37 protein-coding genes and 8 pseudogenes (2 of these 45 running past the window's edge) are annotated in these 57,671 nt (G+C 34.1%); 33 read left to right on the forward strand and 12 right to left on the reverse strand.

The genetic code is table 11. From position 1 onward, the window contains the following. From ACQ4M0_RS01845 to ACQ4M0_RS01875, 7 genes and pseudogenes are all read left to right on the forward strand, one after another. On the forward strand, positions 1-787 hold the 3' portion of the coding sequence (locus tag ACQ4M0_RS01845) for an IS481 family transposase (protein WP_438456544.1). It extends 344 nt beyond the left edge of the window; the window shows 787 of its 1,131 coding nt (coding positions 345-1,131); its start codon lies off the left edge, out of view; its stop codon occupies positions 785-787. Further along, positions 771-905 (forward strand): annotated as a pseudogene (locus ACQ4M0_RS01850) (phage tail protein); the annotation flags it as partial. The gene ACQ4M0_RS01845 and the pseudogene ACQ4M0_RS01850, both read left to right, overlap by 17 nt. Positions 906-957: 52 nt before the next feature. Continuing rightward, complete coding sequence (locus ACQ4M0_RS01855) at positions 958-1,470, forward strand: ankyrin repeat domain-containing protein (RefSeq protein ID WP_438456545.1); 513 nt, start codon at positions 958-960, stop codon at positions 1,468-1,470. Between the two features lie 84 nt (positions 1,471-1,554). Further along, complete coding sequence (locus ACQ4M0_RS01860) at positions 1,555-1,776, forward strand: hypothetical protein (RefSeq protein WP_019236453.1); 222 nt, start codon at positions 1,555-1,557, stop codon at positions 1,774-1,776. Positions 1,777-1,784: 8 nt separating this feature from the next. Beyond that, on the forward strand, positions 1,785-2,600 hold the full coding sequence (locus ACQ4M0_RS01865) for a patatin-like phospholipase family protein (RefSeq protein WP_438456546.1): 816 nt from the start codon (positions 1,785-1,787) through the stop codon (positions 2,598-2,600). 29 nt (positions 2,601-2,629) lie between these two features. Next, on the forward strand, positions 2,630-3,379 hold the full coding sequence (locus ACQ4M0_RS01870; RefSeq protein WP_438456254.1) for an IS5 family transposase: 750 nt from the start codon (positions 2,630-2,632) through the stop codon (positions 3,377-3,379). Positions 3,380-3,440: 61 nt separating this feature from the next. Beyond that, a complete protein-coding gene (locus ACQ4M0_RS01875) occupies positions 3,441-3,773 on the forward strand; it encodes a group II intron maturase-specific domain-containing protein (RefSeq protein WP_438456547.1) in 333 nt (110 codons plus the stop codon). A 156-nt stretch (positions 3,774-3,929) separates the two neighbouring features. On the opposite strand, the gene ACQ4M0_RS01880 is transcribed toward ACQ4M0_RS01875, so the two are convergent. Further along, positions 3,930-4,952: a virulence RhuM family protein gene (locus ACQ4M0_RS01880; RefSeq protein WP_172758862.1), complete on the reverse strand. Its 1,023-nt coding sequence runs from the start codon at positions 4,950-4,952 to the stop codon at positions 3,930-3,932. A 516-nt stretch (positions 4,953-5,468) separates the two neighbouring features. Here ACQ4M0_RS01880 and ACQ4M0_RS01885 point away from each other — a divergent pair. The 11 genes and pseudogenes from ACQ4M0_RS01885 to ACQ4M0_RS01935 all read left to right on the forward strand — a co-directional run bounded on the left by ACQ4M0_RS01885 (position 5,469) and on the right by ACQ4M0_RS01935 (position 16,369). Next, a complete protein-coding gene (locus ACQ4M0_RS01885; RefSeq protein ID WP_438456548.1) occupies positions 5,469-5,933 on the forward strand; it encodes a crossover junction endodeoxyribonuclease RuvC in 465 nt (154 codons plus the stop codon). Positions 5,934-6,035: 102 nt separating this feature from the next. Beyond that, a complete protein-coding gene (locus tag ACQ4M0_RS01890; protein WP_438456549.1) occupies positions 6,036-7,247 on the forward strand; it encodes a DNA modification methylase in 1,212 nt (403 codons plus the stop codon). A gap of 35 nt (positions 7,248-7,282) precedes the next feature. Next, positions 7,283-7,774, forward strand: a complete 492-nt coding sequence (locus tag ACQ4M0_RS01895) for a hypothetical protein (RefSeq protein ID WP_438456550.1) — start codon at positions 7,283-7,285, stop codon at positions 7,772-7,774. 1 nt (position 7,775) lies between these two features. Then, positions 7,776-9,254, forward strand: coding sequence for an ankyrin repeat domain-containing protein (locus ACQ4M0_RS01900; RefSeq protein WP_438456551.1), 1,479 nt, complete (start codon positions 7,776-7,778; stop codon positions 9,252-9,254). Beyond that, entirely contained in the window at positions 9,251-11,089 is a 1,839-nt protein-coding gene (locus ACQ4M0_RS01905; protein WP_438456552.1) for a phage terminase large subunit family protein, read from the forward strand. The genes ACQ4M0_RS01900 and ACQ4M0_RS01905 overlap by 4 nt, the downstream gene beginning before the upstream one ends. After that, the gene (locus tag ACQ4M0_RS01910; protein WP_438456553.1) at positions 11,079-11,303 is read left to right on the forward strand and encodes a hypothetical protein; all 225 of its coding nucleotides are present in this window, start codon (positions 11,079-11,081) and stop codon (positions 11,301-11,303) included. The genes ACQ4M0_RS01905 and ACQ4M0_RS01910 overlap by 11 nt, the downstream gene beginning before the upstream one ends. A 26-nt stretch (positions 11,304-11,329) precedes the next feature. Beyond that, entirely contained in the window at positions 11,330-12,361 is a 1,032-nt protein-coding gene (locus ACQ4M0_RS01915) for a PDDEXK nuclease domain-containing protein (RefSeq protein ID WP_438456554.1), read from the forward strand. Beyond that, on the forward strand, positions 12,361-13,767 hold the full coding sequence (locus ACQ4M0_RS01920) for a phage portal protein (RefSeq protein ID WP_438456555.1): 1,407 nt from the start codon (positions 12,361-12,363) through the stop codon (positions 13,765-13,767). Before ACQ4M0_RS01915 ends, ACQ4M0_RS01920 begins: the two co-directional genes overlap by 1 nt. A gap of 23 nt (positions 13,768-13,790) precedes the next feature. Further along, entirely contained in the window at positions 13,791-14,816 is a 1,026-nt protein-coding gene (locus tag ACQ4M0_RS01925) for a S49 family peptidase (RefSeq protein WP_438456556.1), read from the forward strand. A 141-nt stretch (positions 14,817-14,957) separates the two neighbouring features. Beyond that, on the forward strand, positions 14,958-15,326 hold the full coding sequence (locus ACQ4M0_RS01930; RefSeq protein ID WP_438456557.1) for a head decoration protein: 369 nt from the start codon (positions 14,958-14,960) through the stop codon (positions 15,324-15,326). A gap of 37 nt (positions 15,327-15,363) precedes the next feature. Next, positions 15,364-16,369: pseudogene (locus ACQ4M0_RS01935) on the forward strand (major capsid protein). 157 nt (positions 16,370-16,526) lie between these two features. Here ACQ4M0_RS01935 and ACQ4M0_RS01940 read toward each other — a convergent pair. Beyond that, on the reverse strand, positions 16,527-16,655 hold the full coding sequence (locus ACQ4M0_RS01940; protein WP_438456558.1) for a hypothetical protein: 129 nt from the start codon (positions 16,653-16,655) through the stop codon (positions 16,527-16,529). A gap of 85 nt (positions 16,656-16,740) precedes the next feature. Between ACQ4M0_RS01940 and ACQ4M0_RS01945 the strand changes: the two genes are divergently transcribed. Further along, complete coding sequence (locus tag ACQ4M0_RS01945) at positions 16,741-18,078, forward strand: IS110 family transposase (RefSeq protein WP_395460864.1); 1,338 nt, start codon at positions 16,741-16,743, stop codon at positions 18,076-18,078. Between the two features lie 16 nt (positions 18,079-18,094). Here ACQ4M0_RS01945 and ACQ4M0_RS01950 read toward each other — a convergent pair. Next, positions 18,095-18,887, reverse strand: a pseudogene (locus tag ACQ4M0_RS01950) (IS5 family transposase). 10 nt (positions 18,888-18,897) lie between these two features. Between ACQ4M0_RS01950 and ACQ4M0_RS01955 the strand changes: the two are divergent. From ACQ4M0_RS01955 to ACQ4M0_RS01985, 7 genes are all read left to right on the forward strand, one after another. Further along, positions 18,898-19,682, forward strand: a protein-coding gene (locus ACQ4M0_RS01955) for an IS5 family transposase (RefSeq protein ID WP_438456662.1) whose coding sequence is annotated in 2 segments (ribosomal slippage) — positions 18,898-19,152 and positions 19,155-19,682 — 783 coding nt in all. Because the reading frame shifts where the segments join, the coding sequence is not laid out codon by codon here. Continuing rightward, positions 19,679-19,996: a head-tail joining protein gene (locus tag ACQ4M0_RS01960; protein WP_438456559.1), complete on the forward strand. Its 318-nt coding sequence runs from the start codon at positions 19,679-19,681 to the stop codon at positions 19,994-19,996. Before ACQ4M0_RS01955 ends, ACQ4M0_RS01960 begins: the two co-directional genes overlap by 4 nt. Next, positions 19,997-20,494, forward strand: coding sequence for a phage tail protein (locus tag ACQ4M0_RS01965; RefSeq protein ID WP_438456560.1), 498 nt, complete (start codon positions 19,997-19,999; stop codon positions 20,492-20,494). Then, positions 20,494-20,970, forward strand: a complete 477-nt coding sequence (locus ACQ4M0_RS01970; protein ID WP_353287799.1) for a hypothetical protein — start codon at positions 20,494-20,496, stop codon at positions 20,968-20,970. The genes ACQ4M0_RS01965 and ACQ4M0_RS01970 overlap by 1 nt, the downstream gene beginning before the upstream one ends. After that, a complete protein-coding gene (locus ACQ4M0_RS01975) occupies positions 20,957-21,421 on the forward strand; it encodes a phage baseplate assembly protein V (protein ID WP_438456561.1) in 465 nt (154 codons plus the stop codon). Before ACQ4M0_RS01970 ends, ACQ4M0_RS01975 begins: the two co-directional genes overlap by 14 nt. Before the next feature lie 3 nt (positions 21,422-21,424). Further along, positions 21,425-21,679: a PAAR domain-containing protein gene (locus ACQ4M0_RS01980; protein ID WP_015587734.1), complete on the forward strand. Its 255-nt coding sequence runs from the start codon at positions 21,425-21,427 to the stop codon at positions 21,677-21,679. After that, positions 21,676-21,984 (forward strand): GPW/gp25 family protein, encoded by a 309-nt coding sequence (locus ACQ4M0_RS01985; protein ID WP_438456562.1) that lies wholly within the window; start codon positions 21,676-21,678, stop codon positions 21,982-21,984. The genes ACQ4M0_RS01980 and ACQ4M0_RS01985 overlap by 4 nt, the downstream gene beginning before the upstream one ends. On the opposite strand, the gene ACQ4M0_RS01990 is transcribed toward ACQ4M0_RS01985, so the two are convergent. Beyond that, complete coding sequence (locus tag ACQ4M0_RS01990) at positions 21,970-23,091, reverse strand: IS481 family transposase (protein ID WP_438456563.1); 1,122 nt, start codon at positions 23,089-23,091, stop codon at positions 21,970-21,972. The two genes, ACQ4M0_RS01985 and ACQ4M0_RS01990, sit on opposite strands and share 15 nt — an antisense overlap. A 75-nt stretch (positions 23,092-23,166) precedes the next feature. Between ACQ4M0_RS01990 and ACQ4M0_RS01995 the strand changes: the two are divergent. Both ACQ4M0_RS01995 and ACQ4M0_RS02000 read left to right on the forward strand, forming a co-directional pair. Further along, positions 23,167-23,505, forward strand: a pseudogene (locus tag ACQ4M0_RS01995) (transposase); the annotation flags it as partial. Next, positions 23,484-23,627, forward strand: a pseudogene (locus tag ACQ4M0_RS02000) (IS256 family transposase); the annotation flags it as partial. The pseudogenes ACQ4M0_RS01995 and ACQ4M0_RS02000, both read left to right, overlap by 22 nt. A gap of 192 nt (positions 23,628-23,819) precedes the next feature. Here the strand turns inward: ACQ4M0_RS02000 and ACQ4M0_RS02005 are convergent. Further along, positions 23,820-26,054: a coiled-coil domain-containing protein gene (locus ACQ4M0_RS02005; protein WP_438456524.1), complete on the reverse strand. Its 2,235-nt coding sequence runs from the start codon at positions 26,052-26,054 to the stop codon at positions 23,820-23,822. Positions 26,055-27,027: 973 nt separating this feature from the next. On the opposite strand from ACQ4M0_RS02005, the gene ACQ4M0_RS02010 reads away from it, so the two are divergent. Both ACQ4M0_RS02010 and ACQ4M0_RS02015 read left to right on the forward strand, forming a co-directional pair. Next, positions 27,028-32,937 (forward strand): ankyrin repeat domain-containing protein, encoded by a 5,910-nt coding sequence (locus tag ACQ4M0_RS02010; protein WP_341815318.1) that lies wholly within the window; start codon positions 27,028-27,030, stop codon positions 32,935-32,937. Between the two features lie 263 nt (positions 32,938-33,200). Then, a complete protein-coding gene (locus ACQ4M0_RS02015; RefSeq protein ID WP_438456564.1) occupies positions 33,201-41,012 on the forward strand; it encodes a tetratricopeptide repeat protein in 7,812 nt (2,603 codons plus the stop codon). Between the two features lie 5 nt (positions 41,013-41,017). Here the strand turns inward: ACQ4M0_RS02015 and ACQ4M0_RS02020 are convergent, their stop codons facing one another. Both ACQ4M0_RS02020 and ACQ4M0_RS02025 read right to left on the reverse strand, forming a co-directional pair. Continuing rightward, a complete protein-coding gene (locus ACQ4M0_RS02020; protein WP_438456565.1) occupies positions 41,018-41,956 on the reverse strand; it encodes an Rpn family recombination-promoting nuclease/putative transposase in 939 nt (312 codons plus the stop codon). 229 nt (positions 41,957-42,185) lie between these two features. Further along, the gene (locus ACQ4M0_RS02025; RefSeq protein WP_438456566.1) at positions 42,186-43,889 is read right to left on the reverse strand and encodes an ankyrin repeat domain-containing protein; all 1,704 of its coding nucleotides are present in this window, start codon (positions 43,887-43,889) and stop codon (positions 42,186-42,188) included. A gap of 157 nt (positions 43,890-44,046) precedes the next feature. Here ACQ4M0_RS02025 and ACQ4M0_RS02030 point away from each other — a divergent pair. Both ACQ4M0_RS02030 and ACQ4M0_RS02035 read left to right on the forward strand, forming a co-directional pair. Continuing rightward, positions 44,047-44,310: pseudogene (locus ACQ4M0_RS02030) on the forward strand (recombinase family protein); the annotation flags it as partial. A 154-nt stretch (positions 44,311-44,464) separates the two neighbouring features. Further along, positions 44,465-45,329: pseudogene (locus ACQ4M0_RS02035) on the forward strand (IS982 family transposase). A gap of 538 nt (positions 45,330-45,867) precedes the next feature. Here the strand turns inward: ACQ4M0_RS02035 and ACQ4M0_RS02040 are convergent. The 5 genes and pseudogenes from ACQ4M0_RS02040 to ACQ4M0_RS02060 form a co-directional block, all read right to left on the reverse strand. Next, positions 45,868-46,236, reverse strand: coding sequence for an IS1096 element passenger TnpR family protein (locus ACQ4M0_RS02040; protein WP_438456567.1), 369 nt, complete (start codon positions 46,234-46,236; stop codon positions 45,868-45,870). A 251-nt stretch (positions 46,237-46,487) separates the two neighbouring features. Next, positions 46,488-46,724: pseudogene (locus ACQ4M0_RS02045) on the reverse strand (hypothetical protein); the annotation flags it as partial. Then, a complete protein-coding gene (locus ACQ4M0_RS02050) occupies positions 46,717-47,838 on the reverse strand; it encodes an IS481 family transposase (RefSeq protein ID WP_438456568.1) in 1,122 nt (373 codons plus the stop codon). The pseudogene ACQ4M0_RS02045 and the gene ACQ4M0_RS02050, both read right to left, overlap by 8 nt. Positions 47,839-47,887: 49 nt before the next feature. After that, positions 47,888-55,066: a tetratricopeptide repeat protein gene (locus ACQ4M0_RS02055; protein ID WP_438456569.1), complete on the reverse strand. Its 7,179-nt coding sequence runs from the start codon at positions 55,064-55,066 to the stop codon at positions 47,888-47,890. 39 nt (positions 55,067-55,105) lie between these two features. After that, positions 55,106-56,479 carry a hypothetical protein gene (locus ACQ4M0_RS02060; RefSeq protein WP_438456570.1) on the reverse strand — a complete coding sequence of 458 codons (1,374 nt, stop codon included), beginning with the start codon at positions 56,477-56,479 and terminating at the stop codon, positions 55,106-55,108. Between the two features lie 910 nt (positions 56,480-57,389). Here ACQ4M0_RS02060 and ACQ4M0_RS02065 point away from each other — a divergent pair. Continuing rightward, a protein-coding gene (locus ACQ4M0_RS02065) for an ankyrin repeat domain-containing protein (RefSeq protein ID WP_438456571.1) crosses the window boundary here: on the forward strand, positions 57,390-57,671 show its 5' portion. Its footprint extends 1,659 nt past the window's final position; the window shows 282 of its 1,941 coding nt (coding positions 1-282); the start codon lies at positions 57,390-57,392; the stop codon falls past the right edge of the window.

The following is a 57,671-nucleotide window of genomic DNA, read 5'->3' on the forward strand; positions in this document are numbered from 1 at the left end:
CATTGAAACGTTCAAAAAAAGACTTAAAGCCCTTGAAGCAAAGGTTGCACAAGACGGCATAATTTTAACTGAAGAGCAACTTGCAGCATTGGAAAAAGTTAAAGAGCAAAGAGAAGCTCACGGTGAAATTGAAACAGAACATTCAGGTTATTTAGGGTCTCAAGATACTTATTACGTAGGCAATATCAAGGGCGTTGGGCGCATTTACCAGCAGACTTTTATTGATACATATTCGAGAGTGGCTTTTGCTAAGCTTTATACAGATAAAACTGCTATTACCGCTGCCGACTTGCTGAATGATAGAGTAATACCATTTTTTGATGTACAAAACGTGCCATTATTGCGCATTTTGACTGATAGAGGTACAGAATATTGTGGTAAACCAGAAAATCACGCTTATCAGCTTTATTTGGGAATTGAAAATATTGATCATTCAAGAACTAAAGCCAATTCACCACAAACTAATGGCATATGCGAAAGGTTTCATAAAACTATGCAAGATGAGTGTTACAATATTATCTTTAGAAAGAAAATCTACAGTTCTTTAGAAGATTTGCAGATAGATGTTGATCATTGGTTACGCTCTTACAATGAGACCAGGCCTCACTCAGGTAAATATTGCTATGGTAAAACGCCTATGCAGACTTTTCTTGATAGCAAACACATTGCTTTTCAGAAAAATATTAGTAACGTTAAACAAGAGACTGATATTAGTTTTCAATTCTTCTGTCAGTTAATTCGTTGCTGTCAGATTAAGTTGTGTCTAGTATATATTTGCAGAAGCTAAACTTAATCTTATAGGTTTTAATCAAGCGGTAGATGGTAAATGGATAGTTAATAGAGCGGAGCATACTTTAAATAGCTCAGGTTACCTTACTGTGTTGTCAGCATCTTTGAGTAAGTAATGTTAAGGAAAAATAAGTACATAGTCTATTCAATGTAAAGAAACTACTGAATATGAGTCAATTAAAATATAATGAAAAGAATAAAATACATTTTGTATGGTTTATAATATTAATGGTATGTGTCATTATTACATATTGCTATCAAAAATCTAAAGCTACAGATAATTATAAAACAATCTTACGCATTGCTTCTGAAAATTGTAACCTAGACGTAGTAAAGTTTTCAGTAAAGAACCTATTGAGCATTAACACACAAATTCCTAGATTAACAGCGCTACATTGTGCAGCAGAAGGAAAATGTCTAGAATTAGTAAAATTTCTAGTGAATGAAGGAGTTGATATAAATGATACAGGTAGATATAAAGGATGGACAGTATTACATTCTGCCGCATACGGAGGCAATTTAGAGATAGTTAAGTTCTTATTAGAAAGAGGTGCTAATCCTAATATTAGAGATACAGATGGAAAAAACCCTCGGGATGTAGCTGTAATAGAATCAAGGCACAACAAAGATAAACCTTACAGAGAAATAATAAAGCTACTTGCAGAAGCAGAGAACCGATAACATAAAGAAATCACTAAAGCTGTAAGTTTTTTATGATCTCTATATAAACTCCCAAAACCATCCATAATAGATTAATACTTTCACATGAAAAAGCAAAAAATCCCAATAGCGGTAATAATAACAATAGTTCTACAGACTGTAGGATTCATATGGTGGTTGGCAAAACTTGACTTACGTGTACACATCCATGATAAATTTATAGAAAAAAACCAAGAACTAATCGAAATAGTCTATCGACTTGAAGAGAGAGTGAAAAACCTCACTGAAGAAGTCAACGAACTTGAAGCTATTCACAAACACAAATAAATTTTACAGTGACAAAGTACATTTTATCTGTAGATGGAGGTGGCATTAGAGGGATAATACCTGCCATTATTCTAGCAGAAATTGAATCTAGGACAAAAAAGCCAATTTCCCAGATTTTTGATTTAATGGCAGGAACCTCAACCGGTGGGATTATTGTTGCTGGACTTTGTAAAAGCAATAAACTTCAATACTCTGCCAATGATTTGGTTGAACTGTACCAAGAGTATGGAGCATATATCTTTCAATCATCATTTTGGAGAAAATCAATTGCTTCTTGGCTGAGTGGTTCTCAGTACTCATATAGAAATATGGAATTTATTTTCAACAAATACTTTGGTGAAAGTACTATGGCCGATGTTGCGAGTAATCTACTACTCACCAGTTATGACATTCACAATAGTTGTGAATTTTTCTTCAAAAGTTGGAAAGAAAAAAACATTAAGTTGAAAGATGCACTCAGAGCTACAACAGCTGCTCCAACGTACTTCACACCAAAACGTCTGAAAATTAGCCAAACAGAGAGAGTATTGATAGATGGTGGAGTGTTTGCAAATAATCCAGCGGCTTGTGCATATGCAAGTGGTAAGAGGTTATTTCCAAATGATGAGATTATACTGCTATCAATAGGCACTGGTGGAACAGATAGAAGTATAAAGTATGCTAACTCAAGGAAATTTGGCAAAATAGGGTGGATCAAGCCACTACTGAATGTGATGTTTGCCTCTGGATTGGATTGCGTTGATTATCAACTAGGCTCTGTGAACAAAATTTTTCTGCGAGAAAAAAGTAGAGAAGAAGTAGGAGAGAAGAGGAAAAAGAGGTAGTTTAACTGTGAATAACAGAGAAACTACCAATGGTATATTACATACAAGAAACAAAATGGAAACAAATTTTTGAATTCTTAAAAGGAATCAAAGGAATACACAGCAAAAATGAAAAAAGGTTGAGAATATTTGTGGAAGCAGTTTGGTACATAGTTCGCAGTGGTTGTCAGTGGAGACTTTTGGCAGAGATTTACGGCAATTACAGGAGCATACATAGAAGGTTTAAAAAGTGGTGTGAAAAGGGAATTTGGAAAAGGCTGTACAAATATACACAAGATCCAGATTTAGAAGTGCACATGATAGATGGAACGATTATTCGTGCTCACGCTTGTTCGGCTGGATATAAGAAAAACTCCGGAGGTCAAGAGGCTTTAGGACGCAGTAGAGGTGGCTTTTCTACAAAAATTCATGCACTTGTCGATGCGCTGGGAAATCCTTTGAAATTTATGCTTACTCCTGGACAAAGAAACGACATTACACAAGCTGAAGCTTTAACAGAAAATATCTCAAACTCGACTATAGTGGCAGATAAAGGCTATGACAGTAATACTTTTATTACCAATCTTAAAAGTAAAGGTTGCAAAGTTGTGATTCCACCAAAACGAAACCGAAAAATGCAGAGAGAGTATGACAAACATGTCTATAAAGAGCGCCATCTGATTGAGTGTTTCTTTGGTAAAATAAAGCATTTTAGGCGCATCTTCTCTCGCTTTGACAAGACTGCTGTAGTATTTATGGGATTTTTAAATTTTGTTGGAGCACTTATATGGCTGGTCTAAAATTTTGTTCACAGAGCCTAGGTTAGCAAAGAACAAAGTTAAGGGTTATAGAGTCTTATTTATGCCTGCAATTAGCAACAAAGCCAAGAAAAAGATCCACCAAGCTATAAAATCATGGAAAATACACAGGCAAATATCTACAACCATGGAGGAGATATCAAAGAAAGTAAATCCCATAGTCAGAGGCTGGTTTCAGTATTATGGCAGGTTTTATAAATCAGAGATGCATCCAACTCTCAGAAATATAGAGAGATACCTAATAAAGTGGGCTAGGAAAAAATATAAGAAACTTCGAGCTCATGGAAGACTAGCGAGCCAATTTCTAGGAAAGGTGAGAAAAAGGTCTCCAAATATTTTCTACCACTGGGAACTAGGACAAGGATCAAAAGGCTAAATAATGGGAGCTGTGTGAGCTGAGAGGTTCATGCACAGTTCTGCGAGAGACTGGTGGGGGTTCCGCCGGTCTACTCTCCCAACCCACCAACAAGATAGCTTAAAACTCAATTAAGAGGCATTTCTAAATTGTTTTTTACTTTTATGAAATTTAGCTCTAAGTTTTTACACTTTTTTGATCAAGACTTTTCTTTTCTTCCACCAATTTATCAAAGTCTGACTTATATGACTTATCCTGTGTTTTTCTAAATACCTCATATTCTTTTGTAGCTAGGGCAATTGCTACTTCATGAGAGGTTTTGCCATAATTCTGTAATATATCTTGCTCATTAAATCTTAAAAATGCATCGAGTTTCTCTTTCCAATCCTTCATATACATTACTTTACCCCTGGCAGCTTGAAACTCTGCGTAATCTATATACATATTTACTATTCTGTTTAGCTGAGCAATTTCATTTTTATCTAAATAGTTTTTTGCTACTTGCGTGTCAGAAAGAAAGATTTTTCCCTTAGGCCCCTTACGCCAATTTGTTAATCCCATATTAGGTTTACTTCTATCCACTCTGTTAGCAATAATTTCTGCTGCTGTATTTCCAGTAATAGCAAAATGCAATTTATTCTGCACTATAGCAAAGAAATTTTTTGTTTCAGTTGAACAGCTTGCATAGTCTACTGAAGTTGCATAAATGTCTGTGATTTTCTGATAAGCCATACGCTCACTTGCACGAATTTCTCTAATTTCTTCAAGCAACTCATCAAAAAACCGAGTGTCAAATCTAGAGCCATTTTTAAATCTATTGCTATCAATCACGAAACCTTTGAAAATATACTTCTTTAGCTTATCAGTTGCCCATGTACGAAAAGCAGCACCACGCTCTGAATTGACACGATAACCAACTGATATCACAGCCTCTAAATTGTAGAAAACCACATCACGTTTTACTTCTCTTTCTCCCTCTTTTTGAACTATCGAGGATTCCTCGGTAGTTGAGTTTTTATCTAGTTCTTTACATAGATAAATGTTCTTTAGGTGCAATGAAATATTATCAGTTGAACAGCCAAATAACTCAGCCATATGTTTCTGAGTAAGCCATAGATTTTCATTTTCAAATCTAACTTCAATACATACCTTTCCATCATCTGTTTCATAGAATAAAATTTCATTATGATTCCTGTTCATACACTTCCTTTAACACCCTTCGAAAAGCAAATAAAAAGTACTATTAATGATTAGATTGATATAAGTAAACTTACAAGTAAGTTTAACATCGTTTTTATTCATTGTAAAGAAAAAATTTGTATGAAGGAGAAAACTCACTTTGCAACAGCTTTCATAAGTTCCTTGTATCTCTCATCTTTTTTTATTGAGTGTTCCCAGAAAACCTTTAAATTAGCTGATAGCAAGAGAAACAAAGTGTTTGCTAAGTTGCGTAATTGAGAAGAAATAACTTAACTCAAACAAAAAAAATTTAGTGCAAATCAAATTTCCAACCTCATTTCTAGTATATATCTGTTAAGAGGTAGTTGAAAGAGCTACTATAACGTAGACAACCTTAATCCATATACTTCTTAGGAGTAGCACATGATTCTCGAATTTCCGTTGTTGGCCTACAAAAAAACTATAAACCGCTTTTTGATAGTACGTTCGAGGAACCAAACGATATTTTGGAATCAGTGCTACTTATAGTTTTAAATAATGTCAATCCTAACACTGGACCTCGGTAAACAGACAGGCTGGGCAATTCTAACCAATGGAGTAATTGAAAGTGGAAGCAAAAGTTTTCATGGTAGCCGTTTTAGCGGAGGTGGCATGTGCTTCTTGAATTTTCGTAATTGGCTCAATTCTTTGAAAGACATTTCTGCAGTGTATTTTGAGGAAGTAAGAAGACATCTAGGAACTGATGCAGCCCATTGCTATGGTGGTTTTCTTGCCGTTCTCTCTGCTTGGTGTGAGGAGAACAATATTCCCTACCAAGGTGTTAATGTTAAAACTATAAAACGCTTTATAGCTGGTAATGGTAATGCAAGTAAGAGTGAAGTTATTGAAGCTGTAAAGGAAAAAGGGTTTTTACCTAGAGATGATAATGAATCTGATGCTTTGGCACTAATATTCTACGTTATGAATTTTAGTAAAGATTTTAATACATTAAAAATACCATAAAAGTGGGTCCTTTCGGCCATAATGGCGAGTTTGGTGGTGCTGACCCCAAGCCTTCTTTAGCGTCAGAGATATTTTGAATATTAACTTTTTAATTATTAAGATATGAATTTAGCAATCCACTACTATCCTACTCGAAACCTAGTCGAATATGAGCGTAATCCACGTAAAAATGATGACGTAGTAAATAGAATGTGTGCTTCAATCAGGGAATTTGGCTTTCGTATACCAATAGTTGCAAAAAGCGATGGAACTGTGGTTGATGGTCATTTAAGACTGAAAGCAGCAAGAAAACTTGGTATAGAAAGTATTCCTGTGGTTTTAAGTGATAATTTAAATGAACCACAAACTAAAGCTTTTCGATTACTGGCAAATCAATCAGCTAATTGGGCAAAGTGGGATGATGAGCTTTTGAAAGTAGAAATTCAAGAGTTAGAAGATTTACAGTTTGATCTTAAAATGACTGGATTTGAATTAGAAAAAGTTCAACATTTCCTTGATGATTTAGATAGTGAAAAAGAAGATTTTTCTGACTTGGTTGGTGATGACAAAAAGATAGAAATAACAAAACCAGGTGATCTATGGATTTTAGGTGATCATAGAATCTATTGTGGTGATAGCTCTGTAGTTGAATCATATAAAGCGCTGTTAGATGATAAAATGGCAGACATTACTGTTTGTGATCCTCCATATAACGTTGATTATGGTAATAGCCAAGATAAAAAGATATTAAACGATAATCAAGGTGAAAAGTATGAGCTTTTTCTCTATGATATTTGTACTCATATTTTAGCATATACTAAAGGTGCAATTTACATCTGTGCATCATCATCAGAGTTTTCAACGTTGCAAAAAGCATTTGAGGAAGCGGGAGGAAAATGGTCAACTTTTATCATTTGGGCGAAGAATCACTTTACGCTAGGAAGATCAGATTATCAAAGACAATACGAAGCAATGCTTTATGGATGGAAAAGCGGCAATAAACGTGAGTGGCATGGCGGTAGAAATCAAAGTGATCTGTGGTTTTATGACAAGCCAACGCACAATACACTACATCCAACGATGAAGCCAATAGAGCTAATGGAAAGAGCAATAGTAAACAGCAGTAGACCAGGAGATATAGTACTTGATCCATTTAGCGGCTCTGGAAGTACACTAATTGCCTGTGAGAGGACAGGAAGAATCTGCAGAACAATAGAGCTAGATCCCAGGTTTGTAGATGTAACGATAAAACGTTGGCAGGTGTATACGGGGAGAGATGCTATTCTTGCTGATACTGGAAAGACTTTTGCACAAATTCAAGAATCAAGACAGTAAGGGGCGAAATAAGGAAAAAAAGAGGGGAAAGAAAGTTGGAAGAAGGGAAAATCACGCAGACGGAATGGGCAAGAGAGATAGGAGTATCAAAGCAATATGTCTGTTATTTAGTAAAAAAAGGAATAGTTGAGTTGGAGGATGGTTTGATCAATAGAGAACAAGCAAATGAAGCGGTGGCAGCAATAAGAGATCCAAGTCAGCCACTTAGGAGGAAAAATCCAGAAAACGAAAATACAAATAACCTTTCTACAATGTTGCTAAAAACGCGAATAAAAAATGAGATGGAACGTGGTAAACTGCTTGAGGCGAAAGCTAAGGCTGAAATAGGAGAACTTGTAGCAGTAGAAGAAGTAAAAACTGAAGCATTTAATGTAGCAAGAGTTGTCCGTAATAATTTGCTTAATATTCCAAATAGAGTTTCAGCACTGCTTGCATCACTGAGTGACACTGAAAAGATTCATATGGCGCTAACCGAAGAGATTACAAACTCATTACAAGAATTATCTAATACTAAATTTCAAATATAAAATGGCTACTAACTTAAGTTTAGAATTAATAAAGTGCCTTATTGAGCAACCAGGAGTTGATGTTAATGTTAGAGGATTAAATGGAAAGACACCACTACATTGTGCTATAGAGTTTGACGAGTTGAGCATGGTAGATTTGTTACTCACGAAAAAGAATATCAATCCTTTTGTAGAAGATAATGATGGCAAAACATCTCTTGATTACGCCAAAGAAGGGAAAAAAGCAGAAATATTACAAGCGTTAATTAATAACAAGTACGGGTCAGAACAAGATAGCTTACTTCATTTAGCTGCAATGATAGGTGAAGTTAATGCAGTTAGATATTTGATAGGAAAAGGTGTTGACGTTAATGTACGAAATGCTCTGCATCATACGCCATTACATCTAGCAGCAGGCATAGGACATGCAGAAGTTGTAAAGATTTTGATAAGAGAAGGAAATGCTGAAATTGATGTCTTTGATGCACGAAATCAGACACCAATGCACTATGCAGTTAACAACAAAAAATTGGAGATAGTAAAGTTATTACTGGAGCTAGGAGCAGATGTAAATAGCGCACGTATAGGGCAAAACTCAATGAAATTGTCGCCTGTGCATATAGCTGTAAGTAATACTAATTACGATGAAAGAGACTTATGTCTTGATATCCTCAAATGCTTAATAAAGGAACCTAATGCTCAAGTAAATTTGCAAGACTACGAAAATAGAACACCACTACATTACGCTGAAAGACTTAAAACAATAGAGGTCTTACTAACGCGAGAAGATATAGATCCACTGGTAAAAGACGATAACGGTAAGACACCATTTGACTACGCTAAACCTGAGATAAAAAAGGCTTTGATGAGTAATAAATACGGTTCTGAAAAGAATAGTCTACTACATTTAGCTGCACAAAGAGGAGAAATTGAGCTTGTAGAGTCTATTTTAAAAGAAGAAATTGATATTGATATTTCAAACAATAAAGGTCTATCACCGATTTACCTTGCTGCAGAAAAAGGACATTTACATGTAGTAAAATTACTACTGAAAAAAGGAGCAAACTATACACCTGTTCTGCACTCAGCAATCAAGTCAAATAATTTAGAATTGCTAAAAACTTTATTTAAAGAAAAGAGTATCAAATTACCAGATGAGATAGGCAAGTCTGTACCAGTTTATTATAGATGTATAGAATATAGAGATGCAAAAGTAAGAAAATACAATAATGTGATCTGTATTTTTACCTCAGTAAGTGCAGTAGCAATATCGGTATATATAGGGTTAACAGCAACAACAATAAGTAGTGCAATCATTTTTGCAACAATAACAGGGATATTTGCGCTTATTATAGCACTAATCATAAGTGAGATGAGCAAAAGATATATAGAAAACGAATTTCAGAAAAAGATGTTTATGGAACTGGAGGAGTGTGGAGGAATAAACTCTACTGTTAACAATATTGAGATAGAACCAATTATGAGTAGATGCAGACAATGATATACGCCACATCTTTTTCTGAAGGTTTAAAACCAGATCCAGAGCTTAAAGTATCAGAGTGGGCAAATGAGTATCGAGTTTTAGCCCCAACTGCAGCATCAGAGCCAGGAAAATGGAGAACAGAAAGAACCCCTTATCTGAAAGAAATCATGGATTCACTTTCTCCGTCCTCACCAGCAGAAAAAGTAGTATTCATGAAAGGAGCACAGATTGGAGGAACAGAAGCTGGAAATAATTGGATTGGCTATATTATAGATCAGACTCCTGGTCCAATGTTAGTTGTGCAGCCAACAGTTGAAATGGGAAAGCGTTGGTCAAAAGGAAGATTTGCGCCACTGATTGAAAGTACACCATGTTTAAAAAGTAAAGTAAAAGACCCAAGGTCAAGAGACTCAGGAAATACTGTGCAAAGTAAGGAGTTTCCAGGTGGAATAGTAGTAATAACCGGAGCAAATAGCAGTGTAGGACTTCGCTCTATGCCAGTAAAATATCTCTTTCTTGATGAGATAGATGCATATCCAGGAGATTCAGGAGGAGAAGGAGATCCAGTTTTACTCAGCATAGCTCGTACCAATACATTTGCACGGCGAAAGATTTTTTTAGTATCAACGCCAACGATTCATGGAATAAGCAGAATTGAGAAGGAATTTGAAGCGACAGATAAGAGATATTTTTTTGTACCATGTCCACATTGTAATTATTACCAAATATTAAAATGGTCACAAATAAAATGGGAAGATAAAAATCCAAACACAGCACACTATATATGTATAGAATGTGGTGAAAAGATAGAAAATCATCAAAAGACAGAGATGCTTGAACGTGGAGAATGGAGGCCTACTAATAGAGTAAAAGGTGAGAAAAAAGGATTTCACCTTTCAAGTCTTTATAGCCCAGTTGGGTGGTATAGTTGGCAACAAGCAGTAGAGGATTTTCTCCATGCAAAAGAAAGTGAACAATTACTGAAGGTTTGGATAAATACTACACTTGGAGAAACCTGGGTAGATAAAGGAGAAGTACCAGACTGGAAGCAATTATTTAACAGGAGAGAATTTTTTCAGATTGGTACAGTACCAAGGGGCGAAGTAGTTTTGACAGCAGGAGTAGATGTACAAAAAGACCGCTTAGAAGTAGAAGTTGTAGCATGGGGAAAAAGCCGTGAAAGTTGGTCAATAGACTACCGAGTATTTGAAGGAGATACTGGAGGAGGAGAAGTATGGGGAAAACTTTCGGAGCTTCTGAGTCATCATTTTATCGGTGAAAATGGGCTTGAATATATGATAAGCATGATGGCGGTAGATGCTGGATATGCAACGCAAGAAGTATACAACTGGGTAAGAGGTCATCAAGGATCTGGAAGAGTAATGGCAGTCAAAGGTGTAAATAAAGCACTAGTACCACTTAGCAGCCCAAGTAGAGTAGATATAACAGTTGGTGGTCAAAAGCTAAAGAGAGGAATAAAGCTCTGGCCAGTGGGAGTATCGATATTAAAGTCAGAGCTTTTTCAATTACTTAATATTTTGAAAGAAGAAGAGGGAAAAGCTCTACCTGGATATTGTCATTTTCCCGAGTATGCACCTGAATATTTTAAACAGCTAACGGCAGAGCAATTAGTCAGCAAGGTAGTAAAAGGATACACCAAACAAGAGTGGCAAAAGGTAAGAGAAAGAAATGAAGTGCTAGATTGCCGAATTTACGCAAGAGCTGCATCTATTGCGCTTGGAATTGATCGTTGGCCAGAGAGTAAATGGAATAGTTTAAGTGGAAAAATGGAAAGCAAAAAGCCCAAAAAATTAAGACAGAGTAAATGGCTTAGTAGTCAAAATGTACAGTGAAGAATATTTAACTCAAGTTGAGAAAGCAATTCAAAAACTGCAAAGCGGAGAAAGAGTTGTCTCAATTGCATATGGTGACCATGTTGTGAGATATGCTGAAGTTCAGATAAAGGATTTATTGAATTTAAGACAACGAATTAAGGCTGAGTTAAAAGTTGCAGGTATGAAGCCAAAGAGGAAAATTGTTTTTTCAACGAGTAAGGGGATCATATAATGATAAAAATCGTTGAAAGGAACCATATGACAAAAATTATAGCAAAAGAATATACAGAATTTTTAGAGCAGCTCAAAGAACAGATTGCTACTAGTCGTTATAAAGCAGCACTAGCAGTAAATAGCAAGCTTATTGTGCTTTATCACCATATTGGTACAGAGATCTTGAAGCGCCAAAAAGAACATGGCTGGGGTGCTAAAATCATAGATCAGCTAAGTAAGGATTTGAGAAGCGCATTTCCAGAAATGAAAGGTTTTAGTCCTAGAAATTTGAAGTATATGCGTAAGTTTGCTGAGGAGTATTCTGATATTGAATTTGTGCAGGAGCCTCTTGCACAATTGACTTGGTACCACAATGTTACTCTTTTAGAAAAGATAGAGAGTCGAGAAACAAGGTTGTTTTATATAAAAGAAGCAATTGAACATGGCTGGTCAAGAAACATCATGGTAATGCAGATTGAACTTGGGTTGCATAAGCGTCAGGGAAAGGCTATCACTAATTTCAAAGAGAAGTTAACTTCACCTCAATCAGATTTAGCGCATTACACACTAAAAGATCCATATATTTTCGATTTTTTAAGTATAGGAAAGGATGCTAATGAAAGAGAAGTAGAAAAAGGGCTTGTAGGACATGTAGAGAAGTTTTTGCTAGAGCTTGGTGAAGGCTTTGCATTTGTTGGCAGGCAATTTCACTTAGATGTAGGAAATAAAGATTTCTATATTGATTTATTGTTTTACCATTTAAAGTTACGTTGCTTTGTAGTAATTGAGCTAAAAGACAAAGATTTCAAGCCAGAATATGCAGGTAAAATGAATTTTTATCTTTCAGCCGTTGATGATTTACTAAAGCACGAAACAGATCAACCATCTATAGGATTGATTTTATGCAAGTCAAAGGATAACGTACTAGCTAAGTATACACTGAAAGACATAAATAAACCGATAGGGTTGGCAGAATATAAAATTACTGAAAATCTACCAGAGAATGTAAAGACAGCCTTGCCAACAATAGAAGAGCTAGAGGCTGAGTTATCCAAAGTTTCAGATAAGGAAAAGTAATGCTATTAAAATCGTTCAAGCAATTATTTAGCAAACCAAAGATAAAAAGCTCAGCGTGGGATGCAGCAGGCTCAGGAAGAAGATTTTTTCACTTTCAACCAGAGTTAGGAAGTATAAACAATTTGCTGTCTCAAAACCTTGAAACTTTACGTAGTCGATCACGTGACATGGTAAGAAAAAATCCATATGCAGCAAATATCATTGATACAATAGTAAGTAACTCTATTGGAACAGGAATAAAACCGCAATCAAAAGCAAGAGATGGAGAATTTCGAAAGAAGGTGCAAGAATTATGGCTAAAATGGACAGATGAAGCAGACAGTAACGGAGTAAGTGATTTTTATGGATTACAAGCTCTGGTATGCAGAAGTATGATAGAGGGAGGAGAATGTTTTGTACGTTTAAGAACGAGAAAGCTGGAAGATAGATTTTCTGTGCCATTACAACTGCAAGTACTTGAGTCTGAACATCTAGATAATAAAACAAATCAAACTTTAGGAAATGGTAATGTAATAAGAAACGGGATTGAGTTCAATAGACTTGGGCAAAGAGAGGCATATTACTTATTTAGAGAACATCCAGGCGAAGGCTCGTTTGGTGAATCGGTGAGAGTGCCAGCAAATGATGTTTTACATATTTATAGACCATTAAGACCTGGTCAGATAAGAGGAGAGCCATGGCTTTCGAGTATACTTCTGAAACTTTATGAGCTTGATCAATACGATGATGCAGAATTAGTGAGAAAAAAGACAGCAGCGATGTTTGCAGGGTTTATTACAAGGCTCGATCCTGAAGCAAATATTTTAGGAGAAGGTGAAAGTAATGAGCAAGGAGTAGCACTATCTGGCCTAGAACCTGGAACAATGCAGCTTTTAGACCCAGGAGAAGATATAAAATTTTCAGAGCCGTCAGATGTTGGAGGAAGTTATGAAGCATTCATGAGACAGCAACTGAGGGCAATAGCAATAGGTACAGGAATAACATATGAGCAGCTAACAGGAGATTTAACAGGCGTTAATTATTCATCCATTCGAGCAGGGCTGATAGAGTTTCGTCGTCGATGTGCTATGCTGCAACACAACATTATAGTATTTCAATTTTGCAGACCAGTATGGAGTAGATGGCTAGAATTAGCAGTACTTTCTGGAGAACTCTGTATAGATGAAAAAGTAGTAAAAGCAGCGAAAGAAGAAGTAAAATGGATACCACAGGGATTTGATTGGGTAGATCCACTGAAAGACCAGCAAGCACAGCAAATGGCAGTAAGGAATGGATTTAAGAGTCGATCGGAAGTAGTATCAGAAATGGGTTATGATGTAGAAGAAATTGATCAAGAAATAGCAGAAGATCAAAAGCGTGCTAATTCTTTTGGACTTTGTTTCGATTGTGACGTTAATGTGCCATAAAATACAATAAGGGGAGGAAAGTGATGTGGATAAATAAACCAATAATGGTAGAGAGAAGAAGTTTTGAACTACTATCATTATATAACAGCAAACAACCTATCTTTAAGAATTTAAAGCATTTTCATATAAATCCAAAAGGAATAGCAATAATACGTATTTATGGAGTTTTGACAAAAAAAACAGAAGCTTTTGATCATATTTTAGACATGACTTCGTATGAAAATATTCATGAAGAGATAGAGAGTGCTTTAGAAGATAAAAGCATAGAGACGATTCTACTTGACATAGACAGTCCAGGAGGAGAAGTAAATGGAGTATTTGACTTAGCTGATTTTATCTATAGTGCAAGAGGAAAAAAGAGGATAATAGCAATAGCAAATGATGATGCATATTCTGCTGCATATGCTATAGCTTCTAGCGCTGAAAAGATTTTTCTCACCCGCACTTCAGGAATTGGGAGTATAGGAGTAATAGCAAGTCATATAGATCAAAGTAGGTTTGATGAAAAGCAAGGTATTAAGTACACCACAATCTTTGCTGGTAGTCGAAAGAATGATTTAAACCCACATGAGTCAATGACGTCTGAAAGTCTGGGAAGCTTACAAAAAGAAGTAGATCGACTATATGAAATGTTTTTGCAGCTAATAGCAAGGAACAGAGGTCTTTCAATTGAAAAGATTCGATCAACAGAAGCAGGTCTATATTTTGGCGAGAAAGCAGTAGAAATAGGTCTTGCAGATGGAGTTACAACATTTTTTGAATTTATCAATAATCATAGGAGTGTTAGTATGACAACTAATGAGTTAACTGAGGAAGGCTACGAGAACTGTCGTAGAGAAATTTTAGAGATAATAAGATTATGTAATGTATCAAAGATGCCAGAAAAGATAGGAGAATTTATTGAACAGGGCGTAAGTATTGAGCAAGCAAGGGGAGTTTTAATGGAGTTACTTGCAGAGCGAACGAAAAAGACAGAGATACTGAGTGCAATACCACAGAATTCTCCGGAAGAGTTGATGATGCAGGTAGCGAAAAGTCGGTGCATTTAAATTTTATAACCGCCGTATATAGTGCTCTGTGGTAAACAAGTGTTCAAAATGCGCCATAATGGCTAATTATAAGGTAATAACCGCGGTGTATAGCAATTGTAAACGCAGCGGTAAAAAAATAAAAAAAGGAGAGAAAAAGGTATGACAAGTATAACTGAACAAAATAACCTTGGTGACCTATTAAAGTATGAAGCATCAAGTCTATATTCAAGAGATCAGATAGCAGTAGCCAAGGGGCAAAATCTGAAGCTAGGAACAGTTGTTAGTCGTGATAAAGACAACATGATTAGGATAATCAATCCAACTGCCACAGATGGTACACAAACGGCGATAGGAGTGATAGCAAGCGATGTAAACGCAAAGGAAAATAGTAAAGGAGTAATTATTGCTCGCGGTGCAATGCTAGCAGATCATGCAGTTGTATGGCCAGCAAATATCACTGAAGAGCAGAAAGCTGCAGCAATAAAGCAACTTGAAGCACAAGGGATCATTATCCGCAAGGGAGTTTAAAAAACTATTAAAACATATATAAGGGGGAAAAGAAAGAATGCAAAATCCATTTACAAATACAGCATTTAGCATGACGGCGCTAACAAATGCGATGAATATATTGCCGATAAATTATGGACGTGTTGAAAATTTAAATTTATTTCCAAGTAGGTCAGTAAGATTTAGACATATTACCATAGAAGAACATAATGGAGTTTTAAGCCTATTGCCAACACAAGTTCCCGGAGCACCAGCAACAGTAGGAAAACGTGGCAAAAGAAAGGTAAGAACATTTACGATTCCACATATTCCTCATGATGATGTAGTACTGCCAGAAGAAGTGCAAGGAATAAGAGCATTTGGATCAGAGAGTGAACTGAAAGCGCTGGCAGATGTAATAACCGATCATTTACAGCTAATGAGGAACAAACATGCAATAACGTTGGAACATTTGCGGATGGGAGCGCTGAAAGGGATTATTCTGGACGCAGATGGGTCAGAGCTATTAAATCCTGTACAACGAATTTGAAATCACACCAAAAGTAGTAAATTTTGCCCTAGGAACAGCAACAACCGATGTTAAGCGTAAGTGTCTGGAAGTATTGCGGCATGTTGAGGACAACTTAAGTGGTGAATATATGACTGGAATTCATGCCTTGGTAAGCCCTGAGTTTTTTGATGCATTAACTTCGCATAGTAAAGTGAAAGAAGCATATGAAAGATGGCAAGAAGGTGCAGCACTTCGAAATGATATGAGGTCAGGATTTACGTTTTGTGGAATAACATTTGAGGAATATAGAGGACAAGCAACTGATCCTGAAGGAACCGTGAGAAGATTCATTGAGAAAGATACAGGGCACTGTTTTCCACTAGGAACAGCAAGCACATTTACAACATATTTTGCGCCAGCAGATTTTAATGAGACGGTAAACACACTAGGACAGCCACTTTATGCAAAACAAGAGCCAAGAAGATTTGATAGAGGAACTGATTTACATACGCAGTCAAATCCATTACCAATGTGCCACAGACCAGGAATACTAGCAAAAATTGTTGCAGCATAACAATACTGGTAGAGTAACTACAAGGTGGTGAGGCACAGAACGACTCTACCGGTATGCGCTTTCTTAGCATATAAAGGTTAGTATATCAAAAAGAAATATGCAAGCATCGAACAGACAAAATCTGTCGAATCAGAAAGAAACACACAAATTTAAGTTTTTAGTAATTTTCAAGTATAGTTGTAGAGGGAGCGCCTCTGCAGTTATGATCGACATTTTCAATGGTGCCTAAGTGCCCGTATGCAAGCATGGTCTTGGAAGGAACGGTCAAATCATTGATGGAGTCCATTTAGACTACCTCGGTTAGGAGATTGTACTATCAACCGTTCCAAGCTGAAGCGTTTCCCTGTAACAAATTATATGTAGGAGTTACCATGAAAAAAGCAAAAAGTAAATTAGAAATAGTGAATCCTAATGCAGCAGGAATAGACATTGGTTCAGCTGTACACTATGTGTGTGTACCTGAAGGAGGAGATGAACAACGCGTTCAGAAATTTGGCTGCTTTACTGAAGACCTTCATAACTTAGCACAGTGGTTGAAAAAGTGTAAAGTTACAACAGTAGCTATGGAATCAACAGGAGTATACTGGATTCCTTTATTTCAAATACTTGAGTCATATAAATTCGAGGTAAGATTGGTAAATGCACGGCATGTAAAGAATGTACCTGGTAGGAAGTCTGACGTTCAAGATTGCCAATGGCTCCAACAACTGCATAGCTACGGACTGCTTCATGGATCGTTTAGGCCAGATAATCAGATGTGTGTATTGCGCAGTTACGTGCGGCAGCGCAGAAATCTCACTGAAAGTGCATCTACACATATTCTACGTATGCAGAAGGCATTAATTCAAATGAATATACAATTACACAAGGTTATTAGTCATATTACTGGGATAACTGGTATGAAAATCATTGAAGCTATAATTGAAGGCGAAAGAGATTCTGAAAAATTAGCAGAATTCAGGGACGTGCGAATGAAAAATGATCAGTCTACTATTGCAAAAGCGTTAGCTGGTGACTATAGAGAAGAACACTTATTCACGCTAAAGCAAGAATTTGAACTATATAATATTTATCAAGAAAAAATAGCAGAATGTGATAGAAATATTGAAGCCTATTATAAAACGTTTGAAACAAAGTCTTGTGAAAGCAAACAGCTAAGTAAGCAAAAGAATAAAAATAGCAAAAGTAAGCCAAGCTTTGCTTTGTATGAGGAACTGCACCGAATCACTGGTATGGATTTCACTAAAATTCCTGGATTTGATGTATTAAGTATACAAACCATAATTTCAGAAGTTGGTATAAACCACAGTAAATGGCCAACAGAAAAGCACTTTTCGTCGTGGTTGGGACTCAGTCCTGCTAATAAAGTTACAGGGGAAAAAGTGTTTAATACAAGAACACGTAAAGTCATTAACCGTGCTGCAAATGCTTTGCGAATAGCTGCTCATTCTGTAGGAAAGAGTAAAAGTGCGTTGGGTGCATACTACAGAAGATTGAAAAAACGACTAGGAGCACCAAAAGCAATAACAGCTACTGCAAGAAAAATGGCATGCATATTTTATAGTATGCTCAAATACGGACAGGAATATGTAGAAAAAGGAATGGAATACTATGAAACACGCTATAAAGATAGAATTGTAAAAAATTTGATCAAAAAAGCGAGCGAATTTGGCTACATATTAGTTCAACAAGAAGAGTTAGTTGAGTGAGTTTCTTAGAGCCTGTTCATAATCTTTTCAGAAGCAAAGCAGCGAAAGCAAGAACGACCATTTGCAGGCTAGTGTTGAGTTTCCGCTCGCAATTTTTCCACAATCGCCTATATTTTTGCAACCAAGCAAAAGATCTCTCAACAACCCATCTTTTCGGCAATACGACAAAGGTGTGTAATTCGTTTCGCTTTATTACTTCAACGGTAGCGCCAATAGTTGCTTTTATTTGTGTTGCAAAATTTTCTCCTGTGTAGCCAGCATCAACTAGTATATTTTTAACTTCAGATAGGTTTTCTTTAGCATTTTTAACCATTCTCACAGCGCTACTACGATCAGTTATTTCTGCCGTTGTTATATAAATTGCGTGGGGTAAACCTTGCGTATCTACCGCAATATGGCGTTTTATTCCTGAAACCTTTTTGCCTGCATCATAGCCTTTTTCTTCAGCAGTATCTGCATTTTTTACACTTTGTGCATCAATTATGCAGAAGCTGGTTTTTTCTTTCCGACCATTGTTTTGTCGGACCACGCCAACTATTTTTTTTTAATACCAGCTCCAGAACACTTTCTTTATTTGCATCTGCTTTTTCACTCTACTTCTTAAAATAGTCGTAACAATTCCGCCATTTTGGAAACTCTTTTGGTAACATTCTCCACTGGCAGCCACTTTTTAAGACGTATAATACTCCACAAAATACATCATATAAATCAAGTGTTCTTGGCTTTGTTCTCTTCCTGCAAGACTCCAGATCTGCTACAATAATCTCAAACTTTTCTCGACTTATATCACTTGGATATAAATTTCGCATATCCTACTTTATATACTTTATCCTCTCATTCTATCCCTTTTTTGAGATCACGTACAGGTTCTTAGAAAGTGTGCGAAAGAAAACAAAGCCAAGAAGACTAGATTTATATGAGTTATTTTGCGGTGTGCTTTATGTGCTAAAAAGTCGCTGTCAGTGGCTAATGCTGCCAAAAGAGTTCCCAAAATGGCGCAATTGTTACGATTACTTCAAGAGATGGAGTAAAAAACCGAATGAAGATAGAGAAAGTGTTCTAGAAGTTGTCTTAAAAAAAAATTAGTTGGAGAGGTTCGTTCCAACAGTGGCCGGAATACCAAAACAAGCTTCTGCATCATTGATGCCCAAAGTGTAAAAAATACCGATACTGCTGAGGAAAAAGGTTATGATGCCGGTAAGAAAATTTCAGGAATAAAGCGTCATATTGCAGTAGATACACAAGGTTTGCCACACGCAATTTATATTACTACAGCTAATATCGGAGATCGTAATGCTGCTGTAGAGATGATTTGTAAAGCAAGAAAAAATCTTTCCGAAGTTCACAATATACTAGTTGATGCAGGTTATACAGGAGAAAATTTTGCAACTCAAATAAAAACGACTATTGGTGCAACTTTTGAAGTAATAAAACGAAGTGAATTACATTCTTTTGTTGTGCTGCCAAAGAGATGGGTTGTTGAACGCTCTTTCGCTTGGTTAGAAAAATGTAGACGGTTGTGGAAAAATTGCGAGCGTAAACTTAACACTAGCCTACAAATGGTCGTTCTGGCTTTTACTGCTTTGCTCCTCAAAAGATTATGAACAGGCTCTTAGGAGAGAATATTAAGCGATTATTGGAAGATTGTTTTTCCCATTTAGGAGAAGTGGCTTTGTATAAATCAAAGGATAAGTCATACATGGTACAAGTATTAAAGCAACAGCCAGATAAATTATACGAGATTGGTGAAGGACAATTTGTGGAAGAAACTTTAGCGTTAGAAGTAAGTGCGTTTGATGTACTGCAGCCAATTGTAGGAGATATTTTTGTTATAGGTGACCGTAAATATAAAGTATATTCTCCACCGCTGCAAGATAATTCAGGAATGGTATGGAAAATTCGAGCGTCAGGAGTATAAATGCGTATTAACACCGGTAGTATTATACAAAGTATAGATGCTGAAAGGAAAAAAGTGGAAAAAGCGACAGTGAGTGCATTAAACAAAACAGCAATATGGCTAAAATTGAAGACAGCAAAAGAAATCAGTGAGGAAAAGAAGATAAAATTAAGTTTGATAAGAAAGAGATTAAGAATTTTTAAGGCGAAAACTAGCAGATTAGAAGTGTTAATTAGAGCAAATCTCTATGACATTAGAGCATCGGCAATTGGCAAAATACAAAAAACAAGAAGAGGATCGAAAGTAGGAAAGCATGAGTTTATAGGAGGATTTGCAGCAGTTATGCCAAAAGGAAATAGCGGTATGTTTAAACGTGAAGGAAGGGCAGCACTACCAATAAAAGAGGTTAAATTACCATTGGAACCAGAAGCATCAAAAGTAATAAGAGATCTTGTTAATTATGAGGTTGAGGAAGTCTTTACAAAATTTTTTGAACGTGAATTGAGCTACAGAGTATAATGAATTGGAAGGATTTGCATAATGCAATCTGCACTACGCTGAAGAGAGAAATATCCATTATACAAACCTGTGAAATTTATCCATCAATAAGAAAAGAATTAGTAGCGCCAGCGGTGTTTGTAGAACTTAGCAGTCTTGAAAAAGGAGATGATCCTGGAACAGAAGAATTAGCGCTGAAAGCAAGATTTGAAGCACGAATAGTAATTGATAGCACGGTAGAGAATGCCTCAATAATTGTGAGATCATTAGCCACAGAAGTTGCAAGAGTAGTAAATAAAAATACTTGGAATATGAAAAATGTTTCACCAGGAGAATTTATATCAGGAGGAGGAGATGACTTTAGACCAGAGCTCGATGCATATTTAGTGTGGATGGTTGAATGGGTTCATGAGATACATATTGGTAAATCAGTGTGGTCAGAAACTGGAATTAAGCCGCATATTATAGAGATAGGTAACGTATATGTTGGATCATAGTTTTGCGATTTCAGAGCTGAATAGGAAGCTAGCAAACGTTATTCGTATAGGAGTTATAAAAGAAATAGATTATGAAAAAGCAAAAGTAAGAGTGAAAATAGGAGATATTGTAACAGATTATCTGCCATGGATAACAAGCAAAGCAGGAAAAGATAGAGATTGGTCTCCGCCAGATATTGATGAACAGGTAGTAATATTGTCACCATTGGGAGAGTTATCATTAGGAGTAGTACTAGCTGGAATATATCAGGAAAAATACCCTGCACCAGAGAATAAAAAAGAAATAAATAGTATAAAAATTCAAGATGGAACAAGATTGTTATATGATAAAGGGAAGCATCATTTAGAGATTGAAGTAGTGGACAAAATAACACTGAAGGCTGGGAAATCAAGTATAGAAATGACAAAAAGTGGAATAAAACTTAAGGGAAGGAGAATAGATCTAAACTAGCATATGGGTAAAGCAATCGTTTGTGTAGGGGATAATTGTACAGGAATACCGGTTCATGTTTGTATGAGTGGAAGTGAAGACGTATTTGTAAATAGTAGATCTGTGTGTCGTAGGGGTGATATCTTGACTATAGGGGAGACACTAACGCAAGGGTCAAACAGCGTATTTGTGAACGGTATGGGAGTAACAAGAACAGGAGACTTGGTATCGTGTAGTTTTAAAGTGATAGGTGTTAGCAAAAATGTATTTGCAGAATGAGAGGCATGAATGCTAGCACGGGCAAGGAATTGGAAGGAATAGAACATTTAAAACAATCAATTACTGATATTTTAACCACTCCTATTGGATCACGTATTATGAGAAGAGAGTATGGTTCTCGATTATTTGAATTAGTAGATAAGCCAATAAATAGAGATTTAACTTTGGAAATCTATGCAGCAACAGCAGAAGCACTGGGGAAATTTGAGAAGAGATTTAAGTTAGAAAAAGTAAAGATTGCTGAAGCTAAAGAAGGAAAAATGACTCTTGTACTTGAAGGTATGTATCTTTCAGAAGTGTACTAGACACAACTTAATCTGACAGCAACGAATTAACTGACAGAAGAATTGAAAACTAATATCAGTCTCTTGTTTAACGTTACTAATATTTTTCTGAAAAGCAATGTGTTTGCTATCAAGAAAAGTCTGCATAGGCGTTTTACCATAGCAATATTTACCTGAGTGAGGCCTGGTCTCATTGTAAGAGCGTAACCAATGATCAACATCTATCTGCAAATCTTCTAAAGAACTGTAGATTTTCTTTCTAAAGATAATATTGTAACACTCATCTTGCATAGTTTTATGAAACCTTTCGCATATGCCATTAGTTTGTGGTGAATTGGCTTTAGTTCTTGAATGATCAATATTTTCAATTCCCAAATAAAGCTGATAAGCGTGATTTTCTGGTTTACCACAATATTCTGTACCTCTATCAGTCAAAATGCGCAATAATGGCACGTTTTGTACATCAAAAAATGGTATTACTCTATCATTCAGCAAGTCGGCAGCGGTAATAGCAGTTTTATCTGTATAAAGCTTAGCAAAAGCCACTCTCGAATATGTATCAATAAAAGTCTGCTGGTAAATGCGCCCAACGCCCTTGATATTGCCTACGTAATAAGTATCTTGAGACCCTAAATAACCTGAATGTTCTGTTTCAATTTCACCGTGAGCTTCTCTTTGCTCTTTAACTTTTTCCAATGCTGCAAGTTGCTCTTCAGTTAAAATTATGCCGTCTTGTGCAACCTTTGCTTCAAGGGCTTTAAGTCTTTTTTTGAACGTTTCAATGTCATTTCTTAGCCATACAGATCTTACGCCACCTTCGGAAATTATTACACCCCTTTTTCTCAGCTCATTTGCAGCTCTTTGTTGTCCATATGCTGGAAATTCTGTAGCTATGCCAATTATTGCCCTTTCTATATCTTCGGAAACTCTGTTTGCTAATAGGGGTTTTTTCTTACTTATTTCATGTAATGCTCCTTCTCCCCCACTTTCATATAACTCCTTAAATCGATAAAATGTATCACGCGAATAACCCATCACCTTACACGCTTGTGATACGTTACCTAATTGCTTTGCTAGTTCTAATAACCCTAACTTTGGTTTTAGTATTTTTGTTTGTATCGTACTCATATCTAACACTCCTTTCTTTTATTATTTTATAACTTACTTTTTTAAAGTGTCAGATCAAGTCTTGTTTAATACACTTTAAATAAGGGAAAAATCGTTGCACCTATGACGTTTGAAGGCTATTGTGATACAGAGGTTTTTAATGGCTGGTTCGAGCAATTTCTGGCACCAACTTTATAGCCTGGACAAACAGTGATTTTAGATAATGCAACTTTTCATAAGTCTAAAAAGATTGTCGAATTTGCCAAAAGGGTTGGTGCAGACATTCTGTATCTGCCTCCATATTCTCCAGATTTCAATAAAATTTAGCATCATTGGTTTGCTATAAAAAACAGAGCCAGGAAAAACATTCCTCTTTTTAAATCTTTTCGTCAAGCTGTCGATTCTGCTTTTCTTCATTTGTTTCCACTATTATGAGAACAGCTATAATTTATGCCTTTCAGGTTAAGTATAAACTATTACATCTCCCTAATTGGGCTTTAACTATGTCTCAACTTGACATCTTCTTTCCCAGTAGATTGAAAATTGAGTTAAACTAAAAATGCGGCTTGACACACTTTTTTGAACGTTTCCGATTAAGTCTAAACTATTACAGATAAATTAATCTTTTCTTCATCATTTATTTTAACAGTTACAAGCTTATTTTTACCATCACAAAAAGCACCTCCCGGCTCTAAATTAAAACGCATCTTCATCCCCCTTATTTTTATATCTACAATGTACAGCAACTATCATAATCCCCGACCATAAGCTCTTGCATTTACTCTGAGTAATTGATTTTTATTCACCCCCTCTAGAAAGCTAGATGGATTTTCCATTGTACACTCTGACTGTTTAATAGTCTTACCTGACTCTTTAAAAACACTACTATTTCTTTCGAAATATCCATTTTCTATAGCTGTCAAAACACTTTTTCCCCCTAACAGACAACTCTGCCCTAAACTTGATTTATTCTCTAACTTGTTAAATCTTACTTCATCGACAAGCCTCACCTCTATTTTATTACTATCTTTCTCATTAGGACATAGATGAATACTGATCTCTCCTACTTCAGTGGTAAAAGACATTTCAATGATATCTCCTGAGATGTCTGTATAATTTCTCCTTCCTTCTATGTTTTCAACTCTAATTATACTTTTTCCAACTTGAACTATACCAATATTTAGATTGAAATCTTTAGCTTTTTGATTATTGAATATCTTTGCAACTTCAATAGTACTATTTTGTGGGTAATCTATACAAAAATATCCATTATCTATTTCTAGTTCAAAGTCATGTTTATCAATTTGCTCACTTTTACTTATAATACTTTCAAGTGCTAACTCCTTCAGCTTTGAAAGGTTTGCTTTTCGCTGACCTAAGGTATCTTTATCTGAACAAATTACGTTTACTACATCTCCATGCTCTTCATCGCTAAATCTGTTTAAAGATGCACCTTCTGATATTATCTGAAATATTTTTTTCTTGTGTAAAAACTCATAAATTCGAATAGTGTCAGCAGATAAATATAGCTTTGGGAATGTGTCAGCTATACGATCTATCAAGGACATATCAGATTTATATGGAAAAGTGAACATTATTCCTTGTTTCAGTGCTTCGTTTATAACTTTATCAAGTTCTTTTTCGCACTCCTCATAATCTTCTTCGCTACCAGAGTAACCTAAAATGTCCAGATAATCATGGATCTTATTTATTTTTTGCCAAATACTTTCATACTTTTCTTCTTCTCTTGTATTCAGTTTTACTTTCGCTAAAGAAAAAGAATCTTTTTGACGAATTAAAACAAAAGTATCTTTTTCTTTATGAATTATGGCTTCATCATAGAATAGTTGACTGTAACGCCTACCAAAACTTTCATCATAATCAGGGCAAGGGCTAACATTGTCACTTTCACTATCCGTTTCGTTCCATACTTCAATTGGGAAATCATTATTTTCAAGGTTTTCATCTTCACTTGTTCGACAATTTTCTGTTTTTCCATATAGCCAGGTTGATTTCTGGTCATCGCTACTTTCATCGTCAGCTTCATTCCATACTCCAATCTCGAAATCATTATTTTCAAGGTTTTCATCTTCACTTGTTCGACAATTTTCTGTTTTTCCATATAGCCAGGTTGATTTCTGGTCATTATTATCAATAATATGTTTAATTTTCACTTCAGGTACAAACTGAAGCTTTGCTATTTCTTCTCTTACGTTTTCTTTGTTTATTTCATCTGCAAGAGACACTTCATTACTAATATAGAAATTTTTCTGTTTTAAACTTTCGTTTTCCTTCTGCAGTCCATTGAATTCTGCAAATAGTTCTTTATACTCTGATAAATAAATACACAATTGATCTCTTATATCATTAAGTTCCTTCTTTTTTTCTAGTATCTGATTTTCATAATTACCTTTCAAATCCTCTATACTGTTTATCACCACTGTACTTTCTTTTCTTACTCTGTTTAACTCAGCTTCAGTCAAATCCAGTTTTTGCTGTAACTCTTCATTTATTTTGTCTGTTAACTGAATTTCATTCTTTGCCTCTTTTAATTGGTTATTTAAGTTCTTAATTACATCACTTTTGTTCTGAGTTTCTAATAATAATATTTCTACTTTCTGTTTTAGCTGTTCGATGTCTTGATCATTTTCAGTTAAACTTCTCGTCCTTTTTTGTAATTTAACTTCAAGCTTTTTAATTTTCCCTTCTAGGGTTTGCATTTCTCTGGTAAGTTCACTTACTTCTTCGTAATACTCTTCTACTCTTTTCTTATAGTGTTTTTGTAACTCTACATTTTTTTTAAGATCAAAATTTTCCTGTTGTAGATTTTCTATTTTGCTTTCTAGACTGTCTATTACTTGATTTTCTTTACTGCTAATCTCAAATACCTCTTCAGGAAAATGTGCAAATTCACAAGATGAAATGCCTTCAAGGCCGTTACTACCAAATAAATTATATTGTACTACCTGCTTTGAACTAAACATACCTATACCCCCTACTAAAATAAACAAGTAATATATTGTATGCGCTATATATCATAAATACAATCGGTTTGAATATAATCTATTTACTAATTCGTATTGTGAATTTTTATAGAATAGATTTAGGTGTAAAATATTATGATACCATTAAAGTAGATGGATAAAGCACAGTCTTTTTTGAGAGGATAAATTTTATGAACAGACCATACTAATTAGTGTTATAAGGAATTGAATTATTTACTTTCTCCAAAAAACATAAAAAGATCGTATATTTGTGAGAACAATTTAAGCAAAAGCTGCGTTATGAAAATAGAAGCTTGAAATTTTTGCAACAAAGCCAAGTAAATTGGTTCGCATGTAAATATGGCTGAAGTAGGCTAATATAGCTGCTTTTACTATATAATAAATTGATATAAAGAAAAGTTCGCACGGATCATTTGGTAGTCCAACGCATCCCAAAACAAACTCTTCTCTCACTAGCTAGTTTTGGGTTCTGGAAATGGCTGTGTCGTTTAGGTTTTTAGTTATGTGTGAGATTAAGTGGGTATTAATTTATTTAAAAGTAGAAAGGATCAGTTAGTACATTAAAGTAAAAAAATAGAAGTATTTTTGCAAGCACTGGCTTTAGTTTTAAAAAAATATTAAAACATGAAAAAAGTTCTTGTTCTGCTAGATTTCTTTAGCTATAGTCGAGTTTGACATAATAAATACATGGGGTATTGAGTCAGATGCATTGTATTATGTACATCATTCAGAAAGCAATCCTGGCTTTTTTAAGAATATATCTAGTTTAGTAAGAAATCAAAAGAAAAGCACACTGTTACTCAGCAATCAAAGTTACTTGAAATTAACTTAAGGTTTCTACAGCAAATTGTTTTGGTACAGCTGTATAAGAATCAAATGTTGAAACCAATCTTTAGAAAAGAGGTTTACGACAAAATCATCAAAATATGAATATTAAAATATAGGGGGCTTTATGTTAGGTAAAGAAAATACAAAGGAACAAGTAATAGATAATCAATCTAGGTTAATAAGAATGCAAAAAGAAGACACACTACTATCTAGCAGTCAGCAAATATTAAAGCTGCCAGAAGGTTTTACAATAGGAAAAGCAATTGGAGGAGGAGATTGTTTCTTTGATGCAGTTGCACAGGGACTTAGACAGCTTAGGCCTGGCATGGAATTTACTGTTAAGTCTTTACGTCAGGTTTGTAAGAAGCTAACTTTAAATGATCAACAATTAAGAAAGCAAGTTATACAGGATGCTAGAAAGCTTGAGGGTTATGGAGTAATACTTCCGCAGCCTGGTATTAATGATGATGAATTATGGAGTGCTTACTTGGATAGCATAGAATATACTGTTGAAGATATAGAAAAAATGAAGAGCACAAATCTACCCTTGCATCAAGCATTAACTGGCTCAAAGTATGGAAGTACATTACAAGCTCCTATATGGGGTAGGGTTGAGATTGAGGGAAGGCTAATTTGTAAAAAGTATAATGTCAAGCTACATGTTATAGAGAGCAATCCATGGTATACTAATGATAATCAACAAGAGCCTTTTTTGCATCAATTAATAGATGATTCAGGTTTAAGAAATATAGGTGGATATGATAAAGTTGATTATAACGATGGTAGTATCTTGCATATAATAAATGGAGGATATTCTCATTTTGAGCCAATACTCAGAAAGGAAGTTCAGCAACCATTACCTTATTCTGACCTAACTCAAGTTCAGAGTATGTTGAAAGAACTGTCCTTGGAGCAAATATATGAAGAACTTATTAATACTATAGAGGACTGTAGTCTTTTAGAAATGGAAAAGCTTGAAAAGCTAAAAGTTTTTTTTAGAGCACATCCAAGGTTGGATGTTAATTGTCAGGTTAATCAACGTGGTGATACACTGTTACATATTGCTGTTTGTAATGACGAGTTAGAAATTATCAGGTTTCTATTGAGAAAAAGAGCTAACGCTAATATTTTAAACATGGAGGGTAAGACTTCCATAGACATCGCTAGAAGTAATAACAGGAAGGGTATTGCTAAGATACTGCAACCACTTGTTTCGTATAAAAGAATTGATGTTCCAGGAGATGGTAGTTGCCTATTTTGGTCTGTTGCTTTAGCTTATTTAACTCCTGTAAAATTTGACAATAATAAATTCTGCAAGAGATTTTACCAATTATTTGGAGACGGCCATGATGTACAAACAATCCAAAGGCTAATCCAAGGTGATGTACATATTTGCCAAAATGATATGCTAAGGTGGTTAGTAGAGAAAATATTTCGTGAAAGAGTTGTTGAAAAAATGCGTTCGTTTCAAGAGGAATTGAAAGACGAGATTAGTATGATAGACTTTTTTGAGAGTAAAAATGAAGGTTATATAACAAATGGTAGCTTTAAAGAAAAATTTCTTTCTGATTTTGGCTCTGAAATTGAAGTTAAGCAGCAGTATGGAATCGAGTCTAGTAAACTCCAGCCTAGCCACTTCAATAGTAATGCAGTAGATGACATTTGTATTGAGCTTGAGAAGATACATAACCCTAAAAAGGTTCGTAAATTTCAATTTGAAGCATATTTAGAATGTATGAGGAGTCCTAAAGCTTGGGGTGGTACATATGAGATAAAAGCAATGTCCCAGCTATTAGAAACTGCAATAACAGTATGTAAGGAAAATTCATCCGAAACTTATGGTAAACAAAGAGAATGTCATAATAATGAAATACGCTTGTTTTATAAAAATAGGAATCACTGTCAATTTTACCAAACAGAATATTCAGATTTAGTAAAGTTTGTTCAGAGCTTTGTACAATCATTTGAAATGAAGCTTATTATATATTCTACATTTGGAGAGATGATAAGAAGGAAAAAAGAAGTGCTTCCACAAGAAGTAATTAACAAAGATTTCGTACGAAGCATCTTTGGATTTTCAGTATGTAGAGGTGTAAGGACAATAGGTGGTGAGAGAGCATATAGGAGCAGAAGTTTTTCTTGTCTATCAGATTTAATAGAAATGTTTGACAGTTGTAAGCTCATTTTTAGGAAAGTGTTAGTAGATGCTGGGTGTGATATTTTTCAAAGCTTTGAAGCACAACTTGAGAAAATTGGTTTTGATCAAGTTTCAAGTGTAGTAGAGGATATTGTGGATAAGATAATTCAATATTATATTCAAAAAGAATATGATAGGAGTGTAGATGGTGCAAGCATAGTTGAAGCTCTTGTTCTAGATAAATATTCACAGAAAATACATGGTAAAGTGGCACAGTATGGAAAGAGGAGTTATAATATCATAGATCTGTATGAAAATATTGGAATTGTAACGGGGAAAGAAGACTCTCTTATCTATTATGAAAAAAGAGATAAATCTAGTCAGTATGGTTATCGTCGTCTTTTTATATGTGAGAAGTTGAGAAAAGTGTATGATGAAGTAAAAACTACAAGTACGGAATTTGAGGATTACGTATATACTTTAGATCAACAAAGCTTTGTAAACACTGTGGAAGAGGTGTTCTCTATTGTTAATGAAGAGATTCAAATACCAAGTAGAGGAAAATGGAATAATCTTGTCGAACAGGTTAGATCACACATTGAGAAAGAAGCAGAGTCTTTATTTAAGGAAATTAAGTTTCTTCATAGAAAAAGAAAAACAAGCCTACTCTGTCGTCAAGAATCTTTAATCACAGCAGAAAAAAGAAAGCCCATTAGTGCTCGAGATACGGCAGCAAGCATAAAGCGGCTAAAAAAATCTGAAAAAAATCTTGAATATATGTCTTTAGTAAAAGACAGTCTAGTAAAGTTACAAGATTTAGCTTATTATTCTAAGCTAGAAAAAATATTTAAAAGCCATACTGAGGAAATTTTTCAAGAGTATAAGAAATCCTTTGAATTACATTATAATGACACAAAAAAAACTGATGGATTTCAGCTTAGTATAAAGGGAATTAATCAATCTTTCTTTTCTATAAAAAGATTTAAATCTAAATTGAAGAAACAGAAGCTTAAAGATGTGTGTCCCGCAGTAGATGACTTTACAGGAAGGCAAGAGCAAGTAAAAAGGATATGTCAAGAACTGCAAAAGGAAAAAGGAGCAGTGGTAGTAATAACTGGTAAATATGGCATGGGCAAAACTCAACTGGCTAGAAAGTGTGCTGAGGAAAGTAGAGAAAGTTATAGCCATATCTATGAGATAGAAGACAGTAACATGTTACCTATAGAGAGGCGTTTTTCTTCTTTAACCAAAAGGAAATTAGGTATATATATGGAAGAAAAAAAATCACTAATAGGAAGTAAAAAATGTCTAATTATTTGTCATAATGCTAAAAGAGAAGACATAGAAGAGGTTCTAGAGGTAGAGGATCGAGTAGGTTTTGATTTTTTATTCACTTTTCCTGATCAGCCTTGTAAAGGCGTAGTAGAAGTCGCTTTGGATGCTTTTGAAGAAGATCAAGCTGTACAACTTACTAAAAGAATTTTAGGAATAGTAGATAAATCACAAGACGAACAAATAAAAGTATTTGTAAAAAGGCTTGAAGGTTTTCCATTAGCTATAAAGCTAGCAGCAGCTTATATTAGAAATAGTAAGTTAAGTAATTCAAAAGAAGCATTTGGAATTCATGAATATTTAATAAAATATGAAGATCTTGATCAGGTAATTCCAAAAAATAATAAGCAGGACAAATATGATAGGGTTTTATTAGTAACAACAGGCATTTCCATGGAGGTAATGGAAAAGAAAAATGGTGGAGTACCTTTTAGGTGTTTGAAAGTTATGGCTCATTTGGGTAATAGCTACATTGACCCTGATATGTTTTTAGTTTTGGTTGAACTAGAGTCTACTTTCAAATTGATGGAAAATTATTCTCTGCTTGATATAGAAATGATAGGCAGAAAAAAAATGTATGTTATACATGAATCGATAAAAGAAGCCATACGTTCGCAAATCGCTGAAGATCAAAAGGAGGATATACTGCTAACTGCTGTGGAAATATTTGAAGATGAATTTAGCAATTTGTTGGAAAAAACTGATACTTTGCATCTTATAGCCTTAGTCGATTACCTTGGAAACTATAACACTTTTAAAGAAGAAGAGCCTTTTGTGATTAGATCTATCACACGTTTACATTTAGAGGGCGAGTATAAGGAAGTTGTCAGGCTTTCAACAAGAATATTGCCGATTATTGAATCTTCAACGGAAAATTCTTTAAAAATTAGATATTTACGTGCCCTTGCGTTAGTTGCATTAGAAGATTGTTCAGGGTTAAAAGAGCTTTTTGAACTCAGAAAAAGCAGCTACAGGGGTTATTTTGAGCAAATGCTTCTAGATCATTTTATAGTTATTACTTACACCATAGAGGAGAAGTATGATTGTGCATTAGATTATTTACGAAGTTGTGCTTCTCTACTTTCTGTCAGTGATAACTTATCAAGTAGATTGGCAACTCTATCAATTGATTTGGCTAGAGTATTTGTAATGAAGGAAGAGTATCTATGTGCATTTACAGTATTGTACTACGTTGAACATTTTAAAGTAGAATTTAATTCTACGGGAAAAGATAATTTCTATCAAGATTTTTTTAAAAACCATGACTTATTGTATTTTTCATACCTCAAATACACCCGGACCTTAGGAAAACTTTATAGCATTCAAGATGAAAAATACTTCTATCTTACAACAACATCGCCACATATCAACTTACATAAATTGAATTCATCGATTTTACAAGAATGTTTATTTGATATTCTAAAATACCAAAAGCAAAGTCCTTTCATACTTAGAAGTCCTTTTATTGAAAAAATGATAAGTATGAAAGATAAAAGAAATCTATTAGATGAAGTGTTAACGGAGTTCAACAACTTGATTAGCTCAGGTGAGTTGTATGAAAGCAATCATATAGGTTTTTATAAAAATCTTATACAATTATCTGTTGGGTATGCCTATCTTGGAAAAAAAGGGGCATCACAAGAACTTAAAAACATGCAAGAGTTACAGGAGAGAAGAATAGGGTTAAATCATCTTGGTACTACACAAAAAATGTCTACTGAAAGTGAAAGAAAAAAATGTTTAGAAAAGGAAATAGAGAAAAAATCATTTCTTCCACAATCCAAAGTAATTGATTTTGCTGTTGGTAATACTTTATATGAAGATAGTGTAAATCTATATTGTAGAAACAGTATAAGCTTTTTACACTATGTTGTCACTGCTAGCTCAGATATTATTGAATACCTTACAGATAAATGGGCTAATATGAATCTAAAATTCAGTAGTCTCTTAAATATTATTCCTAGCCTTTTAGAGCGAGGAGCTTGCATAAATCTACAAGATAAGCGTGGTAGGGGGGTTCTGCACTATGCTGTTATTGCTGGTCACCTAAATATTGTTAAATACTTTGTAGAAAAAGGAGCTAATGTAAATCTACAGGATAGAAATGGTGTTAGTCCTCTACAATACGCTGTTATCGCTGGTCGCTTAGATATTATTGAATACCTTTTAGAGCAAGGGGCTACTATGAATCTAGAATACAAAGATCTTTTGCGTTATTGTATTGCTATTCATGACCAAAATGTTAAAGCGCAATCAATTATGTCCTCAGGCCCTTGTTCTTCAGACTTAAAAGTGCAATCACATAGAAAACAACAGAAGACAACTATACATTTAGGTAAGTCTAAGAAAAGAAGATTAGAAAATACAAGTGCAATATCTAAGGAAAATACGCCGAATATACAACTGCTTCAAGATAACGTATCAGACACATCAATGCAATTTGAAGATCTTGATCATAGAATGCAAGGTGACATTTGTAATAAGTTAGAGGAAAAAGTTAATAGTCAATTGGAAAATAGTGACTCACAGCAGTTAGTTGACAATAGGTACTGGTGCATGCAATAAAATGAAGGAGCATAAGTGATAAGGTATCCGTACCTTCATTTAACAGAATGGCGCTAGATCAACACATTCCAAGAAAAACACTTCTCACGTCTCTTGATTTTGAGCGCTGGAAATGGTTATTTTATTGTCCCAAACTTGGGACAATAAAATAGCCTAAAGATACAATATCTATAACAGTTACTTGTATTATCGATTTCATTTACTAATATATAATAAAATCTAGTATGATCTTAAATTTAAATATAAAATAAGTAATTAACTTTATGGTGAAGGTAATAGATTATCTCAGGACAGATTCACAAGCAGTTAAGTTAGATAGGGAAGAAAAATCTTTTCAATTTAAAAATAGAATAAGACGTCAATATAACCCTAATGATATTAATATTGCCAAGTTGTTTCTTGCGATACGTGAGCATAGAACGGATAATCCTCAGCTAAATAAGATTAGTGAAATTGAAGGGTTAATTACTCAAGTAGAAAATATTAATGATATTGATCTCAATGATGGTGGTAATACACCACTACATGTTGCTGTAAGCAAAAATCATCAAGACATTGTTGAACTTCTTTTGAATGTGTCTGGTATAGACCCAAATATTAAAAATAATCAAGGTAAAACTCCACTAGATATTGCTAAGCAACAAAATAAGGGAGAGATTATTAGGACTCTAGAAGAACATTTAAAAAAATTTCCTGATCAAGTAAAAAGACTTTCTGAACAGGAGGAGGAAGTGCATGAAAAGCTAAGAAAGTTTGTTGAAGATTTTGTTTTTATTTATGAACGCTCTTTATCAGAGTACTATGAGAGACTAGAAAATCAAAGAGGAAAGCAAGGTAAATGGGCTGATTTTGTTAATATGATAATATATACAGGAAAAGGTGGAACAGAACAAGGAGAAGCGGAATCAAAAGTAATTCCTCTTATTGGAATTAACATTCTTCGAGCAACAATATCCAGCATTGGTAGTAGTTATAATAGAGCAGAGCTTAAAAAGCTGATAGATCAATTGTATATATTTAAAAAGGATCCAATCAAAGTCAGGGAAGAGTTAGTAAAATCTGGTGTTGAAATCTTTCAAAGTTTTGAGAGCCAATTTATACAAGTAACAGCAGAAGGAAGTTGGCAGAGAGCAATGACAAAATTAGCAGAAGATGCTGTGAGTAGAGTGGTTGATTACTATAGAAAAAATACCGAAGAAGAGTTTCATGCTAACTCAATTACTAAGGGTATTATTTTTGGAGAATCAAAAAGATATAAACAAACCTCCACTGGTGTTCCTCATATTAAGCTAGGACATACTTTAGAAAGTAAAAATTCATGGAATACTGCAGAATTATTTGACCAAGCGGGATTAGTAACGATAAAGCGTGATGGTAGTGCTGATAAATACTATAGGAGAATAGATGGAAAGAGTGATACTAGCAAATATGGCTATCGTCTTCTTTTTAAATGGGAATTGGAAAGTAAAATAAAAAAATTCGCTAGAGAATACATTGAAGAAAATCCTTCTAGGGAGGAGTATAGGTATATTTTAAAATTAGATGAGGGAAAATGGAAAGATGAATTATTGGATGAGCTTAATAAGCAAGATCCGAAGTTAGTCGAAGAGAGGTTACTAAGTAAATTCAAAGGAGAAATGGAACAGGAAGCTGAAAAAAACTTCAATGAATTAGAGGATTATATAGGTAAGAATTTTAATGAGTTATCAGGTTACATAGAAAGTAATCAAAATGAGATTAAGGGAGTCTTTGATGAATTAATGAGTCAATATCAGGAAGCCAGTAGGCAACGTCACAAGATAGCAGATTCTATTGTAGAAGGAAGGAAAGAAAGTGAAAAAAGTTTCGAGAAAATAGATAAAAAGCTTGATAAGATATATGATGCAGTTGTAGCAAGAGAGCAAGTAAGAAAGCCTATTTGGTTTAATGTGAAAAAGCCAGTAATTTTGTTTGCTGGAAGAAGGGAAGAGTTAATTGACCTACATAATAAGATACAACGTAGTTCAGAAAAAGTAACAGTAATATCACAAATAACCTCAATTAGCGGTTTAGGAGGAATAGGAAAAACTGAGTTAGCTAGACAATATGTTCAAGAATATAGTAAAGATTGTTATGACAACGTTATATGGATCAATGCTGAAAGTGAGATAGCTCTTATTGAATCATTTACTCGATTAGCGAAGAATAAACTAAGAATTGATATAAAAGATGAGAATGGAAAAGAAAAGGATATAAAAGCTCTCATAGAAGAGGTTTATGAATTTTTCAGTAATAGTAAAAGCTTGTTTATTTTTGATGATGCTGAGGAAAGTAATTATTTGAATAAGTTTTTACCAATTCATGATTCATTACCGGGTAGTAATAGACCTTATATTTTAATTACTTCTCATAATCGAGAGTGGGAAAGGGGGATAGAAGTTATTAATCTAAACGAATTAAAGTCAGAAGAAGCGATAGAATTTGTAAAAAAGGGCTTTAGTATAGAAGATGAATCTCAAAATGAAAAGATAAAAGCTTTGGTAGAGAAATTACAACACTTTCCTTTAGCTATACAGCAAGCAATATCATATATTGAAGATCAAAGAGTTACTAGAAAATTTGATATAGATGATTACCTAAAGGAATATGAGAAAAAAGCGAAAGATTTGCTTAATTATGAAGGATTTAGAGGAATTGATAATAACTATGCAAAAACAACTTTCACAACTTGGAAGATTATAACCGATAAGATAGCAAGCAATGAAAAGTATGGAAATTTAGCTTTAAGGATTCTTGATGTTATCTCTTATCTTGCATCTGACAATATTAGTAGAGAATTCTTTTTAGATTTGACAGGAAATAATGAAGAGGAATTAAGGTCTGCTGTTCGTTTACTTATAAAATATTCTATGGTTAATGGTGAACAAGAGCAAGGTGTGTTGAGTATTCATAAATTAGTTCAAGAAGTGACAAAAATAGCGTTAGAAGAAGAGGGTAAAAGCGAAGAAGTTATGAAAGAGACTTTCGAGCTACTCAGAGCAAGTTTCCCTTATGGTAGTGATAAACTAGAAGACTATTTAAAAAAACGAGAATTATTACCGCACTTAGAGGCATTTTTATCACGTATAGATAGTTGGTTAAAAAAGAACCCTCAAGATAAAGAAAAAATAGAAAAGGATTATCTTGAAAATTTGTTGACATGGATGAGTGATGGGTATTTTAATTTGGGTAATCCCAAAAGAGAAAAGGAGTTGCTAGAAAGGGTTTTGCCTATTTTAGAAAAGCATTACGGAGAAGATCATTTTGAAGTATTTAAAAGACTAGTAAATCTAAGCAACAGTTATCTAGTTTTAGGTGATTACCAAAGAGCAAAAGATTTGCTAGAAGGAGCTTTAAAAATTGAAAAGCAAGATTATGAAGAAGAGCGTTTTCAATTAGTTAGAACACTGGTAAATCTGAGTATCAGCTATCGAGCTTTAGATGATTATCAGACAGCGAAAGAGTTACTAGAAAGGGCCTTTCCCATTTTAGAGAATCATTATCGGGAGGATCATTCTTCATTAGCTCAAGTACTAATAAACCTGAGTATTGCTTATGGATCTTTAGGTGATTATGAAAGAGCGAAAAAGTCAATAGAAAGAGTATTCTCTATTTTAGGTGACAATTATGAAGAAGAGCACTTTGAGTCAGCTAAAATGTTAGTAAATCTTAGTATTGCTTGTAGAGGTTTTGGTGATTATCAGACAGCAAAAGAGTTACTAGAAAGGGCACTACCTATTTTAGAAAATTATTATGGAGAAGATCATTTTCAGGTAGCTATAGCTAAAACAAATCAAGGTATCACTTATATAGCTTTAGATGATTATGGAAGAGCAGAAGAGTTGCTAGAAAGAGCTTTGCCTATTTTAGAGAAGCATTATGGAGAAAATCATGTTGAAGTAGCTAAAATATTAGTAAATTTAAGTACCATCTATAGATACTTTGATAATTATCAAGGAGCAAAAGAGTTGCTAGAGAGAGCTTTACCTATTTTAGAGAAGCACTATGGGGAAGAGCATTTTGAAATAGGTATGATTCTGGAAAGTTTAGGCACTGATTATATAGCCTTAGGTGATAATCAGGAAGCAAAAGAGGTGCTAGAAAGAGCTTTATCTATTTTAGAGAAATATCATGAAAGAGATCATGTTGAAGTAAGTAAAATATTAGTAAATTTGAGTATCGCCTATAGAGGTTTAGGTGATACTCAGGGAGTAAAAAAGTTGCTAGAAAGGGCTTTACCTATTTTAGAGAAGCATTATGGAGAAAATCATTTTGAAGTAGCTATAACCTTAGAAGATTTAGCTATTGCCGATGGAGCTTTAGGTAATGTTCAGAGAGCAAAAGATTTACTAGAAAGGGCTTCTGCAATATATCAAAGGAGTAAAGTTGAAGAATGTTTGCCGAGTACGAGTTCATTAAGGAACAGAAGAGAAGCAAAAATTGGGAAATGTGAACTGTCTTGGGAAGACGTAGATGAATTCAATACAGAAAAAGATGAGAAAAGAGATTTTAGTAAAATTAAAATAGATAGTAAAAAGTTTATTGACTATATAAAAGATATACCAGAAGAAAAACGTTCTCAGCTAATTGAGCTAGCAGATAAAGTGCAAGTTAAGGGTAGGTTTAGCGATTTGGTCAATAAACTTACCAGTAATCAGAAGGTTATGAATCATTTAAATAGAGTAAAGAAAATCTCTAGCATAACTATGCATGGAATGATAGCTAAAAATATATTAGCTGACTTTTTAAACAGAGATTATCAAGGTGTAGCGATTAATGTTGGCTTTATTGCCGGTGGTCAAGGATTTGCTAAAGTTGCTGAAGTTGCATCTCGTAAAGGATTAAATTTGCTCTCAGAAGAAAAGGTATTACTTGGTAGGTCTTTAAGAGTTGCATCACCTTTTCTTGCTCGAGGTACTTCTGCCTTTATTATTTATGATTTAGTAAATCAGGTAAAAGCATTTAAAAATGGTACAGAAGGAGCATTGGTTGGCGTAGTAGGAGATAGCATTTACCTGGGAGTTGACGCTGCAGAGATTGGGATTGAAGTTGCTGAAGGTTTTGAAGTATTAGAAGGAGTTTCATCTATTACTGGACCTATTGGAGCAGGAGTTGGCACTGCAGTATTTATTTACACTGATATTTATATGGCAGTAAAGAGAGTTGATAAAATTGATGAAATTATTCACTTAACTAGAGGAGAAAAATTTATTGAAGGATTGCGTGCATTTATAGGTATGCGACCTGAACAATATGTAGAAAAGTTAATGGAAGAAAAACAACTTTATAACCAATTAGTTAAGCAAGGACTTGAGTATTTAAAGGAGTATAGTGATATTCAAAGCTATGTATTCCCTACTGATCGATCAGTTGTGGGTTCTTGTCGTAAAGTGCTGCACACAACATCACTTGGGATTAGACATTATTATACTGAAGAATGCACAACTAAATTTGAGATAGATTTAGACAGTACAGTACTGCTTGACAGAAAAAGAACCGATATAAAATGGAGTAGAGCAAGACCGAATGATCCCAGTGGTGGAAAGTTATTTTGTTTACCAAGGGGAGATGGTGATCCTGCTCCAAATTATGGGTCATATTTATGTGAAAATGCGATTGGTTTATCTAATAACAAAACAGAAGGATATACTTTAATTAATTTAGGAGAAGGTGAAGATTATGCAAAAGGATTTAAGGATAGCTCGAACATATTTGTAGTGAATGATGGATCTAAGAGATACTATGGAGGAAATAAGAATGATATATTTATTTTGCAGGGAGATCTGATAGAAGGGTCTTTGTACGGAGAGGATGGAATTGATACCTTAGATCTGAATGGATTTGCTCAAGAAGCTATAAGTGTTAATGTATCTTTAAATACAAATATTAGTACTATCGTGTACAACCATTATGGTTATTATGGTTTTAGAATTAATTCAATGGAAAAAGTTCTTGGTAGAAAAGCTAAGTCAGACCGTATATTTAGCGCATGTGAAACTAAATTCATAGATGGTAACGGTGGTGGGGAAGATCAACTTGATTATGTACAAATAGAAAATAATAACTGTGTCTATGATATACAGGTAATAATTAGACCTTATACTGAAGTAGATAATACGGCACTAAAGGGTAACTTTAGCTATATTCTACCATTTCAAAAAGGTAGTGCATCTGTTAAATTACTTGCTAATTTCGAAAATAACCATAGGTTTATATTCGACTACTTGCTTGCTGATATTCAGAGTATTGATATTAAAGATCACAATAGTATAAAGTTCGATTTTTCCTCAAAAGTTGCAAATAGTAACTTTAGTATATCTATCTCATATAACATAATGAACAATATAATCTATCAATTAAAAGACAGTGCTGAAATAAAAGTAGGTAAGGAAAGAAACTTGTATGCAATACAGAATACTAATAAAACTATTGATGAAATTATAGAAAGTTACCCAGCTATAGCAAATAAACTCAATATGACTATCGCTGTTCAAGATGGTGATGAATCTATACTTGTTGGCTATGGGAAGTGTGAGGTAATTTACAATAATCCAATCTATAACAGTCACTTAATTGGAAATGGTGGTAAAAACATATACGTAATTACTATAGCCTCAGGTGAGCAAAGATATGAACATAATATTTTTTCTATGCCACAAATAAACATCTACAATCCTGATCAAGCAAGTTCTATAGATACGTTAGATTTACGTAACGTGATAAAAATAATACAAGATGATTTGAAAATACATATTAATCTGCCAAGAATTTTTCAAGATGGAAATGATTTGCTAGTTAAGTTAGAAACAGAAGTAAAGCAAAGCTTTTCATTAGAAGTGCCAACAGTAGAAGTGCTAACAGTAAGATTAAAAGACGGTTTGAATTGGTATGAAAAGCTTCATATTATCTCAAATAGTGCACCTATGAAAATAAGTTCTAAATTAGAATTAAAGCCACTACCTTTGATCTTTGAAAAGGATAGAGAAATTATTGTGGTAACGGGTCAAGATGTGGAGAAAGATACTGAGCTTATCATTTCTAGAAAAGGAGGAAATTATACATTTGTTCGCAGTAATAGTAATGATCTAATGATAACAAATGCTTTTGACTCTAGTATTACTAAGAATGATCTCTGCACTATTACAATGAGTAAGTTCTATGAAGAACCTAAAATGGCAACATTATCAATAAAGTTTGCTGATAAGGAAATAATTCTAAAAGAGCATCAGGAAGAAATAAGTAAGGCAAGAAACGTGAATGTTGTGAAAAAAGAACATAAGGATCAAGTGTATAATGATGTCTTCAATCATACAAAAAGCAGTCCAGAAGTTATTATGTTATCTGATCAACCTGTAACGCACAGACATAGGCATAGTAGACATAGAGAGCAAGCTCGTCATCGTAGGAGTACAAAAAGTAGCAGCACAAGACCAACTGGGTGGATAAATGATTTGTTTGGCTGGGTAAAAAGCTCTGTGAGTGGATTGTTAAGTTCTAAACCTGAGAGCACTCCAAGTTCTATCTCACAAGTAGATGCAAGAGTGGATGTAAATGGTACGATAATGTTACTTGACGTTCTCGTTAGAAAGGTTACGGGTCAGAAGTATGTTTCTACAGTAGATCAGTCTATATCTCCACTAGAAGCACAGGGATATGCACTCAATATTGCAAATAGATTTGAGAAAGTGTTGAATAAAACTGCTACTAAGTCAGGAATATCAGTGACAAATCTAAACTTTGATCCTGTGGTAGTGCAATCAGCTATAATTAAAAAAATAATAAATGGAAAATTTCCTAAAATAGCAAAAACCCTATATTCATTTGCAAAAGAAGCGTGTCCAGAGTTTGAACAAACTGATAAGTTTCTAGATAATGTAAAGAGTAACTTAGAAGAAGTTTTAGCTAAGGAAGAAACTATGATACTACAGCAGAAAGTAGAAAAGCCTTCTAAAGTTTTAGGTCAGGAAGTTTCAAGGAAAGTACAGTTATCTAAAAAGCCGGATACATTCTTAAATGGAACATCAGTGGTTCAGGGAATAAGCAGAGCAATAAATTGAGGGAACTATGTGGTCTTTTCTGCTTGTAACTGTTTGATTTCATTAGAGGAAAGGCCTGTAGTTTGTGATATGATGTCAGTAGAGACGCCAGCTTTAAGTAAATTTTTTGCAACTTCAATTTTACCTTCAATTTTACCTTTTTCATGGCCGATCTGGATGCCTCTTTCTTCGCCGATTTGGATGCCTTCTTGTCTACCTTCCAGTCTACCTTTAGCAGAAGCGTCATCGAGCCGTTGAGCCAAAATAGCCTCTTCTTTCTGTACATTCAAAACTCTCTCTTCGTATGCCGCTAGATCCTTTTCATTCCAACTAAATTTGTCTAATTCGTCATATGCTAGCTTTATTATTGGGTCTTTTTCTGCAATATCTTTTAGGTCTTCATCGGTAGTATTTTCTGCGTACCGGAAAAAGAAGCACCACCTTTCTACTGTGCTCTCTAGTTGCTCTACTTTGTTTTTTGTAAATTTCGGCAACTCAATAAAGATGAATTGAAAATCCTTTAAATAATGGCCATTAGTTTTGATCTCTCGTATATTATGAGTGGAAATGTATTCAACTTCTGGAGGAAAGAGAGTACTATTAGAAATAGCAATAAAGAATACTTTCTTAAAATCAATGTAATTGCCAGATTGTCTTGAGTAAGCTTTAGCAGCATAGAGTTGAGCGCGTTTTTCAAAGCCCTTATCACGAGCAAGTTGCATTTCCGCAATATACCTATTTCCGTATGAATCCTTGCAAAGAACATCAACGATGCTTTGTTTATCAGAAGCAATCTCAGGATTCATGATAGTGCTAAGGAACTCAACATCTTGAATAGTGTTAACCCCAGTAAAGCCTAAGATGTCATTTAAGAAGTGAATAAGGATATTCTTATTTTTCTCAGTGCCAAATATTTTTTTGAATGTCAAATCTAGCTTAGGATCTAAAAATTTAGAAAGAGCCATAACGAACTAACCTAAAAAGCATTAATAATTATACACAATTCTGAAGAAATATTCAACTAAAATTCAAACATGTTAGTCAGAGAATGATCTACTCAGAAGGACTAGCATTTTAGGCTTTATAGGGTTTCTATACATCTTTATTACAATTATTTCTGTTTTGAAATTAGTGAAGATGCCTAATAGAGATTGATTTTTATTAACATTAAAGTATACATTGGCTAGTATCCTCTTAACTTAAGCCCATAGTTTTTGAACATTCGCTTTGACTTGAATGCTGATGCAGATTTAGATCTTGTATTTGAGACGTAGGGTAAGTAAGTTCATCCAGTAGTTCCATAACTTTTTTTGTAGTACTTTTCTTATCATTTTTCTCAGCAATATCTACTGATTGATAGAATAAACTGTAGTCCACAGGAATATCTTTAAATTTTAAGAACTCAGCTATATCTTTTATTTTTTTTAGAGTACTCTCAATTATCTTGATATCACTATCGTTCTTTACTCCATTAAGAACATTAAATAAAATAGAAATTTGATGTGATATATCTGGATTTGCCTTATACTTAAGAAGTAACTTCGTCATTTCTTCATTATTACCAGTAATAGAAAAATATAAAGGTGAAAGGCCTTTCGTATTTATAACACTAGGGTTTGCTGAATGGTTAAGTAACAGATCAGCTATATCATTCCTATTACTAACCACAGCATTAAAAAGAGGAGTTGTGCCATTTTTCCAGCTCTTGATATTAGGATTCGCACCTTTATTAAGTAATAATTCAATGATAGTACAGTCACCAAGTTTTACAGCAAGGTGCAATGCTGAAAGCCCGTTCTTATCTCTAATGTTAGGATTAGTACCCTTATTCAATAGTATACTTACTTTAGATTTCTCTTTACCTTTTATTGCTTTGATTAAACAATCATTTTTTTCTACATGTTGCTTATGTTTTGAGTTAAATTCGTCTACTTCCTTTTTAGCATCTGCAAAACCATAATTACGGCCATAGTCTTCTTGCATCATGCTAACAATACCTGGTTGCTTCAGTACGTCTTCATATGTACTATAGATACATCCATGATCAAGAAGTAAGTTAGTCAAGTTTGGCTGTTCTTCTAGATAACTGTCAGATTGAACAATATCATACAGTATTGTGCAACAGTTATAATTAGCTTTAATATTAGGATTAGCACCATTAATAAGAAATTTTTCAATTCTTCTGATGTTTCTGTTATCATGAACATTACCTGGGTCTGAAGCATTGTCAACCCGCGTTTTCGCACTAACCATTTCACCAATGTGAAAATCAGCAGATCTTGCTAGATAATATAAAGATGTCTTACCACTTATATCTTGGACGTTAGGGTCTGCACCATGATCAAATAGTAGTTGAATAATGCCTTCATCAAATACATAACATTGCTTATCTCTAAAAACAGCAGCAGTACACATAAGCTCAAGAATGGTAATGCCTTGTATATCAAGTGTTCTATTAGGGTTTGCTCCTTTTTTAATTAATTCAATAATGGCTTCTTTCCAACCATACATTATCGCTAATTGAAGTGGCGACAACTTAGATTCAGTGCTCAGAATAATGCTGTTTATGATAATAGGTAGAACTATTATTTTAGAGCAGGAATTGTTTTTTATAGCAGTAATCTCTTCATCATAGATTTTTAGACCGTTTAATATGTATAAATTTTTTACACCTCTACATCTACTACGCCCAATGAGCTCATCAACGGTAATTTCAGCATTTTTTATAGTGGTAATGGCGTTATCATCTATAAGTCTATTATGAATAAGTGCATCAATAGTAAACTCATAATTAACATCTGCTCCTAAATCAATTAAACGGAGGATATCTTTCATATCATTCCTTACAACAGCTTTGAAAAGACTTTTATCTAAAATAACTTGATTACTTATATGCATAACAGCCTCTATAAATTTGCTAGCACAATATAAGCTAAATAACATTGTATTTCAACAACGAAATTAAAATAGTTGCAATAATTCAGACCCAATCTAGCATGATATTTTTTGTCCACAAAACTTAGCTATATGCTAATGCTCTTGCTTTGATTTCCCCTTACTGAAAGCAGTGGTAAGAGCCTACCTGTGGAAACGACAACTAGAAGAGGGAAAATATGGAAGCATAAGAGAGATGAGTGCCAAAATTAATATAGGTACAAGACGTATACAGCAAATTTTAAGACTGAATTATTTAACACCAAAGATCAAAGAAGACATAGTAAATGGGAGGCAACCAAGGGGATTGAAGTTAGTGGATTTGAGAGAAATACCGGTGCTGTGGAGTGAGCAATTAGAGAAGTTTTATGAATTAGAGGCGTAATTACACCATTTATAAAAAGAACAAAAGGAGAGAAATGAAAACCACCAAAACTATTGAAACCCCAGTTATGGATTAGAAAATAGATAAAAGTAGAAGTAACAAAGAGGGGAACAGGGTAAACTCGAGTATTTTAGCAATAATTAAGAGGTTACCCATGAAGAAAGATATAACAGAACTTTATTGTTTCATAGAAGATTTTTGTCGCATTGCTGATGAAAAATTTTCAGAAAGGCTTCTATCAAATGGCAAAAAACCAACAAGAATACCTGAAATTACTGTACCAGAAATACTTACTATAATCTTACTTTACCACCAATCGCCGTGCAAAAATTTTAAATTTTTTTACTTGAATTATCTTAAATTATTGTACAGTTCTGAGTTTTCAAAACTTCCTTCGTATCATAGGTTTGTTGCTCTAAAATCAAGGGTTTTATGGTATTTAGCACTGCTTTTGCAGTGGTTCTGCGAGCAAGCAAAGATTACTGAAATTTCCTATATTGATACAACTGCAATCGCTGTTTGCCACGCAAAAAGGATCTCAAAAAATAAAGTTTTCAAAGAGTTGGCAAATATAGGAAAAACTACCTATGGGTGGTTCTTCGGTTTTAAGTTGCATCTGGTAATCAATGAAATAGGTGAAGTTCAAGGTATTACGCTCACTAAAGGTAGCGTTGATGACAGAAAACCAGTGCCAAATTTGACTAAAAAATTGACAGGGCTTTTGTTCGCAGATAAAGGCTATATCAAGAAAGAGCTCTTTGAGAAACTCTTCGATAGAGGCCTAAAACTTGTCACTAAAGTAAAAAAAGGTATGAAAAACGTACTAATTTCACTAAAAGAGAAGATTTTATTGAGAAAAAGGTCAATTATTGAGACAGTTTTTGGTTGTTTGAAAAATAAATTTGAGCTTACGACACAGATCGCCAATAAATTTTTTGGTACACATTTTTTCAACACTAATTTCATATTCTATGCAGCAAAAAAAGCCTTCTATTTCTAAGTTTTATTGCCTTGGTTAATCCATAACTGGGGTTTGAAAGGTATTGCTGAGAAATAGGAAAGATAGCCAAATTGCCGCTATTGCAGTTGGTATAGAGGAATAAAGGACTTTTGATGTACCAAAAGATGTTGAGGCAAAAGAACAAACTAATGCTGAAAAAGCTATAAAAATCGACACTCAATTGTGTAAAAATATTAACAAAGATAATGATAATCCTAATATACTTCAACCTACATGTGAAACCAGCAAAAAAGCCCAGAACTTCTCAATAGAAAAGCAAACGACAGCACCTCTTTAGCTGTATGTTTTGATGGCGATACAACAGACAAAAAAACAATCCATAAAAGACAAGCAATCTTAGCTGATTTTGTTGGTACAGCGTTATCAGTGAGTAGTGTTGCATTGTATAGCTCTTTTTAAAATAATCCGAACAGAGCATAATATGCTATTGGCCTATATATAGAAATAAACACATATCTTATCTCATTCAGATTACTATAAGAAGGGCTATACTGCAAAATTAAAAAGAATAGGAAAAATTTGATAAGAGGTAGCACCTAAACTCTATTACTCATCATCATAATCAGGATATTGTGGAGGACTTGCTTTTTAGTAACTTTTGGATATCTTGTTTCAGTTTCTGCTTCAGTGATGCCACAACATTCTACTAAGAATTCCCAATTATCGCCATAATCAAAAAGAAAAATCATTTTTTTACCTGGCTCAAAAACTTTGTAGATATAAGAATTTTTGACGCTTTTTTCATTAGGTATAACAATCAGACTAGAATCAGTATCATAAAATAAAGTATATACTTCATTACTTTTATAAATATCATTTATGTTACTATAGAAACCAAATGAATGATCTAGCTCAAAATTAAAAGCATTTATGATAGTTTCTGCAAACTTATGAAGACTAGACACGTACCTTTCAATGCCATCTCACGATAGATTTTTTTATCTAGAGAAATTTTAAATAGGTATGCTTTTTTTTTTCTTATCCACTTAATTTACCTTCAGCTTACATTAAATTAACCAATAGCAAAAAATAACACAAGTCAAATATAACCTTACCCACATATCTTACCATATTTGGAATATCACGAGAAATGCTATACTTTAAAAATGCTTATACTAACTGAACTTTGATTTATTCTTATAGCAGATACTTACTTTTAAATATGGTTATTGCTACAAATAGGCGTTCTTATGCCTTCAAGATGACTGTTTACTTTCAGCGAATCATCCAAATCATGCTCTACTTTTTGTGTTTTTATCTCGAATTTAAATCCTAATTTTTTGCAGAATTTTTGAAAATATTCTCTAATAATATCAAATAAGTTTCTACCTCCCTCTTTATAATTTTTTAATTCTTGAGGAACAGTAAGTGATAATTTACCACTTTTATAGGTGTACTAGACACAACTTAATCTGACAGCAACGAATTAACTGACAGAAGAATTGAAAACTAATATCAGTCTCTTGTTTAACGTTACTAATATTTTTCTGAAAAGCAATGTGTTTGCTATCAAGAAAAGTCTGCATAGGCGTTTTACCATAGCAATATTTACCTGAGTGAGGCCTGGTCTCATTGTAAGAGCGTAACCAATGATCAACATCTATCTGCAAATCTTCTAAAGAACTGTAGATTTTCTTTCTAAAGATAATATTGTAACACTCATCTTGCATAGTTTTATGAAACCTTTCGCATATGCCATTAGTTTGTGGTGAATTGGCTTTAGTTCTTGAATGATCAATATTTTCAATTCCCAAATAAAGCTGATAAGCGTGATTTTCTGGTTTACCACAATATTCTGTACCTCTATCAGTCAAAATGCGCAATAATGGCACGTTTTGTACATCAAAAAATGGTATTACTCTATCATTCAGCAAGTCGGCAGCGGTAATAGCAGTTTTATCTGTATAAAGCTTAGCAAAAGCCACTCTCGAATATGTATCAATAAAAGTCTGCTGGTAAATGCGCCCAACGCCCTTGATATTGCCTACGTAATAAGTATCTTGAGACCCTAAATAACCTGAATGTTCTGTTTCAATTTCACCGTGAGCTTCTCTTTGCTCTTTAACTTTTTCCAATGCTGCAAGTTGCTCTTCAGTTAAAATTATGCCGTCTTGTGCAACCTTTGCTTCAAGGGCTTTAAGTCTTTTTTTGAACGTTTCAATGTCATTTCTTAGCCATACAGATCTTACGCCACCTTCGGAAATTATTACACCCCTTTTTCTCAGCTCATTTGCAGCTCTTTGTTGTCCATATGCTGGAAATTCTGTAGCTATGCCAATTATTGCCCTTTCTATATCTTCGGAAACTCTGTTTGCTAATAGGGGTTTTTTCTTACTTATTTCATGTAATGCTCCTTCTCCCCCACTTTCATATAACTCCTTAAATCGATAAAATGTATCACGCGAATAACCCATCACCTTACACGCTTGTGATACGTTACCTAATTGCTTTGCTAGTTCTAATAACCCTAACTTTGGTTTTAGTATTTTTGTTTGTATCGTACTCATATCTAACACTCCTTTCTTTTATTATTTTATAACTTACTTTTTTAAAGTGTCAGATCAAGTCTTGTTTAATACAATCTGAAATAGTTAAATTAAACCTTTCTCTGTTCGATTGATTATCAAACGAACTTTCTAACTTATCCTCAGCAGATAGGAAGCTAAAAGTAACACTCTTTACTGTGTGGTTGAAAACTTGACTAACATTTTGAACGTATATTCCAATAAGATCAGAAATCGTAGAATTAAAGAAGAAGTCATGTCTATCAGTTGGTGTACCATCTAACAAACTCGATATATTAACCACTGCTTCCCCCTTTCCAGGCAAGATAACATAATTAAACTCTCCTTTATGAGCTTGATTTCGAATATTAGTATTAGGTCTGACTACAATTTGTACCTTATGAGTGCAGACGTTATTTTCTACTTCATTTTTTATTATTATAACATCAGAACTATTTGCAGCGCTGCCTTGTCCATCTAAAAACTGTGTATCACATGAACTAAATATAAGTTCTGACTTAGCTTTTCTACCAAGAACCCTTTCTATTTTAACCATTCTAAGAACATCAGGTCCATTTCTAAGAGAATCCCCATATGTGATATATCCAATGCTCGCATTCAAATAAACGTTGACATTTACAGCCTCTTGAGCAAATTCACTCAGATCTAAGGTATCAATGCCACCTTCTCCGTATAACATTCCTTCAATGGTATTTCCCATTAGGATAAAAAGATCATCTTTATTACCTCCAGTAAATTTCTTATAGCCGTCATTCACCACAAAGATATTTGGACTGTTTAAAAATCCTTTTACATAATCCTTACCTTCTCCTAGATTAATTAAAGTATGATCTCCTGTTTTATTTGCGAATATACCAATTGCATTTTCACATAAATATGATCCATAATTCGGCGCAGGCTCATCATTTCCCTGTGGCAGACAAAACACTCGACCTTCATTTAAATCATCCGGTCTTGCTCTGCTCCATCTTATACCTGTCCTTTTTCTATCAAGTAGTACTTTACTATCTAAATCTGGTTTAAACTTACTATCAGTAGTAGGAAAAACATAGCTTTGAATATCGCTATGCCCCTTTAAATACTCAAGTCCTTGCTTAACTAATTGATTATAAAGTTGTTTTTTCTCCATTAGCTCTTCTATATATTGTTCAGGCTTCATACCTATAAACGCACGTAAACCTTCAACAAACTTCTCATTACCAGTTAGATGAACAATCTGATCAATTTTATCAACTCTTTTCACCGCCATATAAATATCAGTGCCAACAAAGACTACAGCGCCAATTGCAGCTCCAATAGGACCAGTAACACTTGATACTCCTTCAAGTACTCCAAAAGCTTCAGCTACTTCCACACCAATCTCTGCAGCGTCAACTCCCAAGTAAATACTATCTCCTACTACACCAACTAGTGCTTCTTCTGTACCATTTTTAAATGCTTTTATCTGATTTACTAGATCATAGATAACAAAAGCAGAAGTACCTCGAGCAAGAAAAGGAGATGCTGCTTTTAAAGACTGACCAATCAATAATTTTCCTTCTTCAGCTAGTTTTAATCCTTTAAGAGATGCAGCTTCAGCAACTTTAGCAAACCCTTGACCACCTGCTATAAAACCAACATTCACTGCTACTCCTTGATAATTACTATTTAAAAAGTCAGCGAGAACATTTTTAGCCATCATTCCATGCATAGTTATACCGGAAACTCTTCCCACTCTATTTAGATGACTTATGACTTTTTGATTACCAATCAGCTTATTAACCAAACTCTGAGATTCACCGGTAACCTTTACCTTGTCTGCTAGTTGAATTAGCTGACTCTGCTTTTCCTCTGGTAAATCTTTAATGTAACTGATAAACTTTTCACCATCTATCCTAATCTTACTTAAATCTCTTCTATCGTCTTTTTCTTCATTAAATTCATCTATGTCTTCCCAGGTGAATAAACACTTTTCACCAATAGCTTCTCTCTTACTCCTTCCTGAACTTGTGCTCGGTAAACATTCTTCAGCTGAAACTTTAACTCCTTGTTGTATAGATTTTTGTTTAAGAATATCCACAATACCTTGGTATACTTCTGGATTTTGATTAAGATGTTCTTCAGCTAATTGTAGAGGAGTTTTTTCATTACTGTTTCGAATAGTAGGATCTGCACCTCTATCTAACAGCAACTTTACAATGTCTAAGTGGCCGTCTTGGGCAGCATAATGTAGCGGTGTCCAACCATCTACGTCAACAGCATTAATGTTTGGTCTCTTTTCCAATAATGCTTTAATAACAGCTAATTCTCCATTAGAAACAGCAAAATGTGATACTGTTAAGCGATCAGTACCAGAAACAGCGTTAACACTTGCTCCTCTTCTAAGCAACTCCTTTGTTCTAGATTCATTTTGCTTTTGTCTTATAGAAGCAAATAATTCCTGAGTGGATTTAAGAACTTTTTTAATTGAATCATAAGTTGTATAATCTATTGGTTTCTTATTATCTTGACTGACAGCATTGATATTTGCTCCTCCATCTAACAGAGCACTGACAGCATTTAAGCTATTCTTGTGAGCAGCATCGTGCAAAGGTGTCCAACCATTAATATCAGTGGTTTCAATATCTGCACCATTTTTTAATAGCAGCTTTATATTTTCAGCATTACCATTCTGTGCTGCGTAATGAAGCTGCGTAACTCCATTATCCCTATTTAAGTTACCCTCTCGTGCTGCATAGCGTAATGATTCTACGCTACTTAATTTCTCTAACTCTATTTTTAATCTAGCAACAACTGGATGATTGTGTTTTTCAAAAATAGGTAAAGCCCTCTCTAGTAACTCCTTTTTTTTCTCAGGATTACCTAAAGCTCCATAAGCGTTACCAAGGTTTCCTAGAGTGCTAGCCACTTCAACATGCTCTCCTCCATAATATTTCTCTTCAATTGCTAAAGCCCTCTCTAGTAACTCCTTTTGTTTCTCAGGATTACCTAAAGCTCCATAAGCGTTACCAAGGTTTCCTAGAGTGCTAGCCACTTCAACATGCTCTCCTCCATAATATTTCTCTTCAATTGCTAAAGCCCTCTCTAGTAACTCCTTTTTTTTCTCAGGATTACCTAAAGCTCCATAAGCGTTACCAAGGTTTCCTAGAGTGCTAGCCACTTCAACATTCTCTCCTCCATAATATTTCTCTTCAATTGCTAAAGCCCTCTCTAGTAACTCCTTTTGTTTCTCAGGATTACCTAAAGCTCCATAAGCGTTACCAAGGTTTCCTAGAGTGCTAGCCACTTCAACATGCTCTCCTCCATAATATTTCTCTTCAATTGCTAAAGCCCTCTCTAGTAACTCCTTTTGTTTCTCAGGATTACCTAAATCTCCATAAGCGTTACCAAGGTTTCCTAGAGTGATAGCCACTTCAACATTCTCTCCTCCATAATATTTCTCTTCAATTGCTAAAGCCCTCTCTAGTAACTCCTTTTGTTTCTCAGGATTACCTAAAGCTCCATAAGCGGCACCAAGGTTTCCTAGGGTCCTAGCCACTTGAAAATGCTCTCCTCCATAATATTTCTCAAGAATAGGTAAAGCCCTCTCTAGTAACTCCTTTTGTTTCTCAGGATTACCTAAAGCTCCATAAGCGTTACCAAGGTTTCCTAGAGTGCTAGCCACTTCAACATGCTCTCCTCCATAATATTTCTCTTCAATTGCTAAAGCCCTCTCTAGTAACTCCTTTTGTTTCTCAGGATTACCTAAATCTCCATAAGCGTTACCAAGGTTTCCTAGAGTGATAGCCACTTCAACATTCTCTCCTCCATAATATTTCTCAAGAATAGGTAAAGCCCTCTCTAGTAACTCCTTTTGTTTCTCAGGATTACCTAAGTCAGAGTATCCATCACTCATCCATGTTAATAAATACACAAGATAATCTTTTTCTAATTCTTCTTTATCTTTAGGTTTCTTCGCTGCCCAATCATCAACATGTGACAATAGAGCTTCTAAATGTGGCAATAGCTGCCTTTTTTTATCATAATCTTTCTGTTTATCTTCTCCATAAGGGAAACTTTTTCCTAATAATTCAAAAGTCTTTTTTATAACCTCCTCATTTTTATCCTGTCCTTTTAACTTTATTCTCGTCACTTCTTGTACTAACCTATGTACACTTAATACACTTTGCTTTTCCTCACCATTTACCATCGAATATCTGACAAGTAAGCGCACAGCTGATTCCAACTTTGTCTCATCATTTCCTGCCAATTTCGAAAACATCTCTCTTTTGATGTCTTCAGGTGCAAGATAAGCTACAGTATTAAGAACTTTTACAGCTAATTCACCATATTCTTTATTACTTGCTATTTTATCTATTGTAACTTCCCAAGTTGTAAAAGTTGTCCTTTCGTATTCATTATCAATTCCTTGAAATACTCCGGAGTCAAGTAAATCTTTTGCCTTTTTTTCATATTCTTGCAGATAATCATTAATTCCAAATTTTCTCGTAACTCTTTGATCTTTAATATATGCTATAGCTTGCTGTATGGCTAAAGGAAAGCGTTGTAGTTTTTTTAGCAAACCTTCTACTTCTTGATCTTGTGATTTATCTTCTTTAGGTATACTCAACCCTTTTTTTATAAACTCTATAGCATCTTCTAGTTTCAATTCATTCAGATTCACAACTTCTCCTTCTAATTCCCGATTTCTAGAAGTAATTAAAATGTAAGGCTTATTATCATCAGCTGTTAAAGAACGTAGTGGTAAGAATTTCTTGAAATATTCATTTTTTTCAGCATTATCAAAGACAAACAAGCTTTTTCTCTTACTAAAAAATCTATATACATCTTCTACGATGGATTTTATATCCTTTCTTTCTCGATCTGCATCTTTTGTATTAATTCCTAACTTATCCTTAGCCAGCCTAATAAATGATGATTTAATAGCTCCTTCGCTTTCAGCATTTATCCATATAACATTGCCATCATAATCATTTTCATGATCATAAGCATACTTTCTGGCCAATTCAGTCTTGCCTATCCCACCTAATCCACTAATGGAAGTCATTTGTGATATTATTGTTACTCTCCCTGAGCTACGTTGTATTTTGCTATGCAAACTCTTCAACTCTTCTTCTCTTCCAGTAAATAAATCCACTGGGTATCTCACATCAAACCAAATTGCTCCTAGAATCTCTTTCTTTATTTCTTCAAAAAAAGCCTCTCCTTCCTCGTGTGTGAAAAACTTTCCTTTTTTGTCTTTCATCCAATCGAGCATTTTCTCTAAGAACCTCCCATAAACATTTCTCCTATCAATTGTGTTAAATTCTTTACCCAACTCGTCCTTAATAATTTCACCAAGCTCAACTTCATTAGGCTGGTTAACTGCAAATACTAATTTATCTAGAAAGTCATCTATTTCTTCTTCATCAATATAATCATCTGGCAAAAAAGTTTTTAAGTGCAGCTGTTCTTCTTCACATGTTTTAAAATTGGCTATATGAAATTTATATTTATCCTTATCAAACTCCATAACTTTACTTTCAAGTTCTGCTTTTAGCTCGTTCTTGAAACTTTCTAAATTACCCGGTAACTTATTATTATCATCAAAAAATGTAGAACTAAAATAATATGCATCTTTCTCTTTATCGCCTTTCTTTATTAATACATGTCCTGCTAATTTATTAATATTATCTTTAATAATACCCTTCCCTTTTTCTCTTTTTATATTAACAACACTCTGCTCAGCCACACTCATTGCATTTGCAATTGCTTTAGCAAACACTTCTGAGTTAGTAAGCTGAGGATTAATATCTAGCTCAAACACCTTTCCAAAAGTTTGTGATATTTGTAATTCCCTTGCTTTCATCTTTTGCCAAAATTCATTCACATTCATTTGCTCTTTTGACATTTCTTGATATGCTTTTAAAAAGGCACTTCTAAAGTTTTCTAATTCTTGTGAGCTTCCATCTAAAAAATTACTACGAAATTTAGCATAGCTTTTCTTTATCTCTTTTCCCTTGTTGTCTTTTTCTTCTCTTTGTTCAACGTTTTTTACATCAATTACTTTTTCTCCTAGTACACCATGGTAAGATCGAAATAGGTTATCTTTCAAATCCAAAGGGTCGTTTTCTAATACACATTTAGCAAGTCTCTTTGCTAACCTATTAATTTCTGAAGTCTTTCTTAATCTTGAAACTAGATCTTTCTCGTTGGGAAATTTATCTACTTTAAGTTTTAAGCGCTCAGACTTTTCACTATTAACCCTTAAAATATTATCTTCACCTTCTACTGGCTCAAAACTATTTCTTAAACTTTCCTCTAGATCAATATTTGTGCAAATAACAAAGTCTTTTAATTTATAACCTTTAAATTTTGGATTTTGTTTGATTTTACGATAAGAAATAAAATATTTTTGTAGACTAAATTCATCATCTTGTTCTGTGAGTAAATCATTAACAGTAATTTTTTTATTATCATCCTGTTTGTGCTTAGCTTGCAAAAAGCGATATACTTCTTCACCACCTTCGGTATATTGAAAGACTACATCATCAAACTTTTCGGCTGCATCCATTTCTGTTGCTAAATTAAAAGAATACCCTTGATCTAATCCACGCTTTAAAAAGAGCATCAATAGTTTTAGTTGGTAAACAGTACCATGAAAAGATGTTTTTAACCCTGAAGCACGATATCCTTCAGAAGTCTTTAGCTTCTTTACTTGACCAGCTCCTAATTCATTCTCTTCATTTTGCGTCCTTTTTCTTCCTCTAGACTCTTCTGCTGCTTGAAGAGAAGTTCTTGGCATTTTATGACTACTGTCTTCTGATTCAACTTCTTCAGAATCAGTTCTAGTTCTTTTGTGTTGTGTTGATGGTTGTCGAGCAGAAGCTTGTAGGTTTGACTGAATATGTGGTTTTAATATTTGCACAATATCTTGTCCATTAGGTGTATCATGCTTTTTAGCAATATCTAATGGAGTCTCATTATTATTATTTATGATATCAGTCTTTGCCTTTTTACTTACAAGCAATTGCACAAGTTCTTTATTACCTTTAGAAGTAGCAACATGTAGAGGAGTATCACCTTTATTGTTTTTAACATTAATATCTGCCTTCCACTCTTGCAGTAGTTTTTTAGCTATTTCTTCTTTTTCCCTTTCAATAGCATAGTGTAAAGGGGTATTATCTTTATTATTTTTATCAATAATGCTAACCTTTACTCCTGCTTTCAGCAGCTCCTGAACTTTTTGCATATTATCATTCTTTATAGCAGAAAATAGCTCCGTATTTTTTTATCTTTCATCATCACTATCAATGTCAGGAGAAGATCGCTGAGAAGAGGCTGCCTGATTAGGATCATTATCAGATCTCTTTAACCTATCACCTGACAAACCTGGTGACTGTTGTCTTGATACAGGCTGAGCATTATCTAGCTGATTACCTTGATTAGCATTTGAGGATCCTGGTTGAGTTTGACTATCAGACCTCTCAATTCTACTTTCTGATGGTCCTCGATCTGATTTAGCTGGATCCACAGGTTTTTCTCTGTTTTTCTGTTGTCCTAAGGTACTGCTTGATTGTTGTCTACTTGATGCAGATCTTTCTTCAACTTTCAGAAGATTTATGATTTCTTGATGATCTCGGGAAAATTGTTGATCATGCTTCTCCATATATTTTTTGAAATTTTCCTTTTCATCATTGCTAAGATTTTGAATGACATCATTACTAACTCCAATTTTTACAGCAAATGCCGCAATTCTTATGTAACCTTTGTCAATAGCTTTGCGGAATAATTGATCCAGCTCTTGACTGTTTTTTAAGTTTGATTGACTTGGCTGGTTAATATCACTATCACTTATTTCTCTAATATCTATATTATGACCTAATGCAAAATCTCTTATATTAGTTTTAAGTCTTTCAGAATCTTTCTTTAATTCCCCTGAAAAAGACCTACGCATACCCACCAAAAAATCACTGGGACTTTCTATTTCTCTTATAGCTCTATACACCTCGTCGAGAGGCTTGTTATCTTTTAATAATTCATTAATCTTATTAGCATTTAACAATGAGAATATTCCACAGTTATTACCATCTACCTGTTGCTTGATTTTTAAATCAAATATTTTAACGTTAGCACTAATTTTATTCCTAAGGGCTGATTCAACATTGTCCTGAATCTTATCTCCTAATGAGTTAGAGTAATATGCGTAGTAATGACCTAGTTTATGTTGAACAATTAATGTAACCCAATGTCCTGCGCTTAAATTGATAATTAAAGTTAGAGGCCTTGTTTCGCCATTAACTACGTAACCCTTAAATTGTCCTAGTTGATTATTTAAGGTGTTTAAATCACAGATTTCAAATATGGTTTCACTTTGAGTTTGTCTACCTTGCTCATCATATCCATGGTCATACTGATACGAAGTTCTTGCAATATGAGCAATATCATGCTTTTGTAGCCAATAGTCATAGTTGACTTTCGCTGTTTCATCTTCAAGAGTTTGCCAACTATGCTTCTGTTCATAGTCATTAGAACGTTTTAAGCGGTTTAAGATGTATTTTCTTTTCCAGGCTTGTTGCTCTATGCGCTGTTCTTCCTTCAATAGATCAACAATTTCTGAATTAACCCCTTTTAGATAGTCTGTTGGATGTTCAACCTTCAGCATAAAACCCCCTGCCTGTATTTGAATGAAAATGTAATATTATACCAGATATAGCTATATGCTAATAAGTAAAATCGGCAATGCAAGTAATTTTTATGTGTATTATGATATTTTATTTTCTCGCTGTTTTATTTTGTGTTGGGCTTTTTAAAATTTTGTTTTACTATAAATTATTCCAATTCTTCCTTTTACTATCAACTAAACTATTAGCAACATATTTGACTAAAAATTTAAATAAAATAACCATTTCGAGTATTCAAAACCAAGGAACGTGAGAAGTGTTTTTATTGGGATGTGTTGGTCTACCAAGTGTACCATACGAACTTTTTATTATAGTGATTTTGCTATACGCTAAAACGAGCTATATTAGCCTACTTTCGCTAAATTTATATACGAACTGTTTTGCTTAAGCTTATGAAAATAATTTAAATCTTCTATTTTTACAACCTTATTTTTACGCGGCTTGTTCTCACAAATATACGACCTTTTTTGCAATCTTAGGAAGAGTCAATAATTCAATTCTTTATAACACTAACTAGCATGGTATCTTCACTAAAATATTTTTTAAAAAAGTTAGTTGACTTATAAATAATTCTCTACTAACATTGGCATGTGTTTATTCATTTTGCTGAAGTTCCTCCTTACAAGTTTGTTGTAAAAAAACTTCAGCAGTTTCCGTACTCCTTTAAAGCATCATATTCCTATATATTAAATATACTGGTGTTCTCAATTTTGTTGATCTATAGTAAAATTGGCTAAAACTTCCAGTAATAAACAACTTTTAACCTAGCAGTACTCACCATAAAAACTTAACAAAAGCTTAACGACGTGAGTAGTAAAAAGATTATGGTTATTGACTTAATGTTACATATCGCATACAATATATCATATATCTTAGCTTAGAGGGATAAGTATGGGTGAGTCTACTGGGATGGTAAAATCTATCATCAATCTACTAAAACCAAAATCCAAACCAGAACTATATGATATTGAATATGAATCCATTATAGAACATCTATCATCTAAAGAACATTTATTAAATGAGCTGATGAATGATATGTGGTACTCAGGAGATTTACCATCAGTTAGAAATCATAATGAACTACTTTCTTTAGTTGATAGCAAACTTGGGCTAAGCGAGCAAATTTGTGTTTGGTTTGCTCTAGATCACGATCTTACGCCAAGTCAAAAAAAT

It is taken from the genome of Wolbachia endosymbiont of Kerria lacca, assembly GCF_051602725.1.
GTDB lineage: Bacteria > Pseudomonadota > Alphaproteobacteria > Rickettsiales > Anaplasmataceae > Wolbachia.

Excerpts from the sequence above, each read along its gene's own strand:
- ACQ4M0_RS02015 (WP_438456564.1), top strand. The coding sequence starts at position 33,201 with ATGGTGAAGGTAATAGATTATCTCAGGACAGATTCACAAGCAGTTAAG.
- ACQ4M0_RS01965 (WP_438456560.1), top strand. The coding sequence starts at position 19,997 with ATGCGTATTAACACCGGTAGTATTATACAAAGTATAGATGCTGAAAGG.
- ACQ4M0_RS01985 (WP_438456562.1), top strand. The coding sequence starts at position 21,676 with ATGAGAGGCATGAATGCTAGCACGGGCAAGGAATTGGAAGGAATAGAA.
- ACQ4M0_RS02050 (WP_438456568.1), bottom strand. The coding sequence starts at position 47,838 with ATGAGTACGATACAAACAAAAATACTAAAACCAAAGTTAGGGTTATTA.
- ACQ4M0_RS02055 (WP_438456569.1), bottom strand. The coding sequence starts at position 55,066 with ATGCAAAAAGTTCAGGAGCTGCTGAAAGCAGGAGTAAAGGTTAGCATT.
- ACQ4M0_RS01890 (WP_438456549.1), top strand. The coding sequence starts at position 6,036 with ATGAATTTAGCAATCCACTACTATCCTACTCGAAACCTAGTCGAATAT.
- ACQ4M0_RS02025 (WP_438456566.1), bottom strand. The coding sequence starts at position 43,889 with ATGCATATAAGTAATCAAGTTATTTTAGATAAAAGTCTTTTCAAAGCT.
- ACQ4M0_RS01925 (WP_438456556.1), top strand. The coding sequence starts at position 13,791 with ATGTGGATAAATAAACCAATAATGGTAGAGAGAAGAAGTTTTGAACTA.
- ACQ4M0_RS01980 (WP_015587734.1), top strand. The coding sequence starts at position 21,425 with ATGGGTAAAGCAATCGTTTGTGTAGGGGATAATTGTACAGGAATACCG.
- ACQ4M0_RS01945 (WP_395460864.1), top strand. The coding sequence starts at position 16,741 with ATGAAAAAAGCAAAAAGTAAATTAGAAATAGTGAATCCTAATGCAGCA.
- ACQ4M0_RS01930 (WP_438456557.1), top strand. The coding sequence starts at position 14,958 with ATGACAAGTATAACTGAACAAAATAACCTTGGTGACCTATTAAAGTAT.
- ACQ4M0_RS01885 (WP_438456548.1), top strand. The coding sequence starts at position 5,469 with ATGTCAATCCTAACACTGGACCTCGGTAAACAGACAGGCTGGGCAATT.
- ACQ4M0_RS01920 (WP_438456555.1), top strand. The coding sequence starts at position 12,361 with ATGCTATTAAAATCGTTCAAGCAATTATTTAGCAAACCAAAGATAAAA.
- ACQ4M0_RS01855 (WP_438456545.1), top strand. The coding sequence starts at position 958 with ATGAGTCAATTAAAATATAATGAAAAGAATAAAATACATTTTGTATGG.
- ACQ4M0_RS01880 (WP_172758862.1), bottom strand. The coding sequence starts at position 4,952 with ATGAACAGGAATCATAATGAAATTTTATTCTATGAAACAGATGATGGA.
- ACQ4M0_RS01860 (WP_019236453.1), top strand. The coding sequence starts at position 1,555 with ATGAAAAAGCAAAAAATCCCAATAGCGGTAATAATAACAATAGTTCTA.
- ACQ4M0_RS01870 (WP_438456254.1), top strand. The coding sequence starts at position 2,630 with ATGGTATATTACATACAAGAAACAAAATGGAAACAAATTTTTGAATTC.
- ACQ4M0_RS01940 (WP_438456558.1), bottom strand. The coding sequence starts at position 16,655 with ATGGACTCCATCAATGATTTGACCGTTCCTTCCAAGACCATGCTTGCA.
- ACQ4M0_RS01915 (WP_438456554.1), top strand. The coding sequence starts at position 11,330 with ATGACAAAAATTATAGCAAAAGAATATACAGAATTTTTAGAGCAGCTC.
- ACQ4M0_RS01970 (WP_353287799.1), top strand. The coding sequence starts at position 20,494 with ATGAATTGGAAGGATTTGCATAATGCAATCTGCACTACGCTGAAGAGA.
- ACQ4M0_RS01990 (WP_438456563.1), bottom strand. The coding sequence starts at position 23,091 with ATGAGTACGATACAAACAAAAATACTAAAACCAAAGTTAGGGTTATTA.
- ACQ4M0_RS02010 (WP_341815318.1), top strand. The coding sequence starts at position 27,028 with ATGTTAGGTAAAGAAAATACAAAGGAACAAGTAATAGATAATCAATCT.
- ACQ4M0_RS02020 (WP_438456565.1), bottom strand. The coding sequence starts at position 41,956 with ATGGCTCTTTCTAAATTTTTAGATCCTAAGCTAGATTTGACATTCAAA.
- ACQ4M0_RS01900 (WP_438456551.1), top strand. The coding sequence starts at position 7,776 with ATGGCTACTAACTTAAGTTTAGAATTAATAAAGTGCCTTATTGAGCAA.
- ACQ4M0_RS01875 (WP_438456547.1), top strand. The coding sequence starts at position 3,441 with ATGCCTGCAATTAGCAACAAAGCCAAGAAAAAGATCCACCAAGCTATA.
- ACQ4M0_RS01975 (WP_438456561.1), top strand. The coding sequence starts at position 20,957 with ATGTTGGATCATAGTTTTGCGATTTCAGAGCTGAATAGGAAGCTAGCA.
- ACQ4M0_RS01960 (WP_438456559.1), top strand. The coding sequence starts at position 19,679 with ATGAACAGGCTCTTAGGAGAGAATATTAAGCGATTATTGGAAGATTGT.
- ACQ4M0_RS02060 (WP_438456570.1), bottom strand. The coding sequence starts at position 56,479 with ATGCTGAAGGTTGAACATCCAACAGACTATCTAAAAGGGGTTAATTCA.
- ACQ4M0_RS01905 (WP_438456552.1), top strand. The coding sequence starts at position 9,251 with ATGATATACGCCACATCTTTTTCTGAAGGTTTAAAACCAGATCCAGAG.
- ACQ4M0_RS01910 (WP_438456553.1), top strand. The coding sequence starts at position 11,079 with ATGTACAGTGAAGAATATTTAACTCAAGTTGAGAAAGCAATTCAAAAA.
- ACQ4M0_RS02005 (WP_438456524.1), bottom strand. The coding sequence starts at position 26,054 with ATGTTTAGTTCAAAGCAGGTAGTACAATATAATTTATTTGGTAGTAAC.